Below are 56,680 nucleotides of genomic sequence, written 5' to 3'. Positions count from 1 at the left end.
GCCCGGGGGAGGCACGTGTGACTGACCGGGGCTGGGACGAGGACGAAGCCCGGCCGTACTTCTTCCTCTCCTACGCGCACACGCCGAAGTCCGGTGCGCGGGGCGCCGGCGACCCGAACCACTGGGTGCGCCAGCTGTACCGGGACCTCTGCGAGGCGGTGCTCCAACTGACCACCGTCCCGGCCGGGGTGCCGGTCGGATTCATGGACGAGTCCATGCACCAGGGCGAGTTGTGGGCCGAGCGGCTGTCCGAGGAGCTGGCGACCTGCCGGGTCTTCGTGCCGCTGTACTCACCCCGGTACTTCAACAGCGTTCCGTGCGGCCAGGAGTGGCACGCCTTCACCCGCCGCCCGGTCTACCCGGCGACCATGGAGGTGGAGCGCACCAGTGGCATCGTCCCGGTGCTGTGGGCGCCGATGAGCCGCTACCGGCTGCCCCAGGTGGCCGGCGAACTCCAGTTCAACCACGCGGGGTTCGGGCCCGACTACGCCACCGAGGGCCTGTACGCGCTGATGAAGCTCAGCTACTTCCGGGCCGCCTACGAACTGGCCGTGCACCGGCTGGCCGCGCGGATCGTCCAGGTGGCGGAGGAGACGGTGATCCCGGTCGGGCGGCGGCTGGAGTTCAACGGGCTGCCCAGCGCGTTCAACGTGTCCGCCCCGACCAAGCAGCTGCGGATCTCCGTACTCACCTACCACCAGGGCGAGTTGCCGCAGGACCGCAACCCCGACTTCTACGGCGCCCGGCGCACCGACTGGCACCCGTACCGGCCGGCCGGCTCGCCCATCGCGCAGCACGCCGTACGGCTGGCACGGCAGTTGGGGTTCCAGCCGACCGTGCACGAGTTCGACGACGAGGTGGAGTCCATCATCGAGGGCAACGCCGAGGCCCCCGGACTGCTGCTGCTGGACCGGTGGGCGCTGCGCGACCCGCGCCGCCGGGAGCTGGTCCGCCGCTTCGACCGCTCCGACGCCACCTGGGTCAGCGTCCTGGAACCGTGGAACACCGAGGACCGGGAGTGCCTCGAACGGGACGGCGAGTTCAGCGGGCTGAGCGACCAGACGCTGCGCAAGACCCGGCGGGCCGGGCGCCCGAGCTTCCTCGGCGTCACCGGCCCGACCGGGCTGAACAGCCTGGAGGACTTCGACGACGCGCTGCCCCGCGCCGCGATGAAGGCCAAGTACGCCTTCGAGAGCCGGACCAGGGCCGAACCGGAGGAGCCCCCGGCGCCCCGGCCGAGCCTGCGCGAGGCCTTCCGCCGCGGCCCCGGCGGCTACGGGCCGGACGGCTTCGGCGGGCACCGCACCGAACCCTTCGGGCCGGACCCCTTCGACCGCGACCACGACCCCGACCGGGACGACCGCGACGACCGCGCCGCGCGGGACGGCAGCCCCGGCCGGGACGGCCGCGCCGCGCGGGACGACTACGGCGCGCGGGACGGCTACGGCGCCGACGAGGAACGCACCGTCCGACTCTCCCGCGCGGACTACGCCGCCCCCGACCCCCGGACCGTCCCCGACCCCCGCGCCGCCCCCGAGGACCGCACCACCCGTATCACCCGCACCACCCGCACCACCCGTGACGACCGCACCGCCCGTGACAACGATCGCCCCTACCGCAACGACCGTGACGACGGCGATGACCCCGATGCTGGGATGGCGCCCTTGGGAGGACCGCACCGATGAGTGACAACACCACCAGGAACCTGCGCCTCGGCGCCGCCGAACTGGCCGCCACCCGCGAGGCCGCCCGGCGGGCCGCCGAGCAGGACCGCCAGGGCCGGATCATCACCTTCTACTCCTACAAGGGCGGCACCGGCCGCACCATGGCCCTCGCCAACACCGCGTGGATCCTCGCCGCCAACGGCTTCCGGGTGCTCACCGTCGACTGGGACCTGGAGGCGCCCGGCCTCGCCAAGTTCTTCCACCCCTTCCTGGACCCGGCCTCGCTGGCCGGCACCACCGGGATGATGGACCTGATCGCCGAGTACCGCGAGGAGGCGCTGCGCCCGGTCGAGCACGCCGAGGGCTGGCACCTGGACTTCGCCCGGGTGCACCCGCACGCCCTCTCGCTCTCCTGGCCGCACTTCCCGGCCGGCGGCAGCCTGGACTTCCTCTCCGCCGGCCAGTTCAACCGGGACTACTCCGAGGCCGTCACCCACCTCGACTGGGACATCTTCTACGACCGCTTCGACGGCGGGCAGTTCTTCGACGCGCTCAAGGCCGACATGGCCAAGCGCTATGACTACGTGCTGATCGACTCCCGCACCGGCCTGTCCGACATCGCCGAGATCTGCACCGTGCAGATGCCCGACGACCTGGTGGTCTGCTTCACCCTCAGCGACCAGTCCATCGACGGCGCCTCCCGGATCGCCCAGCACATCCACGACCGCTACCGCGACCGCGGCATCCGCATCCTGCCCGTCCCGATGCGCATCGACGAGGGCGAGAAGGAGAAGGCCGACGCCGGCCGCGCCCTGGCCCGGGTCCGCTTCGACGGCCTGCCCGCCGGCCTGGGCAGCGAGGAACTCGCCGGCTACTGGGGCTCGGTGGAGATCCCGTACCGGCCGTTCTACGCCTACGAGGAGATCCTCGCCACCTTCGGCGACCAGACCGGCACCCCCACCTCGATGCTGGCCGCCTGCGAGCGCCTCACCTCGATGATCACCGAGGGCCGGGCCGCCGGCCTGCCGCCGATGGACGAGGAGGTGCGGCTGCGCTACGTGGACGCCTTCACCCGCCGCCGCCCGTCCGTGCCCGCCGACCTCTACCTGTCCTACGTGCCCGAGGACCGGATGTGGGCGGACTGGATCGAGTCCGTGCTGACCAGGGCCGGCTTCCGGGTGCTGCCGCGCGACCTCAGCGCCGGCACCGACCCGCGCGAGGAGACCGAGCGCGGCATCGACTCCGCCTACCGCACGGTCGCCGTCCTCTCGCCCGCCTACCAGCGCTCCCCGCAGGCCCGGGCGCTGTGGGAGTCGGTGGTCAACTCCGACCCCTCCGGCACCCGGCGCCAGCTGCTGCCGGTGCGCGTCGGCGACGTCCGGCTCACCGCGCCGTTCAGCAACCGCAACCCGGTCGACCTGGTCGGCCGCGACGAGAACCAGTCCATCCAGAGCCTGCTGCGCGCCCTCGGCCGCGGCGACGCCGTGCTCGACGACGCCCCGGCCGGCGGCCCGCGCTTCCCCGGCAGCAAGCCCTCGGTGTGGGACGTCCCGCCGCGCAACCCCTCCTTCACCGGCCGCGCCGCCGTCCTGGAGCAGCTGCGCAACCAGCTGCGCGGCGGCATGGCGGCCGTGCTGCCCACCCCGCAGACCCTGTACGGGCTCGGCGGCGTCGGCAAGACCCAGGTCGCGCTGGAGTACGCCCACCGCTTCATGTCCGACTACGACCTGGTCTGGTGGATCGACGCCGAGCAGACCGAACTGGTCGCCCCGGCCCTCGCCGAACTCGCCCGCCGCCTCGGCCTGCGGGTCGGCGACTCCGTCACCGAGGCCGCCGAGGCCGCCCGGGAGGCGCTGCGCCGCGGCGTACCCACCTCGCGCTGGCTGCTGATCTTCGACAACGCCGACGAGCCCTCCGAGATCCGCCGGTTCTTCCCCGGCGGCTCCGGCCACATCCTGGTCACCTCCCGCAACCAGGCCTGGACCGGGCACGCCGAGGCGCTGGAGGTCGACGTCTTCACCCGCGGCGAGAGCGTCGAGCACCTGTGCCGGCGCGCCCGCAGCCTCTCCCGCGCGGACGCCGACCGGGTCGCCGAGGCCGTCGGCGACCTGCCGCTGGCCGTCGAGGTGGCCGCCGCCTGGCTGGACACCACCGGCACCCCGGTGGAGACCTACGTCGCCCAGCTGCACGCCGAGGCCGCCCGCGCCCTCGCCGTCGACCACCCCACCGACTACCCCACCCCGGTCGCCGCGACCTGGAACGTCTCCATCGGCCGGCTGCGCCAGCAGTCCCCGGCCGCCGTCCGGCTGCTCCAGCTGTGCGCCTTCTTCGCGCCCGAGCCGATCTCGATGAACCTGTTCTACAGCGACCAGATGATCCGGGCGCTGGTGAAGTACGACGCCGACCTCAGCGACAAGTTCATGCTCGGCAAGGTCATCCAGGCGATCGGCCGGTACGCGCTGGCCAAGGTCGACGCCGGCAGCAACAGCTTCCAGGTGCACCGCCTCGTCCAGGCGGTGATCCGGGCCGGGATGACCGACGACGAGCAGGAGATCGCCGTCCACGAGGTGCACCGCATCCTCACCGGCGCCCGGCCCGTCCTCGGCGACACCGACGACCCGGCCAACTGGCCCGCCTTCGACGAGATCTGGCCGCACCTGTCGCCCTCCAAGGCGCACAACTGCGACGAGGCCGACACCCGCCAGCTGCTCATCGACCGGGTCCGCTACCTGTGGAAGCGCGGCGAACTCGACCGCGCCCGCGACCTCGGCCACGCCCTCGACGCCGAGTGGACCAGCAAGCTCGGCGAGGACGACCGGCAGACCCTGCTGCTGCGCTTCCAACTCGCCAACGTGCTGCGCTCCCAGGGCAACTACGCCGAGGCCCTGGCCCTGGACGAGGCCACCCTGGAGCGCCAGCGGGTGCTCCTCGGCGAACACCACCCGTACACCCTGATGACGGCCGGCTCGCTCGGCGCCGACCGGCGGGCGCTCGGCCGCTTCCAGGCCGCGCTCGACCTCGACCAGGAGATCCTGGAGCAGTTCCGCGAACTGTTCGGCGACGACAACCCGCGCACCCTGTCGATGGCCAACAACCTCGCCATCGACTTCCGGCTGGTCGGCAACAGCGAGGCCGCCCGCGAACTCGACCAGGAGACCCTCGACCGGCGCACCGCCGTCCTCGGCCCCAAGCACCCCTACACCCTCTCCACCAAGTCCAACCTGGCCCGCGACTTGCGCGAACTCGGCGACTACCGCGGCTCGGTGGACCTCCTCCAGGAGGTCACCTCCGACCTCGGCGACGTCCTCGACCCGGACCTCCCGGAGAACCTGCGCAACGCCAAGTCGCTGGCCGTCTCCCTGCGCCGGATCGGCCAGCTCGCCGAGGCCCGCCGGATCACCAAGGAGACCTACGAGCGCTACCTGGAGCGCTACGGCGCCGACGCCCCCGACGCGCTCGCCTGCGCGCTCAACCTGGCGGCCGACCACAGCGCCTCCGGCGACAAGGAGGCCGCCCGCGACCTCTGCTCCACCGTCTTCGAGGGCCACCGGCGGCTGTTCGGCGACGAGCACCCGTTCACCCTGGCCTGCGCCAACAACCTGGGCATCTACCTGCGCGGCAGCGGCGACGTCCAGGGCGCCATCGAGCGCGGCCGGCTCACCGTCGACGGACTGACCCGCTCGGTCGGCGCCGAGCACCCGTACACCCTCAACGCGGTGATCAACCTGGCCAACGCCTACGGCGACGACGGGCAGACCGACCTCGCCGAGGCGCTCGGCCGGGCCGCCTACTCGGGCCTGTGCGGGCGGTACTCGCCGCAGCACCCGGACGCCGTCGCCTGCGAGGCCAACCTGGCGATCACCCTGCGCTCGGCCGGCCGGCACACCCAGGCCGCCGAACTGCGCGCCCGGGCGATCTCCGAACTGATCCGGCAGTTCGGCGAGGAGCACCCCAACACCGTCTCCGCCCGCGGCTGGAAGCGGATCAACCGCGACCTGGAGCCGCAGCCGGTGTAGTCACCGGGGCGGGGTATCGTGCGCAACCATGGATACTCCGCCCCCGGTCCTGGTCACCCGGCACCCCGCGCCCGGCGTCCTGGAACGGCTCACCGACCGGTACGCCGTCACCGTGCGCGAGACCGACGAGGAGCTGGACCGGGCCGAACTGCTCGCCGCCGTCCGCGGCCGCCGGGCCGTGCTCACCACCCTCAACAACCGGGTGGACGCCGAGTTCCTGGACGCCGCCGGCCCCCAGCTGGAGATCGTCGCCAACCACGCCGTCGGCTACCACAACATCGACCTGGCGGCCTGCGCCGAACGCGGCGTCGTCGTCACCAACACCCCCGGTGTGCTCACCAACGCCACCGCCGAGACCGCCTGGGCGCTGCTGCTGGCCGCCGTCCGCCGGCTCGGCGAGGGCGAGCGGCTGCTGCGCTCCGGCACGCCGTGGACCTGGAGCCCGAACTTCCTGCTCGGCCTGGAACTGGCCGGCACCCCGCTCGGCGTGCTCGGCATGGGCCGGATCGGGCAGTCGGTGGCCCGCCGGGCCGCCGCCTTCGACATGCCGGTCGGCTACCACAACCGCCGCGCCCTGCCGCCCGAGCAGGCCCACGGCGCCGAGTGGAAGCCGCTGGAGGAACTGCTCGCCACCTCCACCGTGCTGGTCGTCACCTGCCCGTACACCGAGGAGACCCGGCACCTGCTGGACGCCCGCCGGCTGGCCCTGCTGCCGCCCGGGGCGGTGGTGGTCAGCATGACCGCCGGCGTGGTGGACGAGGAGGCGCTGGCCGCCGCGCTGGAGTCCGGCGCGCTGTTCGCCGCCGCCGTGGACAACTTCGAGCACGAGCCGGACGTCCCGTCCGCGCTGCTCGCCCAGGAGCGCGCGGTGCTGGTCCCGCACCTGGGCAGCGCCACCGTACGGACCCGGCAGGCGATGGGCGGCCTGGCGGTGGACAACATCCTCGCGGTGCTGGGCGGCTCCGAACCACTGACCCCCGTGAAGCGCTGACCGGGGTTACCCCGCCGCCCAGGCCAGGGCCGTGGTCATCACCCGGAACGCCCCGAAGTGCGCGGCGCCGGGCTCCAGGAAGAGCTCGGCGCCGGGGACGTGGTCGGCCAGCCAGCGGGAGTGGTCCACCGGCGAGAACTGGTCGTCCGCGCCGTGCCACAGCCAGGTCGGCACCCCGATCGACCCGACGTCGAAGCCCCAGTCGGCGGTGAAGGCCAGCACGTCGTCGATCCAGCCGTCCGCGCCGTGCCGGAACGCCTCCCGGTAGTTGCTCTGCAGCATCCGGCGCAGCCCGCTGTCCGCCACCACCTCCCGGTCGGCGGGCGACAGTTCGGTGCGCAGCCCGTTCAGCAGCCGGACCGGGTCGTCCTTGATCTGACGGGAGCGGAACTCCATCGCGTCGGCGATCCGGCCGTGCCCGCGCTCCGCCTCCCGGTAGGCCCGGACGTTGGACGGGGTCATCCCCGCGTACCAGTCAAGGCCGGTCGCGTTCCGCGGCGCCAGCCCCACCAGCACCGCCACCCGGCTGACCCGCCCCGGCAGCATCGCCGCGCAGGCCAGCGCGTGCGGGCCGCCGCCGGAGCGGCCCAGCACGGCGAAGTCGCCCAGGCCCAACTCGTCGGCGATGGTGCGCACATCGGCCGCCGCGTGCGACACCCGGCGGCCGAACAGCCGGGTCGAGTCGCCGTAGCCCGGCCGGTCGTAGGAGATCAGCCGCACCCCCAGCCGGTACAGCACGGTGCTGCGCGGATGCGGCCCGACCCTGCTGCCCGGCATGCCGTGCAGCAGGAACACCGGACGGCCGCGCGGATCGCCGAGGGACTCCACGGCGAGGGCGCGACCGTCCGCCGCTTTGACCATCCGTAACGCCACGCGTTCCTCCTCAGTGCTCCCGGTCGGTGGTGGTGCGCACCTCCCGGCGGGCCTGCCAGGTGGTGTGCTCGCGGGACACCGCGTCCTCGGCGTCCCGGGCCAGCCGGGCCCAGATCTCCTCGGCGTCCATCGACTCCAGGTCCAGCCGGGCGAGTTGGAGGCGGATCAGCTCCAGCTCCTCGGCGGCCAGCCCGTACGCGGCGGCCAGCGGGCGGTACTGGCGCAGCTGCGCCCAGGCGGTGACCGAGGCGGCCACCGCCGACACCGTGCCCAGCGCGTCGTAGGTGAAGGCGCCGAGCGCCCGCAGCACCGCCAGCGCCAGGCCCAGCGCCGGCAGCAGCACCCCCAGGACGTCCGTCCAGTAGCCGGCCCGGGCGCAGTAGCGGGCCTTGCCGCGGTACCAGTCGTGCTGCACCCGGATCCGCTCGTTCAGATACACCTCGCGGCGCACCGCCAGCGGCTGCCCGCGCAGGTCGCGCATGGCCGGGGTGATGTCCACCCCGGTCGCCGGCACCCCCACCGGGCCGCCCCGGAACGCGCCCAGCACCCGGGCGAGTTGGAAGCGGTACAGGCCCTCTGCGTCCGGCAGGCTGTGCGGCGGCGGCTGGTAGGCGTCCGCCCGGACGGCGAACTTCCAGGCCAGCGTCTTCACCGACTCGGCGGCCGCCCGGCCCTCGTACCAGAGGCCCTGCGGGTTCTGCCGACCGATCACCACCGCCAGCGCCACCGCGCCCAGGTAGGCCGCGGCGGCCGCCCAGGCCCACGGCTCGCCGTCGGCCGAGCCGGTCGCGGCCGCGACCAGCAGCAGGAGCAGCTCCCAGGCGGAGAGCAGCACCGAACGGCGCTGGCCGCGCAGCGAGGCCGCGTCGGCGGCCCAGAAGAACTCGGGCAGCAGCTCCCGCTCGCGCACCCACCCGGTCCGTCCCGCACCAGACGCCATGCTCGGCCCCCACCCGTCGCTCCGGTCCCTCCGCTCTCCTGCCCCGGGCGGGTCGCCGGTACGCCTGGCCGCGGCGGGGGCGCCGCGCAATGGCCGGGAAGGCCCGGTGGATTGTCCGGTACGCCCCGTGGTCGGACGGTTGCGAGCCGTCAACAAGGTGTCGTCAGTAGGTGTAGAGGATGCGCTCGGCGTTGTCGGCCATCTGCTTGGTGTTCCACTCGGTGCCCCCCGGGACGTTGCCGGAGCGGAACAGCGGCGGCGCGGCGGCGTCCCCGGCGGCCGCCCGGTCGGCCAGCCGGCCGACCGCGGAGGCGACCACGGCCTGCATCAGCGCGCTGGTGACGATGGTGGAGACCGGGCCGAAGGAGGTCTCGGCGCCCGGGTGGGTCAGCTCGCCGTCGCCCACCGCGACCTTGCTGTCCAGCACCACGTCGCAGTGGTCCTTGAGGTAGGTGCCGGAGGGGTGCGCCGAGGGCACCTCCTCGGGGTAGGCCAGCGAGGTCACCCCGATCACCTTCAAGCCGCGGTCCCGGGCGTACCGGGCCAGCTCGACCGGCATCACCTGGCGGCCGGAGAGCGAGATCAGGAACAGCAGGTCCCCGCTGGTCGCCGGGGTCAGGTCCAGGGTCGAGGTGGCCAGCCCGGACACCCGCTCCAGGGCGCTGGCCAGCGGCGCGGGCATCATCGTCACCCCGGCCATCCCGGGCACGTTCAGCAGGTTCATCGGGACCAGCCCGCCGGCCCGGTAGACCACGTCCTGGGCCGGCAGCGAGGAGTGCCCGGCGCCGAAGGTGAACACCCGGCGGCCCTCGGTGATCGCCTCGGCCAGCAGGGCGGCCGCCGCCTCGATGGTGTCGGACTCCTCCGCGCGGACCCGGTTCAGGTGGGCGATCGCCGCGTCGAAGTACCGGCCGACCAGGTCGTTCATCGGTTGCCTTCGCTCTCTGCCGGTGGGGGCGCCGGCCGGGTGGGGCGACCGGGACGGCCCGGACGCCAGTGGAGAAAGCTACGGCGAGCACGGTCGCGCCCCGGCGGCACCGCTGTCAACAGGAACGAAAACCGGTCCCGGAAACCCCGGGGCGGGCCCGGTTGTCGGTGCGGTACGTCAGAATTGGCGGTGAGGACACCGAAGAACGGAGCCAGCGGCGATGTCTGGGCTGATCGACACCACTGAGATGTACCTTCGCACCATCCTGGAGCTGGAGGAAGAGGGCATCGTCCCGATGCGTGCCCGGATCGCGGAGCGCCTGGAGCAGAGCGGTCCCACGGTCAGCCAGACGGTCGGCCGGATGGAGCGCGACGGGCTGCTCCAGGTCGCCGGCGACCGCCACCTCGAACTGACCGAGGAGGGCCGGCGGCTCGCGGTGCGCGTGATGCGCAAGCACCGCATCGCCGAGTGCCTGCTCGTCGACGTGATCGGCCTGGAGTGGGAGCAGGTGCACGAGGAGGCCTGCCGCTGGGAGCACGTGATGAGCGAGACGGTCGAGCGCAAGGTGCTCGCCATGCTCGGCCACCCGACCCAGTCCCCGTACGGCAACCCGATCCCGGGGCTGGACGAGCTGGGCGACACCAAGGCCGAGGGCGAGGGCTTCGACGCCGCGCTCGTCCCGCTGGACACCGTCAAGCCGGGCGAGGCCGGCGCGGACGTGGTGGTCCGCCGGATCGGCGAGCCGATCCAGACGGACAGCGAGCTGATGAGCACCCTGCGCCGGGCCGGCGTCCGGCCGGGCTCCACGATCAAGGTGGCGGCCGGCACCGGCGTCGGCGGCGTGCTCGTCGGTACCGGGGACAACGCGGCGGAGCTGGGCAAGGACATCGCCCAGCACGTCTTCGTCGCCCAGGCCTGACCCCGCCCGGCCCGGGCCCGATCGCCGCGCCCCGTGCGACGGTCGGGAAGCCCCGGGTGACGATCGGGGCCCGCTGCTCCCCGTGCAGCGGGCCCTTCCCGTCCCTCCCCGGCTCCCTCCCGGTCCCCTCCTGCCCCTCCCGTTCCCTCCCGGCCCCTCCACCGCCTCGCCCGGCTTCCCCGTCCGAGCGACCCTTCCGGCGACCCCACACACCGCAATTCCTCCCCTCGGCCGATCATGGCAATCCTTGAGCGCTGTCACTCGTACGAGGGGCTTTCCCGGTTGACCAGCGGGTAGACCGAGGCCTTATCCGCACATGCGTGTGACGGGCCCCGCCTCCGGTGGGAGACAAGGCCCGTCACTCGCGCGCGTTGTGTCGCGCGGTGCACGCCCTCACCCGATCGGCGCAGGGCGGCAGGCTTCGGCCGTTCGGACGCCGGCCGTTCAGACGCCGGCCGGCTGGGCTGCCTGGAGCTGCTGGGCGGGCGCCTCGCGGCCGCAGGCGTAGGCGAGCGGACTGATCAGCTCGGCGGCGTCCGGCAGCCAGCGGTTGGACTCGGAGGGGGAGCGGGCCCACTGGGCGTAACCGGTGGAGCCGATCCGCGAGGGCGGGGCGACCGTCCAGTCCCCCTCGCCGCGGGCGACCAGGTCCAGCCGCCCGGGCGGCCAGCCGAGCTTGCGGAGCATCTCCGGCAGCTTGGCCGCGACGCCGGGCAGCACCAGGAAGTGCAGCCGCCGCCCGACCCGGCCGGGCGAGCTGGGCAGCACCACGACCGGGCCGAGCTGGAGGTCCATCCGCTCCATCCGGGCCAGCGCCAGGCACCCGGCGGTCTCCGGCACGTCCAGGACGTCGAAGGACCGGCCGGTGGGCAGCAGGATCGAGGCCTTGGGCCGTTCGGTCCACCAGCGCCGCACCGCGCCCGGCCCGGCGCTCGCCTTGCGGGCCCAGTCCGCGTCCAGCGGGTGGGCGCCCGGCTGGGGGCAGCGCTGGTCGCCGCAGGAGCAGCGGGCGGGCCCGTCGCCGTCGATCAGCCAGGCGCCGGGGGCCACCTCCCAGTGGCGGTTCTCGGCGTAGCCGACGGCTTCGATCAGCAGCGGGGGCAGGCCGGCGTTCTTGTCCTGGCCGGGGGCGTCGGGGATGTCTTCCACGGGCTGCTCAACTACCGTGCGTGAGGCTGGTTACGGCCCGGCGGGCCCCGGTCGGCCGCATCCCGGCAATGTCACCCGAACCGGTGACTCAAGCGAGTTGGGGCGGGCGGAGGCAGGCGCAGCGGGGGCGCACGGAAGCATTCCCCAGGGCGCGCGGGGGGTGCGGTTCGTCACCGTGGGTATCCCGCTGACGTTGCTGATCGCTAACCTGGTGTCAGATTCCTTGGACGGTCGGACAGTCGGCAACAGATCAGCACATCGTCGCCCGCCGGCCGGGACCGGAGGGTGTGGGGAGGCGAAGCCCAATGGCCGCGAGACCACTCGTCGCACGACAGCCCAACGAGCGCCTGCAGCAACTGATCCAGGAGGCCAGTTGCTCCAACGCCGGTCTGGCCCGCAGGGTCAACCTGTGCGGCGCGGAGCACGGACTGGACCTGCGCTACGACAAGACCTCCGTCGCCCGCTGGCTGCGCGGGCAGCAGCCGCGCGGTCAGGCGCCGGCCGTGATCGCCGAGGCGCTCGGGCGCAAGCTCGGCCGCAGCGTGTCGGTCGAGGAGATCGGCATGGCCGACGGCAAGAACCTCAGCTCCGGCATCGGGCTGCAGTTCGCGCCGACCCTGAACGCGGCCCTGGAGCAGGTGTGCGAGCTGTGGCGCAGTGACGTCGGCCGGCGGGACTTCCTCACCGGGGCGACGGTCGCCGCCTCCGCGCTGGTGGAGCCCAGCCGGGACTGGCTGATCACCCCGCCCGACCCGGTGGTGGCCCGCACCGGCGGTCCCCGGGTCGGCCCGACGGACGTGTCCGCGATCAAGGCCACCACCGCGATGCTGGTCGACCTGGACCACCGCTTCGGCAGCGGCCATGTGCGCCCGGTCGTCGTGCACTACCTCAACTCGGTGGTCTCCGGCCTGCTCGGCGGCGCCTACCGGGAGGAGACCGGGCGCCAACTCTTCGCCGCGGTGGCCCGGTTGACCGAACTGGCCGGCTACATGGCGGTGGACACCGGGCAGCCCGGGCTCGCCCAGCGCTACTACATCCAGGCCCTGCGGCTCGCCCAGGCCGCCGACGACCGCGGCTACGGCGGCTACGTGCTGGCCGCCTCGATGAGCCACCTGGCGGCCACCCTCGGCAACCCGCGGGAGATCGCCCAGCTCGCCCGTGCCGCCCAGGAGGGCGCCCGTACGGTGGCCACCCCGACGGCGATGGCGATGTTCTACGCCGCCGAGGCCCGCGGCCACGCCCTGCTCGGCGACGCCCGCTCCTGCGAGGCGGTGTCGGCCAAGGCCCTGGAGATGATGGAGAAGCGCCGCCCCGAGGACGACCCGGACTGGATCGCCCACTTCGACGACGCCTACCTCGCCGACGAACTCGCCCACTGCCACCGGGACCTCGAACAGGCCGGGCCGGCCGAGCACTACGCCCGCCGGGCGCTCGACCTGCACCCGCCGACCCGGGTCCGCCGCCGCGCGGTGGACCTCGTGCTGCTCGCCACCGCCCAGCTCCAGCAGCGCGACCTGGAACGCGCCTGCGAGACGGGCACCCAGGCGGTGCGGCTGCTCAGCGGGCTGCGCTCCAACCGGGGCGTGGAGTACCTGGACGAGTTCCGGCGCCGGCTGGAGCCCTACCGGGAGCAGCGGGTGGTGCGCGAGTTCCACGCCAGGGCGGACGCGGAGGCGGCCTGACCACCGTCTGTGCAGGGAGCGTGTGGGAATGTCCCGCCCGCGTGGTCACCCGGTGAGGCGAACCGGTAGCGTGGGCGCGACGTCCAAGGAACTGTGATGCTCCCAAGAACCGACGAGATGTGGTCCGCCGCCAGTGCGCGGTCCTGCACAGGTGAGGAATCGCGTTGAGTCAGCGCCGCTCGTACAACTCGGGTGACTTCAACCTGGACGACCTGTTCCGCCCCGAGCCCGGCCAGCCCCAGGGCCAGCCGGGCCAGCAGCAGGGCCCCACGGCCGTGCCGCCGGTGGGCCGGCCGTCCGGGCAGCCCGAGTACCTCGGCGAGGGCGCGCAGGCGCCGCCGACCCAGGCGATGCCCCCCCAGCAGCCCGCCTGGGGTGCACCGCCGCAGGCCGGTTACGGCGCCCCGCAGCAGGCCCAGCCGGCCCCCGAGACCCAGCACCTGCCGCCGTACCCGGCCGGCGACCCGCAGGGCGGCTACCCGGCGCCGCAGCCCGGCTACGGCGTCCCGCCGCAGACCGCGCCCGGCTACCAGGGCTACCCGCAGGCCACCCAGCCGCAGCACCAGCAGCAGCACCAGGCGGGCTACCCGGTGCAGGGCTACCCCCAGCCGGACGGCTACGCCACCGACGGCTATGCCACCGGCGGCTACGGGTCGGACGGCTACCGGCCCGACCAGGACGCCACCCAGGCGGGGCGCGGCGGCCGCGGCGGACGCTCCTCCAACAAGCTGGTCATCGGCGGCGTGGTCGCGGGCTTCGCGGCGGCCGGCGTGCTGGTCGCCGTGCTGATGAGCGGCGGCGACGACACCACCAAGAGCGGCCAGAAGACCGCCCCGGTCGCGGCCACCGGCGGCACCGCCACCGGCGCGGCCGGCGCGAGCGGCTCCGGCGCCGCCGCCGACCCGGAGGCCAAGGCGCAGGCGCAGCCGCTGTCCGACCTGCTGGGCACCGCGAGCGACAGCCGCAGCGCGGTGGTCTCGGCGGTCGCCTCGGTGCAGAAGTGCGACAAGCTGCCCGACTCGCAGCAGGCGCTGGCCGCCGCGGCCGGCAAGCGGCGCGAGCTGCAGACCAAGCTCGGCCAGTTGAAGACCGACAAGCTGCCCGGCGGCCAGCAGCTGGTCGAGCAGCTCAACGCGGCCTGGACGGCCTCGGCCCAGGCCGACGACGAGTACGCGGCCTGGGCGACCGACGCCCAGTCCTCCTGCGACCCGAAGAAGCCGGACACCGGCAATCAGCACTACAAGAACGCCGTGCAGGCCAGCGGCACGGCCACCACCGCGAAGAAGCAGGCCTCGACCCTGTGGAACGCGATCGCCACCCAGACCGGCCTGCCCAGCCGCGGCGACGGCGACCTGTAGCGGGACCCCCGGAACACCGGAGGGCGGGCCCGCGCGGGGCCCGTCCGTCCGTGTGCCGCACGCGGTGCGGTGCGGGGAGCGGTGCGGGGAGCGGTGCGGGGAGGAGGGATCAGGACGGGCTGCGGGCCCCGGTGAGGACCCAGCGGACGTCCACGAAGCCCGGCTGCTGCAAGGTCATCCGGCCGCCCTTGACCACCTGGTAGGTGACCCAGGTGTTGACCAGCCGGGGCGACTCGGTGCTGGGCAGCATGTTGGTGGTGCCCCAGTTCAGCGGCGGGGTGAGGCCGACGTCGATGCCCTCGCCGCTGTCCAGCAGGGCGTCGATCGACTTCGCCTCGATCGGCCTGCCGGCCGCGGCGAGCTTCTCCACCACCACCCGGAACACCTCGTAGGCGACCCAGGTGGTCTGCACGCCCGGGTCGGAGACGTCGATGGCGTTCCCGTCGGTGGCCTGGGAGCGGACCACCGCGCGCAGCCCGTCCCAGGACTTGGCCGACTCCGGCGGGTACCAGCTGGTGACGAACGCGCCGGCCAGCGGGCCGGAGTCGCCGCCGGTGGAGTCGACCACCGACTGCTGGACGCTGCCGATCACCGAGGCGATCCGGGTGTTCTTCACGTTCTGCCGCCGGTAGGCGTCCAGCAGGTTGCTGGTCGGCTCGGCGGCCAGGGCGCTGGTGACGCAGTTGCCCGGGTCGTCCCTGCCGATCGCCTTGCGGACCACCTGGCTGTAGTCGGAGGACTGCTCGGGCGCCTTGACGTCCAGCAGTTTGATGCCGGCCGGCTTGAGCGCGTTGCCGAGGTAGCCGAGCAGGTTGTCGCCGGCCGGGGTGTCCGGGCGGATCAGCGAGACGGCCTTGCAGCCGGCGTCGACCAACTGCCGGCCGCTGCCCGCGATCAGCGCGGGCATGCCGCCGTCCACCGGGTAGGACAGCGGGCTGGAGAACTCGGGCTGGGACAGGCCGTAGCCGCCGATCAGCGGGATGCCGGCGCGCTCCAGCATCGGCATGAAGGCGTCGCCCCACTGGCTGTAGGAGCCGAGCACGGCCACCGCCTTGGCGTCCACCGCCTGCTGGGCGCAGGCCTTGGCGCCGTCGGCGGTGTTGTGCTCGTTGCAGGTGATCACGTGCAGCCGGTGGCCGCTCAGACCGCCCTTGACGTTGACGTCCCGGCCGATCGACTCGGCGAGCGCGGTCATGCCGGGACGGTCCGCGGAACCGGTGCCGGACGGGGCCCAGGTCATCACGGTCAGGTCGTCGGCGCCGGTGGAGGCTCCGGCCGGTCCGCCGCACGCGGAGGCCGAGAAGAGGGTGGGGAACAGCACCGCGGCGGTCACCGCGGCGGCGATCGGGCGGCGCGGGCGGCGTCCGCTGATCGTGGGACGGGCCCGGGACGAGTCCCTTCGGCGGGTCATCGGTCTTCCCTCTCTGGGGCGCCATCCGGCGCACCGGGGGACAGCCAAGCCCCGGAGCCACAAGCCGAGAGGGACGAAATGTGAACGCCCGGCCAACGGACGCCGAAATCCGGGGCGGTACGCGTGTAGATCGCGAGTGGAGCACGAACAGACGGGGAACGTACGATCGTTCACCATGTCCGCCAGCACAGATTCTTCGCACCGGTCCACCCGAAACCCTTCTCGTCCGGGCCACCGCTCCAGCACGATGGGCGGCATGCCGCTCAACGACCTGCCCTGGTGGCGCTGGCGAGCCCGACTCCGCTCGGCGCTGCACATGCTGTCCGACCCCGGTTTCCAGCACGAGGCCTGGCTCACCGGCCGGGAGGGCTACGGCGATGTGACCGACGCCGTCTACCGGCTGGTCGAGGACACCTGGCTGGACCGCTGGTCCGCCGAGAAGTACGTGGGCACCATCTTCCGCGACTCCGCCGAGGCCGCCCTGGTCGACGTCGCGGTGCTGCGCGCGGTCCAGATGCTGCACGAGGTCGGCGCCGACGCCCCGGCCTCCGCCTACCTCGGCCACCCCGGCTGGCCCGAGACCGTCCGGGCCGCCCGCGAGGCGCACGTCGCCCTCGCCACCGGGGACGGGGACGACCCGGACGCGACGCCCAAGTCCCTCGACGTGCTGCGCATCCTCACCCAGGTCTGAGCCGTTCCACCGGCCGGTGCCGTCCCGCAGTACGGGCAGCGGGGCGGCGGCTGTCCAGGATGTGACACGCTGGACCATTCACGCACGTCACCAGTTCAGAACGGGATACCCGCAGTGGAACAGCAGCCGGCCAGCGCCCAGTACGTCCTCACGCTGTCCTGCCCCGACAAGCAGGGCATCGTCCACGCTGTCTCCAGCTACCTCTTCATGACCGGCTGCAACATCATCGACAGCCAGCAGTTCGGGGACGGGGACACCGGACTGTTCTTCATGCGGGTGCACTTCTCCGCCCCCGAGCCGGTCACCGCCGACAAGCTGCGGGCCAGCTTCGCCGCGATCGGCGCCTCCTTCGGGATGGACTGGCAGATCCACCCGACCGAGCAGCGGATGCGGATCGTCCTCATGGTCAGCAAGTTCGGGCACTGCCTGAACGACCTGCTCTACCGCACCCGGATCGGCGCCCTGCCGGTGGAGATCGCCGCGGTGGTCTCCAACCACACCGACCTCCAGGACCTCACCGAGAGCTACGGCGTCCCCTTCCGCCACATCCCGGTCACCCGGGACACCAAGGAGGAGGCGGAGCGGCAGCTGCTCGACCTGGTCGAGAAGGAGAACGTCGAACTGGTCGTGCTGGCCCGCTACATGCAGGTGCTCTCCGACCGGCTGTGCACCGAGCTGTCCGGCCGCGTGATCAACATCCACCACTCCTTCCTGCCGAGCTTCAAGGGCGCCAAGCCGTACCACCAGGCGCACGCCCGCGGCGTGAAGCTGATCGGTGCGACCGCGCACTACGTCACCGCCGACCTCGACGAGGGCCCGATCATCGAGCAGGAGGTGGCCCGGGTCACCCACGACATCAGCCCGGACCAGCTGGTCGCGCTCGGCCGGGACGTCGAGTGCCAGGCGCTGGCCCGCGCGGTCAAGTGGCACAGCGAGCACCGGGTGCTGCTGGACGGGACCAGGACGGTCGTCTTCGCGTAGCCGCCCCGGGGCGGGTCAGGGCCGCGCCAGCAGCGGCAGCGCGTGCAGCACCTCGCGCACCGCGGCCCGGTCGCCGTGCTCGCCCACCGGCAGCCGGTCCGGGTCCCGGTGCGCGGCCGCCAACTGGCACAGCTCCAGGCCGTCCAGCACCATCGAGGCCACCGGCTCCCCGGCGGCGGGACCGGCCGACCGCGCCGACCAGGTCGATCCGGCGGGACCGGCCGGTCCGCTCGGTCCGCCGTCCAGCGGCACCAGCCACTCGCCGGCCGCCGGACCGTCCACCACCAGCCGCACCCGCCGAACGGTCCGACCGTCCCCGGACGGCGCCCCGGCGGGCGCGGGCCGCGCCGCGCGCAGCCCCGCCAGCGCCCGCGGCAGCAGCCGGACCACCAGCTCCACCATCTGCCGCAGGTGCTGCGGCGCCGGCGGAGCGTACGGGTAGGCCACCGCGCGGGCCACGTCCTCGCCGTGCACGAAGCACTCCAGGGCGCGCTCCACGAAGGCGTCGCGCAGCGGCAGCACCGCGAAGCCGAGGTCGACCGGGGTGCTGCCCTGCGGCGCCAGCGCGGCGCTGCGCACCAGGTCGTGGGTCTGCTGCCGCCACCGGGCGCGCACCGACCGGGGCGGCAGCCCGGCCTGGTCGGCGAGCAGCCGGGCGGTCCGCGCCGCGTCCGCCGCGTACCGGCCGCCCTGCGGGGGCACCCGCGGCGCCGGGACGCCCGCCTCCTGCGGCGGCACCCGCCGCTCCGCGCCCGGGACCGGCCCGGGTCCGGCGGCGGCCGGCACCGGGTCGGGCAGGCCGAGGGCGAGCGCCAGGAAGCCGTCCGCCGCGGTCAGCCGGCCCAGCACCTCGGCCGGGCGCAGCAGCTCGGTGCCGCCGTGCCACGGCAGTTCGGCCACCTCCTGCCACTCCTCCGGGCCGAGGTCGCGCAGGAGTGCGTCCAGCTTGGCGGTCTCCGCGGTGTACGGCATCCCCCAGGCGGGGACGGGCAGTTCGGCCGGGCGGCTGGCCAGGCACCAGTCCAGCACCTGCTGGCGCAGCGAACCGGGCTGGTCCAGCGGCTCGTCCAGGGAGAGCCAGCCGGCCGCCTCGCGCAGCCGGTCCGCCTCGTCGGCGCACTCCGGGCAGGCCGGCAGGTGCTGCTCCAACTCGGCGGCCTCGCGCGGCGGGCAGGCGCCGAGGGACCAGGCACCGAGCAGCGAGCGCAGGGCGTCGTGCCGCTCCTCGCTCATCCGCCCGCGCACCTCTCGACGGTTCGCACGCTCACCTTCACCTGCCCCCGTTCCCGTCCCCGTGCTCCTGGCGGGCGCGTTCGTCGGCCAGTTCGGTGGCCAGCAGCTCCAGGCCGAGCCGCATCCGCTGCTTGGCGGCCTGCTCGCTGATGCCGAGCAGTCGGGCCGTCTCCTGGTAGGTACGGCCGTCGTAGTACGTCACCGCGATGGTCTCACGCAGGGGTTGGGGCAGGGAGTCGACCACGTACTGCATGCGCGCGGCGGTGGCGACGGCCCGGATCTCCCGCTCGGCCGCCCCGCCGTGCTCCGGCGCCAGCTCGGCGCCGCGGCGCGCCCGCAGCCGTTCGACCGCGCGGCGGTGGGTGAGCGCGCCGAGCCAGGATCGCAGCGAGCCCCGGGCGGGGTCGAAGTCCCCGGGGTGCTCCCAGACGTGGGCGAAGACCTCCCGGGTGAGCTGGGCGGCGGCCGCCTGGTCGGCGAGTATCCGGCCTGCCAGGCCGTGCACCATCGGGGCGAGCCGGTCGTACAGTTCGCCGAGCGCGGTCTCCTCGCCGCGGGCGAGGCGACGCTGCAACTGCTCGTCCCAGCGCGGGATCCCGTCCGGGGTGGCCATCGAGAACCACCCTCCTGACCGGTTCGCTGGCGTTACCCAACGGTATCCCCTGGCCGGTCCGCGGCGGGAGGGATTCGGGCAAGAACGGAACCCGGTCTCGTGGTTCGCCGCCGTCGGTGCCGGTGCCGGTGCCGGTGCCGGTGCGGTTGCCGCCGTCGCCGTCGCCGTCGCCGTCGCCGTCGCCGATGATGATGCCGATGCCGCTGTTCGAGACCCGCTGGACATATGTCGTACGGGTGGTTCGCGAGTGGCGGGCGGGGCGGCGGGGGCGTCCGGCGGTAGGTTCCCGCCCAGGGCGGGTCCGAACAGGCCCCGCGGGACCGGCGTCGGCCCGGGCCGGACGAGTGCCGGTGCGAGGCTCGCGAGAGTGAGCGGGACAGTATGCACTGCCCTGTCCCCCGATCGCCGGAATATGCCCGAAGCGCTTGCTGCGGTCCGTCCGCCCACCCATCCTGAGGCGTATTCGTGTCGCGGTCGTTGTACGACCGACGAGTTGACGCGGGCGAGTGGCGCGGGCGGACGGGTCGGCGAGTGCCCGAGCGGGCACCGGGTGGCCCCGGTGGTCCCGGGCGGTCCCAGGTGGCACCGGTGGTCCCGGGTGGCACCGGGCGAAGTGCGAGGGCCCCGCCGGCCGGCTGATCCGGCCCGATCGGGACGTTGGCCGAACTGCGAGTGCAGGTGGTGGAGCGGTGCAGGTTCTTCAGGTACAGCTTGCGGTGCAGGCGGACCCCGCCGAGGTCGGCCGGGCCCGGCGGTGGGTGCGCTCGCGGCTGCTGAACCACGGGGTGGACCCGGACGCGCCGATGGCCGAGACGGTGGTGCTAGTGGTCTCGGAACTGGTGACCAACGCCGTGGTGCACACCGGCTGTCCGGCCGTGCTGAGACTCTGCCTGCCGGTGGCCGAGGGCCCGGCGCAGGACGTCCCGCCCGGCCCGCTGCGGGTGGAGGTGGCCGACGCGAGCCGGGCCGCCCCGGCCCCCCGGCACGCCGGGGCGGACGAGGACGCCACCAACGGGCGCGGACTGGAACTGGTCGAGCTGCTCTGCGACCGCTGGGGCTGGTACCCGGACGGTTCGGGCAAGCGGGTCTGGTGCGAGATCGGCGCCGGGGCGCGGCCGGTCGATCCGATGGCGGGCGTGGACTGGGCGGCCCTGGCGCAGTGACCGGGCGGACCCGGCGCGGCAACTGAGCGGACCCGGCGCGGTGGCGGCCTCCGGCGGCGCTCACCGGCCGAAAGGCGATCACCGGCCGAAAGCTGACGCAACCATTCCGAATTTCGGACTAGCCATTGACGTGACGTATCCGACTGATCACGCTTGGGTGCGGCTCCCGTTGCGAGGGGACGCCGAGGGAACGTCCGTCCGCCGTCACGGTGCTGCTGTCCAGGGGGATCGCGTCAGCAGGGGGGATCGTGGACTGCCGGTCGCGGACGGCTCCTCGGCGAGTGCGGAGGGCCCGGCGCGGGTTCAGGGCCCGTGCGCCGTGATCGGACGGCGGCCCGGCACGCTGCGCTCGGCGCGCAGGCGGCCGGCCGCCGTCCGTGGTGCCCGCTCCGGACGATCGAATTCCGGCCAGGCGGCTCCACCCGCCCGTCCCGGTGCGGCCGTTGCTCAGAGCGGGGCGGTCCGGAAGGTACGCCGGTAGGCGCTCGGGGCCACGTCCAGCCGGCCGCGCAGCTGCAACCGCAGTGAGGCGGCGGTGCCGAAACCGGACTCCCGGGCGACCTGGTCGATCGTCAGGTCCGTGCGCTCCAGCAACTGCCGGGCCCGCTCGGTGCGCTGGGTGGTGATCCACTGGCCGGGGCTGGCGCCGGTCTCCTCGCGGAAGCGCCGGGTGAAGGTCCGCACGCTCATGCCCGCCCGCTCGGCGAGCCGGTTCAACGGCAGCGGCCCGTCCAGGTGCTCCAGCGCCCAGGCGCGCACGGCGGCGGTGCCGGCGCCCCCGGTCTCCACCGGGCTCGGGGCCTCCACGTACTGCTTCTGGCCACCGTCGCGCCAGGGCGGCACCAGGCAGTTGCGGGCCACCGCGTTGGCGACCGCGCTGCCGTGGTCGCGGCGCACCACGTGCAGGCAGAGGTCCACCCCGGCGGCCACCCCGCCGGAGGTCAGGACGTCGCCGTCGTCGGTGTAGAGCACGTCCGGGTCCAGCCGGACCTTCGGGAAGGCCCGGGCGAAGCGCTCGGTGTAGCGCCAGTGGGTGGTGGCCGGGCGGCCGTCCAGCAGACCGGCGGCGGCCAGCAGGAAGGAGCCGGTGCAGATCGACATCAGCCGGGCACCGGGCCGGATCCGCCGCAGGGCGGCGGCCAGTTCGGGGGTGAAGGCGGCGTCCGCGCCGTCCGGGGCGGCGTCGTGGGAGGCCGGGACCACCACCGTGTCGGCCCGCTCCAGCAGTTCGGGCCCGTGGTCGACCGAGATCCGGAAGTCGGCGCTGGTGGCGACCGGTCCGCCGTCCAGGGTGCAGGTGGCCACCCGGTAGAGCGGCCGGCCGGAGCCGTCCTTGGCGTTGCCGAAGATCCGCGCGGGGATGCCGAGTTCGAAGGCGATCACACCCCGCAGGGCGAGTACCGCGACGAGGTGCGTCATGCCGTTCCTTTCCAGGGGGCCCGCCCGGGGCCCGCCCGGGGTGCGGCCGGGCGGTGCGGCCGGGCGGTGCGGCCGGGCGGTGCGGGCGGGCGGTGCGGGCGGGCGGGCGTGCGGGCGGTGCGGGGTCCGGGCCAGGGTACGCGCCGGGCGTGGCCCGATTCTTGCGAAAGCTGTCATTCGGGCCACTCGTCCGGGCGGCGCCCGCCCGGGAGACTCGTCCACGTGACCGAACGCAGTGCCCTCGCCGCCTCCACGCCCCCCACCGTCCCGATACCCGCCCCCGGCCGGCGCCCCCGGGTGCACTACGCCTGGGTGGTGGCCGCCGTCGCCCTGCTGGTCCTGCTCGGCTCGGCCGGCTTCCGCTCCACGCCCAGCCTGATGATGGACGCCCTGCACAACGAGTTCGGCTGGTCGCTCGCGACGATCGCCAGCGCCACCTCCGTCAACCTCACCCTCTACGGCCTCACCGCCCCCTTCGCCGCCGCCCTGATGGACCGTTTCGGCGTGCGCCTGGTGGTGGTCTGCGCGCTGCTCACCATCTCGGTCGGCGCCGGCCTCACCATGCTGATGCGCCAGCCCTGGCAGCTCATCCTCTGCTGGGGCGTCCTGGTCGGTCTCGGCAGCGGCTCGATGGCCGGCGCCTTCGCCACCACCATCACCGGCCGCTGGTTCCAGGCCCGCCAGGGCCTGGTCACCGGAGTGCTCACCGCCGCCGGGGCGGCCGGCAACCTGGTCTTCCTGCCGGTCGGCGCCTGGCTGGTCGAACAGCACGGCTGGCGCTCGGCCGTGGTCGTGGTCTCGCTCGCGGCCAGCGCCGTCGCCGTGCCCGTCCTGCTGCTGATGCGCGAGCGCCCCGCCGACCTCGGCCTGCTCCCGTACGGCGCCACCGAGGCCCCGCCCGAGCCGGCCCGGGACGGCCGCGCCCTGGCCCGCACACTGCGGGTGCTGCGCGACGCCGCCCGCACCCGGCAGTTCTGGCTGCTGGCCGGCTCCTTCGCGATCTGCGGCGCCACCACCGCCGGCCTGGTCGGCACCCACTTCATCCCGGCCGCGCACGACCACGGCATGCCCGTCACCACCGCCGCGAGCCTGCTCGCCCTGATCGGCGTGTTCGACGTGGTCGGCACCGTGTTCAGCGGCTGGCTCACCGACCGGGTCGACTCCCGGCTGCTGCTCACCGTCTACTACGGGCTGCGCGGCGTCTCCCTGCTCCTGCTGCCGCAGCTGCTGGCCGGCTCGCTGCACCCGCCGATCCTCGCCTTCGTCGTCTTCTACGGCCTGGACTGGGTGGCGACCGTGCCGCCGACCGTCGCGCTCTGCCGTCGGCAGTTCGGCGAGGACGCCCCGATCGTCTTCGGCTGGGTGCTCGCCGCCCACCAGATCGGCGCGGCCGTCGTCGCCGGGCTGGCCGGGCTGGCCCGCGACGCGCTCGGGAACTACGACCTCACCTGGTACGGCGCCGGCGCGCTGTGCGCGGTCGCGGTCGGACTCTGCCTGGCGCTGCGCACCGGGCGGTCGGGCGACCGGGCGGTGCCCGCCCTGTCCTGAGGGGCGCGGGGACGCGCGCGGGGAGGGGCGGGCGGATGGGACGGACGTACGTCTGGCACGTACGTCCGTCCGGCGGTGCGGGGGCCGGGTACGGACGTCCGTCTGACAGGTACGTCCGTCTGATCCGCCCATGTGCCCGGCCCGCCCGTGCGTCTGGATCGGACGTCCGTCCAACAGGACGCGTCCGCCCGGTTCAGACGTGCGTCTGATCCGGCCGTACGGGCCGCCATGGCCGTCCGGCCCGTCGGAGCGGAGGGCTAGGCTCCGCATTCATGGCGCTCACCTTCACTCTCGACCCGAAGCCCGACCCCGACCTGCGCACCGCCGTGGTCCGGCTGTGGACGGACGTGACCAACGCCGGCGGTGCGGTCGGCTTCGTGGCCCCGGTCACCGAGGAGGAGGTCTGGGACACCGCCGACCGTCAGTTCGCCGGGCTCGCCCCGGACGGCCCCGACCGCCTCCTGGTCGCGCACGAGAGCGCGACCGGCCGGCTGGTCGGGGTGCTGTTCTTCGCGTCGATGCGTTTCGCGCCGATGGAGCACTGGCGGATGCTCAAGCGGGTCATGGTGCACCCCGACTTCCAGGGCCTCGGCCACGGTGCCGAGTTGCTCGCCGAGGCCGAGCGGGTCGCCCGCGCCTGGGGCCTGGAGTCGCTGCGGCTCACCGCGCGCGGCGGCCTGGGGCTGGAGCGCTTCTACGCCCGCTGCGGCTACCGGGAGGTGGGCCGGGTGCGGGCCGCGATCCGGGTCGCCCCCGGGGACGACCGCGACGACGTCACCATGTGGCTGGACCTGCGCCGACCGGCCGTCGAGGAGGGACGGCGGCCCCCTGGCCCGCGCCCGGTGTCAGGCATGCTTGACTGGGAGACCCGCCCCGGCTCGAACCAGAAGGATGTGTCCCAGTGAGCAGCAACGGCCCGCAGAAGTCGCACGCCACGCTCCGCTACACCTCCATGCGGGCCAGCATCTTCCTCGCCTGCCTGCTGGTCGCCCTGCTGCTCGGGCACTTCCAGGTCATCCCGGTGAGCGGTGAGTCCGGGATGATCTTCCTGTTCCTGCTGGCCGCGATCGCCTCCGCGCCCCTCAGCTACGTGCTGCTGAGCAAGCAGCGCGACGAGATGTCCTCCCAGATCACCACCAAGGTCTCCGGGATGCGCAGCCGCACCGCCGACCGGATCGCCGCGCAGAACGCCGAGGAGGACGCCGCGGACGACGCCGCCCGCGCGGCGTCCTCCCGGCAGAGCTGACCCGGGGCGCGTCCCGCCGTGCCGAACGTGCCCGCGGTACCCGCCGATCCGCACCCGAGCACAGGCATCGGCACTGACACCGGCGCCGAGATCGAGATCGAGACCGAGATCGACGCCGGTACCGGCACCCGCACCGGGCGTGCCGCCGGGACGTGGCCGGCGCCCGTGCGCAGGCCCACCGGGCGGGACGTGGCCAGGCTGGCCGGGGTCTCCCAGGCCACCGTGTCGCTGGTCTTCTCCGGCGCCGAGGCCGGTCGCCGGGTCTCCGAGGCGACCCGGGCGCGGGTCCGTGAGGCCGCCCGCAGCCTGGGCTACCGCCCGCAGGCCGCCGGCCGGCAGCTGCGGCTGGGCCGCAGCGGAATGATCATGCTTGCCGTGCCCAACCTCCAGGGCCCGTTCTTCGGCCGGGTGCTGGAGGGCGTCCACCACGAGGCCGGCCGGCACGGCCTGGCGGTCGTGGTCAGCTCGGGCTGGGGCAGCGCGACCCTGGCCGAGGCCGCCACCGCGGGCCGCTTCGACGGTCTGCTGATCTGCTCCCCGGACGACAGCCAGCTCGGCGAGCTGCCGTCGGACACCCCCGCGGTCTTCCTGGACGCCGACCCCGGCACCGACCGGGCGCGCCCGACCGTCGAGCTCGACGTGGCCGGCGGGATGCGGGCCGCCGTCGAGCACCTGGCCGCTCTGGGGCACCGCCGGATCGGGCACCTGCGGTCCACCCACGCCGCGTACACGTTCCGGGTCCGGCAGGCCGCCTTCGAACAGGCCGTGCGTGAACTCGGCCTGGACGTAGTGGAGTTGGGTGTGAGCCTGAACGACGGTCACGCAGCCGCGCGGAGCGTGGCGGGGGAGCTGCTGGAACGGGCGGACCGTCCGCGTGCGGTGATCTGCGACGACGACGTGGTCGCCTCCGGGGTCTACCAGGCCGCCGCCGAGCGGGGGTTGCGGGTGCCGGACGACCTGTCGGTGGTCGGTATGGACAACGTCGCCGTCTCCGGGCTGCTCGCCCCGCCGCTGACCACCGTCGACCTGCCCGGCGAGGAGCTGGGCCGGGCGGGGGCGGCCGCGCTCGCCGGACTGCTGGCCGGTGAGCGGGTGGAACCGGTCGCGCCGCTGGCCACCTCGCTGGTGCTGCGCTCCTCGACGGCCCCGGCTCCGTCCCCGTCCTAAGTCCCGAACCCGTCCCAGGTCCCGAACCCGGAAGCGACCTGACGGCCGCTCGTGCTGCCGCCCTGCCGGGATGGTCCCAATGAGTGAAACCAGCCGCTGACCTCCAGCGACCCGACCGTGGTGATCGAGTACACCACCTCGCCCGACCCGTGCGTCACCGGCGCCATCACCGTGCCCGGCCCCTGCGACCCCGGCGCCCGGTGGAGCAGCACCTTCCCGGCACCCGCCACCACCACCTGGTTCCGGGTCCGCCGCCCCGGCACCCTGGCGCCCGGCGGGGTGTTCACCCTGACCTGGCCGATGGTCGCCTCGGTCGACGCCGGCAACGCCGACTTCGCCTGGAACAGCTTCGCCTACACCGCCACCGACTCCGGCGGCAGTCCGCTGCTGCCCGCCGAGCCCGCCAAGGTCGGCGTCGGCGTGACCGCCCCCGTCCTGCCGAACAATGCGCTCGGCGACTTCGTCTGGCTCGACCGCGACGGCAGCGGCAGCCAGAAGCCCGGCGCCGCCGGCGTGCCGGGCGTACGGGTCGCACTGCTGGACGGAACGGGGCAGCCGGTCCGGGACCGGACGGGCAAGCCCGTCACCACCGCCACCGACACGAGCGGGCACTACCTGTTCGACAAGCTGCCGGACGGGGAGTACGCGGTGCGCTTCGGCCTGACGACCATCCCGGACGGGGCGAAGGCCACCGTGCGCCACGCCGGTACGGACCCGGCGCTGGACTCGGACGCCGACCCGGCGGCGGGGATCACCCAGACGGTGCGGCTGGAGGGCGGACGGCGGGACCTGGACCTGGACATGGGGGTGGTGCCGGCGAGCTCGCCCTCGCCTTCGCCGACGAACTCGCCCTCCCCGACCGGGGCGCCGTCGCCGTCGCCGTCGCCGTCTCCGTCCGCCTCGCCGAGCCCGACCCACAGCCCGTCGCCGAGCGGGAGCCCGACCACGAGTGAGCCCGGCACGCCGACGCACACCCCCGACGCACACGCACACGCGCACGTCCACGCACACCCCGTCGCCCTCGTGGACCCACGGTGGCGGACAGCTGCCCGGTACCGGTGGCAACGGGATGCTCCCGCTGCTGCTCGCGGCCGGTGCGCTCGGCAGCGGGGTGCTGTTCTCGGTGATCGCCTGGGGTCGTCGGGGCCGCCACAGCTGATCGCCGTAACCGAACGAACGGAGGACATGACTGCGCCCGCCGGCCAGACCCCGGCGGGCGCAGTCGTCTGTGGGGGTGGGGGTCAGCCCACCGGGACGGGTTCGGCGAGCGGCGCCACCGGCGCGCCGCGGAACCAGCGCCGGGCGCCGAACAGCACCAGGCCGCCCAGGGTGATCCCGCCGGCCGCGCACACCGCGACCGGGCGCAGCGATCCCTCGGCGAGGTGGCCGGAGACCGCGTAGCCGAGCGAGTTGCCGGTGGCGAACAGGGTCACCAGCCAGGCGAAAGCCTCGGTGACTGTCCCGGTCGGGGCCAGTTCGGCGACCAGGACGAAGGCGGCCGCCAGCAGCGGGGCCAGCATGACGCCGGAGAGGAAGGCCAGTGCGGCCATCGGGTACGGGCCGGGCAGGGTGACCAGCGGCAGGTAGGAGGCGGCCATGGCGAGGGCCATCAGCCAGGTGCGGGTCGCGGTGCTCTGCCGCCAGGTGACCATGCCGTAGGCGAGCGCGCCGAGCAGGCCGCCGAGCGCGGCCAGCGCCAGCAGGGTGCCCCCGCCGCCGGGCAGGCCGTCGGCGTGCTGCTCGGCGTAGGCGATGAACAGGACGTTCTGCGCGCCGACCGCCCAGCCGGCCCCGGCGAGTCCGACCAGCAGCAGGACCAGGCCGGGGGAGCGCAGCGGGCCGAGCAGTCCGGCGGAGTGGTCGCGGGCGGGGGCGCGCCAGGCCCGGGCCGGTGCGGTGGTGGCGACCACCAGTGCACCGGCCAGTCCGAGTCCGGCGGCCACCCAGAGCGCGGCGACCGGGCTGAACAGGCCGGCGATCCCGGCCACGGCCAGCGGTCCGGCCACGTAGAGGATCTGCTGGGAGGCGGAGTCGAAGGCGTACGCGGTGTCGAGCTGCTCCTCGTCGACCACGTTCGGCCAGAGCGAGCGCAGGCAGGGTTCCAGCGGCGGCATCGCCAGGCCGGCGACGGCGGCGCCGAGCGGCGCGGCGAGCGGGGAGCCGGGGGCGAGGGCGAGCAGCGCGTACCCGCCGCCGGCCACCACGGCGGAGGCGAGCAGGACGCGCGGCTGGCCGGTGCGGTCGACGATCCGGCCGAGCACCGGCCCGCCGACGGCGGCGGCGAGCGCGTACACGGAGGTGGCCAGTCCGATCCGGCCGTACGGGACGCCGGCCTCGCGCAGGGCGAGGGCGATCACCAGGGCGGTCATACCGGCGGGCAGGCGGCCGAGCAGGGTGCCGAGCAGGAGTCGGGAGACGTGCGGGGCGCGGAGCAGGGCGAGGTAGCCCATCGGTGGTCTTCTCCGGTCAGGGCAGGGGAGGGTGGGGACGCCGTCAAAGTTATACGTATAACTGCCGTTCGGTCAATCCGACCGGAAGATGGGGCTGATGGGGCGTCAGCTTCGTTCGTGTCCGGATCTCACTGCCGGGTGGGGAGTGGCCGTGGCTCGATCTCAAACAAGTACTTTGAACATCTCAAACCTTTACTGCTAACGTATCGGCCGTGACCACCTCAGACGCACTGCGGATGCACGGCCCGGGCCCGCTGCCCGGCGCCGCCCGCCCGGGTGCGCTGAACGGTGCTGTGGACAGCCCGCGCCGTTGTCGCGCCATGAGCTGCGCAGCCATGAGCTGTATCGCGGCGGCACGCCCCTGACCGGGGTTCGTGACCTCTCCCCGTCCGGCCCCGAGCCGTGCCGCCGCCTCCGCCCCGCCCCACCGCCAGCAACGCCCTCCCCCGGAGTCGCACCCCCATGTCCACAGCGCCCGAGGCGACCTCGTCGCCGTCCCTGCTCACCCGCATCCGCAAGACACCGTTCTGGGTGCAGATCGTCGCCGGCCTCGTGCTCGGCGTCGGCCTCGGCTACCTGGCCCGCGCCGCCGACGTCTCCTGGCTGGCCACCACCCTGGAGACGATCGGCAAGATCTTCGTCCAGCTGCTCAAGCTGGCCGTGCCGCCGCTGGTCTTCACCGCGATCGTGGTGAGCGTCGCCAACCTGCGCAACGTCACCAACGCGGCCCGCCTGGCCACCCGCACGCTGCTCTGGTTCATGATCACCTCGCTGATCGCGGTCGGCATCGGCCTGGGCCTGGGCCTGCTGACCAACCCCGGCCAGGGCACCAACCTCAAGACCGACGGCCTCAAGGCGCTCGACTCCAAGGGCACCTGGATCGACTTCCTGACCGGGATCTTCCCGACCAACATCGTCGACGCCTTCGTCAAGGTGAACGTGCTGCAGATCGTCTTCATGGCGGTCGTGGTCGGCGCCGCGATCATCAAGCTCGGCACCAAGGCCGAGCCGGTCCTCAAGCTCAGCGAGACCGTGCTGGAGCTGACCCAGACCGCGCTGTGGTGGGTCATCCGGCTCTCCCCGCTCGGCACCCTCGGCCTGATCGGCAAGTCCGTCGCCAAGTACGGCTGGGACCTGCTCAAGCCCTTCGCCACGCTGACCCTCGACATCTACGTCGGCTGCGCCCTGGTGCTGTTCGTCGTCTACTCGCTGGTGCTGCGCTTCGCCGCGGGCCTCAACCCGCTGCACTTCTTCAAGGGCGCCTGGCCCGCCATCCAGCTGGCCTTCGTCTCGCGCTCCTCGGTCGGCACCCTGCCGGTCACCCGCCGCGTCACCGAGCGCCTCGGCGTCCCGAGCGAGTACGCCTCGTTCTCCGTGCCGTTCGGCGCCACCACCAAGATGGACGGCTGCGCCTCGATCTACCCGGCCGTCGCCGCGATCTTCGTCGCCCAGGTCTACAACATCGAACTGGGCCTCAAGGACTACATCCTGATCGCCTTCGTCTCGGTCGTCGGCTCGGCCGCCACCGCGGGCCTCACCGGCGCGATCATCATGCTGACGCTGACCCTGTCCACCCTGGGCCTGCCGCTGGAGGGCGTCGGCCTGCTGCTGGCCATCGACCCGATCCTGGACATGATGCGCACCGCCACCAACGTCGCCGGCCAGGTGGTCGTGCCGGTCGTGGTCGCGGCGCGGGAGCGGATCCTGGACGTGGCCGCGTACAACAACCCCTCCGGGGACCTGTACGAGGAGGACGCGCCGAAGGCCGCGGTTCCGGTCGCTGCCTGATCGTCGGTACGTCGGCTGATCGCGCCGGCTGATCGAGCTGCCTGATCGCGCTGCCTGATCCTCGGCACGCTGTTTGATCGTCGGTGCGATCGGTGCGACACGAAGGGCCCTCTCCCGGTTCGCGGGGGAGGGCCCTTCGGCCTTCTCCTGCCCCTCCCCGTCTGCCGGGAAAAGGCAGGGGGCCCGCCGCGATGGGCAGGCCCCCTTGGGTGCTGCTCTTGTGCTCATGGTGACGGCTGTCGGGAGCCGCCGGCGGACCCGAAGGGTCCCGAGCGATCAGAACATCAGAGGATGATCAGACGGCGGTGACGTTCTCCGCCTGCGGGCCCTTCGGACCCTGGGTGACGTCGAAGGTGACCGCCTGGTTCTCCTCCAGCGAACGGAAGCCGTTCGCATTGATGGCGGAGTAGTGGACGAAGACGTCGGGGCCGCCGCCCTCCTGGGCGATGAAGCCGAAGCCCTTCTCAGCGTTGAACCACTTGACGGTTCCCTGAGCCATGCCGTTCTCCTTGCGATGCGTGTCGGGGGCCACACCGTGTGGTCCCCGGTCCGCTGCGCTGATCGCCCTGCCTCCGGACGAGTCCGAAGTTTTTCGATATTGCTGAAAAACTACAAAAAGCCCGCGGTTACATGCTCCGCAGGCTTCAAGTACTGCAAGGGGAATCAAACTGCAACTGAGGGCAACGCTAGCATGCGGCCGCTGTGACGACCAGGGGTCACTTGCCCTTCGGACGACGCGTGTCGTAGGCCCCCCGACGGGGCTGGTTACGGGCGCGGGCAGGCGTGTTGGGGGCCCGCACGAGTCCGCCGGGAGGCGCCCGCGCGCCGGTCCGGAAGCGCCCGCGCGCGTGTCGGGTGGCCGGTGCGAGCCGTCGCGAACAGCAGGCATACGCTGCGGTGAAACGCACGAACAGCGCCGTGGGGAAGCGCACGAACAGCAAGGGAGCGCCGCAGTGGCAGCACCGGACGGACAAACGCGGGAGCCCGAGCACCAGGAGACCACCCCGGTCAGGCCGAGGGTCGGCCACATTCAGTTCCTGAACTGCGTCCCCCTCTACTGGGGCCTCGCCAGGACCGGCAACCTGCTCGACCTCGACCTCACCAAGGACACCCCGGAGAAGCTGAGCGACCAGCTCGTCGGCGGCTCCCTCGACATCGGCCCGATCACCTGCGTGGAGTACCTGCGCAACGCCGAGGACCTGCTGGTCCTGCCCGACATCGCGGTCGGCAGCGACGGCCCGGTGATGTCCTGCCTGATCGTGAGCAAGGTGCCGCTCGCCGACCTCGACGGCCGCCGGGTCGCCCTCGGCTCCACCAGCCGCACCTCCGTCCGGCTCGCCCGCCTGCTCCTGGAGGAGCGGGAGGGCGTGCGCCCCGACTACTTCACCTGCCCCCCGGACCTCAGCGCGATGCTCGCCGAGGCCGACGCCGCCGTCCTGATCGGCGACCCGGCCCTGCGCGCCTACCTCGGCCAGGCCGCCGACCTCGGGCTGACCGTCCACGACCTCGGCGAGATGTGGAAGGAGTGGACCGGACTGCCGTTCGTCTTCGCGGTCTGGGCCGTGCGCCGCGAGTTCGCCGAACGCTGCCCCGAGCTCACCGCGGCCGTCCACCGGGCCTTTCTGGAGTCGCGGGACCTCTCGCTGGTCGAGGCCGCCAAGGTGGCCGAGCAGGCCGCCCGTTGGGAGACCATCGGGGCGGACGTGCTGGAGCGGTACTTCAGCGAGGCGCTCGACTTCTCGCTCGGCGGGCGGCAGCTCGCCGGGGTCGCCGAGTTCGCCCGGCGGGTCGCCCACGACAGCGGCTTCGCGCCGGACGTGACGGTGCGACTGCTGGAGCCGGCGGCGCTGCCGGTCGGGCCGTAGGGTCCGCCTCCGTCCCGCCGTCCGCGGGAGGGGCCGGCCGGACCATGGTGGTGGTGCGGCCGGCCCCTTCGCGTGGGGTGCGGCCGGCGCGTTCGCGGGGGTGTGGACGGCGCGTTCGCGGGGGTGCGGACGGTGTTCGCGCTGGTCCGGCGGGGCGCGGCGGTCGGGCCGTCGGTCCGGCCTGCGGGCGGGTCGGGCGGCGAGCCGGGCGGCGGGTCGGTCCGGCCCGGTACGGTCTGCTCCCGAGGTGCGTCCGGCGGGGTCCCGCGCGGGTGCGGGGTGGGCGAGGGGAGCGTGCGGGGCATGCGGGCACTGGGGTCGGACGATCCGCGCCAGGTGGGCGCCTACCGGCTGTTGCGGCGGCTCGGCTCGGGCGGGATGGGCCGGGTCTACCTCGGCCGGACGGCCGGCGGGCGCACCGTCGCCGTCAAGGTGGTCCGGGCCGAACTCGCGGACGACGCCGAGTTCCGCGCCCGGTTCCGGCAGGAGGTGGCCGCCGCCCGACGGGTCGGCGGTGCCTGGACCGCCCCCGTCCTGGACGCCGACACCGAGGGCGAGCAGCCCTGGGTCGCCACCGGCTACGTCGCGGGCCCCGTACTCGCCGACGCCGTCCGGGCACACGGCCCGCTGCCGGAGGCCGCCGTCCGCGCCCTCGGCGTCGGGCTCGCCGGGGCACTCGCCCATGTGCACGGGCTCGGCCTGGTGCACCGCGACGTCAAACCCTCCAACGTGCTGCTCACGCTGGACGGCCCGCGGCTGATCGACTTCGGGATCGCCCGGGCCCTGGACGCGACCAGTGGTTTCACCCGTTCGGGTTATGTGGTGGGCTCACCCGGCTTCATGTCGCCCGAACAGGCGAACGGGCAGCCGGCCGGACCGGCCGGGGACGTCTTCTCGCTCGGCGCCGTCCTGGCCTTCGCCGCCACCGGGGTCCACCCCTTCGGAGCGGACGTCAGCGCGGCCGTCCTGCTCTACCGGGTGCTGCACGAGGAACCGGACGTCACCGGACTGCCCGAGGCGCTGCGGGCGGTCGTCCTCGACTGCCTCGCCAAGGACCCGGCCGCCCGGCCCACCCCGCGGCAACTGGCCGCCCGCCTCGACCCGGACGGCGCGGCCGCCGCCCTGCTCGGGCGGGGCGACTGGCTGCCGCCGGCGCTGGCGGCCGGGGTGGGGCGCAGCGCGGTGGAGCTGCTGGACCTGGAGGGGGCGCAGGGGGAGGCGCCGCCGGACGCGTCGGACGCGTCGGACGCGTCGTACACGTCGACGTGGGCGTCGGCGTCGGCGTCGGCGCAGGAGTCGGCGTCGGAGTCGGCGTCGGGAGAAGGGGAGGGGGACGGGCCGCTGCCGCTGTGCAGCTACCCGGCCGGGACGGGGGAGGAGCAGGGGCTCGCCCGTCGGCGCCGCCGGGCAGGAACCGCGGTGGCGGCGGTGCTGGTGGTCGCGGTGCTCGGGGGCGCCGGGTACGGGTGGTACGCGATGACCGGGCCGTCCGAGCCGGTGGTGTCGGTGCCGACCCTGGGGCCGCTGCCCGTGCCGTCCGTGGACCCGGGCCAGGCCGTCGCGTCGCCGGGGGCCTTCGTGCCGGGTGGGACGGAGGGGGCGTCGCCCTCCGAGCCGGTGTCTCCTTCCACGGCGGCGTCCGGGGCGGCCCCGCCGTCCGGGACGGGTGGGCCGGGGGCGGTGCCCGCGGCGTTCCTGGGCACCTGGAGCGGCGACATGGTCACCGACAAGGGGCTGCCCGGCGGCACCACCACGCTCACCGTCCGCCAGGCGGCGATCGGCCAGGAGGCCACCACCAGCCACAATGGCGTCTCCGGGCTGATCTCGATCAGCTGCGAGGGCGCCTGGACGCTCACGTCGGTCTCCGGCACCGAGCTGGTGTTCCGGTCCCGGCTGGTGCGCTCCTCCCTCCCCGGTGCCTGCACCGGCGGCTCCAACACGGAGACCCTGAGCCTGCGGTCCGACGGGACGATCCGCTTCACCTCCGCCGACCCGGCCGCCGGGAACCCGGCCGGCACCTTGCGCAGGACCGGTTCGGCGGGTCGGTAGCGGGTCGGTGCGGTTCGGTGGCGGGTCGCTGCGGGCGGCCCGGTGGGACGGGTCGAGGCGCAGTGCAGCGGGCTGACGCGGGCGTCCGAAAGGCCTGGCGTAGGCTGGTTCGGCCGTACCCGAGTTGCACTTGAGAGAGAGAAGGCCGCCAGGTGACCGAGCTCGCAGCGACCACCCTCGATGCGTCCAGCACCGACCTGCAGGCCGTGCTCGACCGGGCCGCCGCCGGCGGCCGGATCACCCCGGAGGAGGCGCTGGAGCTCTACCGCTCGGCGCCGCTGCACGCGCTCGGCTCCGCCGCCGACGCGGTGCGCCGCCGCCGCTACGCGGGTACCGAGCACATCGCGACGTACATCATCGAGCGCAACATCAACTACACCAACGTCTGCGTGACGGCGTGCAAGTTCTGCGCCTTCTACGTGCCGCCGAAGAGCGACAAGGGCTGGTCCCGCGAGCTCGACGAGATCCTGCGCCGCTGCGCCGAGACGGTCGAGCTGGGCGGCACCCAGATCATGTTCCAGGGCGGCCACCACCCGGACTACGGCGTCGAGTACTACGAGCGCGCCTTCTCGGCGATCAAGGCCGACTTCCCCCAGCTGGTGATCCACTCGCTGGGCGCCTCCGAGGTCGAGCACATGTCCCGGATCTCGGGCGTCTCCATCGAGGAGGCCATCACCCGGATCCACAAGGCGGGCCTGGACTCCTTCGCCGGCGCCGGCGCCGAGCTGCTCCCCGAGCGGCCGCGCAAGGCGATCGCCCCGCTCAAGGAGTCCGGCGAGCGCTGGCTGGAGATCATGGAGGCCGCGCACGGCCTCGGCGTGGAGTCCACCTCCACCATGCTGATGGGCACCGGCGAGACCAACGCCGAGCGGATCGAGCACCTGCGGATGATCCGCGACGTGCAGGACCGCACCGGCGGCTTCCGCGCCTTCATCCCGTACACCTACCAGCCGCAGAACAACCACCTCAAGGGCTCGACCCAGGCCACCGTCTTCGAGTACCTGCGGATGATCGCGATCGCCCGCCTGTTCCTCGACAACATCGCCCACATCCAGGGCTCCTGGCTCACCACCGGCAAGGAGGCGGGACAGCTGTCGCTGCACTACGGCGCCGACGACCTGGGCTCCGTGATGCTGGAGGAGAACGTCGTCTCGGCGGCCGGTGCCAAGCACCGCTCCAACCTCACCGAGCTGATCCACCTCATCCGCGCCGCCGACCGCGTCCCGGCGCAGCGCGCCACCACCTACGAGCACCTGCGGGTGCTGGACGACCCGGCCAACGACCCGGTCGACCCCCGGGTCGCCTCGCACATCGCCTCCACGGCGATCGAGGGCGGCACGGCGCACCCCGAGCTCAAGATCCTGGACAACGGCTGAGGCCCCGGACGACCGAGGACCACGGACACCCGAGACCGCTCCGGTCGACGCCGTGCTGACCCTGCACCGGGCCGGGTTCCTGCTGCCCGACCCCGCCGCACCCACCGCCCCGTCCTTCGCCGACGGGGCGGTGGTGGTGCGCGGTGAACTGGTCGAGGCCGTCGGCCCGTACGCGGAGCTGGCGGCGGCCCATCCGTCGGCCCGGGTCCGGGACTGGGGCCGGGCCCTGCTCGCGCCCGGCCTGCGCAACCCCTGCGGGCAGCGGCTGCTGGAACGGGACTACCACCCGGACCCGCGGGAGGAGATCAGCGTCGAGCCGGTCGTGGACGGGCTGGTCGGCTGCACCGACGAGGCCCGGTACGGAGCCAGTGCGCGGCGCGGCCTGCAGCGGATGCTCGGGTTCGGCGTGACGGCGGTGGCCGGGCCGTTCGCGCGGCCCGCGGTGCGGACGGCGGTGGCGCGGTCGGGGCTGGTGGCGTTGCCGGGGCCGGGGCCGGGGGCGTCGGGGGCTGGGGAGCTGGGTGAAGGGGCGGGCCTGCTGGACCCGTTGGCGGTGCTGCCGCTCGCCCGGGCCGTGCACGGGCGGGTCGCGGCCGGTGGGCGGGCGGACTTCGTGGTGTTCCCGGTGGCGGCGGAGGAGGCGCAGGAGGGCGGGGTCCGGCCGGCGGCCGGTGGGTGCCTGGCGACCGTGCTGGCCGGGCGGTTGGTGTACCGGCGGAGGTGACCGCCCGCGGGGGCGGCTTGCCGGGTCGCTCACCGGGTCGCTTGCGGGGCGGCTCGAAGGGGTGACGGTCGGCGGGCGGAGGCGGTCGTGAGCCCTCCGGTGTGACGTACCCATCAGTAGGCGGATTGCCTTGCCGCGCAGGGGACTTCCTTCGTGTGCACCCGAACTGCCGTGCCCTCCCAGGGGGGTGATTGTCCCTTCACCGTGACCTGAGGGCCCGCCAGCGGATACGATCCCGGACAGCTCACTCCGTACCCTCACCACACCACCACCCGTGCCCGCGGGCGGCGGGGCCGTGTCCCAGGCCCCGGAGGCAAGCCAGGACAGGAACCATGCGAACCGCGACCGTCCCCCCGCCGCGAACCCCGCGGATGGGCCGTGGTTGGTACCTCGCCGCCGTGCTCAGCGCCGTGCTGGCCGTCGGGATGTGCCTGCTCGGTTGGCGCCAGGCCGACCAGGCCGACCGTATCGCGGCCCACCCGGTCAGGGTCGAGGGCGTCGTCACCCAGCTGCCGACCGGCGGCGGCACCTACAGCGCCGTCAGCTACAAGGTCAGCGGTCAGCCGCACACCGCCGCCGCGCTGCCGCTCGCCGACGGCATCAGGCTCGGCGACGCCGTCTGCCTGGAACACGCGGCCGACGACCCGGGCGCCGTCCGGATCTGCGGCGACACCTACCCGCAGCCCGTCGGCGTCGGCCTGGCCCGGTTCAGCGTGCCCGTCGCCGTCGTGCTGTTCGTGATCTGCATGCTGCGCATCCGGCGCCACCGGCGGGCCGTCGCCGTCCGCGGCGGGCAGGGCCGGCTCAGCGCCAACCTGGCCATGGCGACCGGCGCCCTGGCCGAGGGGATGCCCGCGATCACCCAGGGCAAGCGCTCGCGCCGCCGCCGCCGTGCGGGCGGGCGGCGCGGATCGCACTGAGCCCCCGTCGGCGGATCGCACCGAGCCCCCGTTGGTCGGGGCAGCCGTCGCAGGGTGAACAATGGGGGGCGTGACCCGAGCCTCCCTGGACAAGCAGCCGCACGAAGTCGCCGCCATGTTCGACGACGTCGCGGCCAAGTACGACCTCACCAACGACGTGCTCTCCCTCGGCCAGGCCCGCGCCTGGCGCCGGGCGGTGGCCGAGGCGGTGGCCGCGGGACCGGGGGACCTCGTGCTCGACCTCGGAGCCGGCACCGGCACCTCCTCGCTGCCCTTCGCCGAGGCCGGGGCCGACGTCGTCCCGTGCGACTTCTCGGTCGGCATGCTCACCGAGGGCAAGCGCCGCCACCCCGAGCTGCCGCTCACCGCCGGCGACGCCACCCGGCTCCCGTTCGCGGACGACACCTTCGACTCGGTGACGATCTCCTTCGCGCTGCGCAACGTCCAGGAGACCGAGGCGGCGCTGCGCGAGATGCACCGGGTCACCAAGCCCGGCGGCAAGCTGGTGATCTGCGAGTTCTCCACGCCGACCTGGACGCCGTTCCGGACCGTCTACACCGAGTACCTGATGCGCGCGCTGCCGCCCGTCGCCACCGCCGTCAGCAGCAACCCGGACGCGTACGTGTACCTCGCCGAGTCCATCCGGGTCTGGCCGGACCAGCCCACGCTGGCCTCCCGGATGCAGGAGAGCGGCTGGTCCAAGGTCGCCTGGCGGAACCTGACCGGCGGGATCGTCGCGCTGCACCGCGGGTACAAGCAGGCGTAGCCGCAGGGGGGGCGGTACGCGGCGGAGCACGGGGACCGCAGGAGTCTCCGGCAGCGTGAGCGGAACTAGACTGCCGGAGACAAAAGCCGCCATCCCCCGCCGCAGCTCCAGGAGTGTGTCCACGTGTCCGAGACCGCATCCGATCTGACGAAGCCGGACAGCACGGTCGAGAGCACCGCCGACGTCATCGTGGTCGGCGCGGGCCCGGCCGGTGCCACCACGGCGTACTACCTCGCCCAGGCCGGACTGGACGTCCTGCTGCTGGAGAAGACCGCCTTCCCGCGCGAGAAGGTCTGCGGCGACGGCCTCACCCCGCGCGCCACCAAGCAGCTGGTGGACATGGGCATCGACGTCTCCACCGAGAACGGCTGGCTGCACAACAAGGGCCTGCGCATCATCGGCGGCGGCGTCCGACTGGAGCTGGACTGGCCCGAGCTGGCCTCCTTCCCCGACTACGGCCTGGTCCGCAAGCGCGCCGACTTCGACGAACTGCTCGCCCGTCAGGCCGAGAAGGCCGGCGCCCGGCTCTACGAGCGCTGCAACGTCAGCGGCCCGGTCCTGGACGAGCGCACCGGCCGGATCGTCGGCGTCACCGCCAAGCTCGGCGAGGAGAAGCGACCGGTCACCTTCCGCGCCCCGCTGGTCGTCGCCGCGGACGGCAACTCCACCCGGCTCTCCCTCGCCATGGGCCTGCACCGCCGCGAGGACCGCCCGATGGGCGTCGCCTACCGCACCTACTTCAACTCGCCGCGCCATGACGACGACTACCTGGAGTCCTGGCTGGAGCTGTGGGACACCCGCGGCGACCAGCGCAAGCTGCTCCCCGGCTACGGCTGGGTCTTCGGCATGGGCGACGGCACCTCCAACGTCGGCCTCGGCATCCTCAACTCCTCGCCCGCCTTCGGTGAACTCGACTGGCGCGAGGTGCTCAAGGCCTGGTGCGCGAGCATGCCCGCCGAGTGGGGCTACACCCCCGAGAACATGACCGAGCCGATCCGCGGCGCCGCCCTGCCGATGGCCTTCAACCGGCAGCCGCACTACACCCGCGGCCTGCTGCTGGTCGGCGACGCGGGCGGCATGGTCAACCCGTTCAACGGCGAGGGCATCGCCTACGCGATGGAATCCGGCCAGATCGCCGCCGGCGTCATCGTGCAGGCCCACGCCCGCGTCACCGAGGGCGGCCGCGAGCGCGCCCTGCAGGCCTACCCGCGCATCCTCAAGGACGTGTACGGCGGCTACTACACGCTCGGCCGCGCCTTCGTGAAGCTCATCGGCAACCCCAAGGTGATGCAGCTCGCCGCCCAGCACGGCCTGCCGCGCCCGCTCCTGATGCGCTTCACCCTCAAGCTGCTCGCCAACCTCACCGACCCGCAGGGCGGCGACGCGATGGACCGCGTGATCAACGGGCTGGCGAGGGTCGCGCCCAACGCCTGAGGTGGCGGGGTGCTCGGGGTGCCGGGTGCTCGGGGCGGCGCTGTTCAGGGCGACTTCGGTGCCGTCCCCTGCGTCTCCGTCTCCGTCTCCGTCTCCTGCGCCTCCGTCCCCTGTTCCGTCGTCCCCCGCGTTGAAGGATCTTGCTCCGCCGTCTCCTGCTCCGCCGTGTCGCGGGAGGCGGCGGAGCGCTGTTCGACGTAGGCGAGGCGCTCGTCGAACACCCGGGCCGCGTCGGGGGTGAGCGTCCGCAGGGCGACCAGGGCGCTGAACACGACGTCGCAGAGCTCGTGCTGGACGTCCTCCCAGGTGTGGGTGACGCCCTTGCGCGGGTTCTGCCCGGTCGCGCCGATCACCGCGGCGCCGACCTCGCCGATCTCCTCGGAGAGCTTGAGCAGCCGCAGCAGGCGCTCCTCCTGCGGCGACTGGGTGCTCTGATCGTCCAGCCACGCGACCAGGTGGTCGACGCTCTCCCAGATCCGGCTGTCCATGCGGTGCTGCTCCCTGCGGTGTCGGTGGTGCTGCCACCGTACGGGAGCGGCGAGGGGGCGGGCCGGACCGCTGCGCGCCGGACCGGTGCCGCCCGGTCCACCCCCTTGTGTTCGCCTGCTCGCCTGCCCGGCCGGTGGATCAGCGCTTGCCGATCTTCACGTGGCGGATGTTCACGGGGACGTTCGGGAATCCGTCGCCCGGGCCGTTCTGGTCGTCCTCGCCTGCGGCGGCGATCTTCTGCAGGACATCCAAGCCGGCCGTCACCCGGCCGAACGGGGTGTAGGCGGGGGAGAGCTTGGTGTCCTTCCAGACGATGAAGAACTGGCTGCCGTTGGTGTTCGGACCGGCGTTGGCCATGGCCACGGTGCCGGCCGGGTAGGTGGCGCCGGTCAGGTTCTCGTCCGGGAAGGAGTAGCCCGGACCGCCGCTGCCCGTCCCGGTCGGGTCGCCGCACTGCAACACGTAGATCCGCTGGGTGGTGAGCCGGTGGCAGTGGCTGCGGTCGAAGTAGTCGTGCTCGGCGAGGAAGCGGAACGAGAAGGTGGTGCAGGGCGCCTTGTCGGTCAGTGCCTCGAAGGTGATCGGGCCCTGGTTGGTGCGCACGGTCGCCTGGTAGGGGCGGGCCGCCTTCGCGGCGTCGAAGACCGGGATGCCCTTGAAGTTGTCGGCCGGGACGGCCGGTGTGTAGGTGCAGGCCGCGCTCGGGGTGGGGGTGGCGCCGGAGGGGGCCGCGACGGCCGTGCCGGTGCTCGCCGCGAGCGGGAGGACGGTGGCGGCGGCGACCAGCGCCCAGTGCTTGCGCTTCACGTGACGGGCCTTCCGGGGGGTGGTGGACGGCATGCTTGTCATGGAGGAATCATCCACGGCCGGGTGGGTCTTCGGTAGGGGGCTGGGGCGGCCGGTACTCCTTCGGCTGTCGATGGTGACGTGGTGTCAGTTCTCCTTCGGGGTGGGCGTGAACAGACCGGCGAGGGCGGCGAGGGCGGCGGCGTCGGCGGCCCGTTCGGCGGTGCCGGCGTCCAGCGGTTCGCCGGTGACGAACAGCCGGTAGTAGAGCGGGGCGGTGGCGGCCCTGATCACCTCGGCGCCGTCCGTCCCGACGGGCAGGTCTCCCCGCGCAACGGCTCGTTCGGCGACCTCGGCGGCCTGGCGGTGGCGGGTCGCGAAGAACCCGCGCAGGGCGGCCGCGCCGACGTCGGAGCGTTGGGCGGCGGAGATCAGCGCGGTGGGCGTGGAACCCCGCTCCGGGTCGGTGAAGACGCTGAACACCTCCTGGGTGATGCGGCGGAGGTCCTCCTGGAGGTCTCCGGTGTCGGGCAGTGGCCAGGGCTGGTCGGCGGAGGCGGTCAGGGCGTCGGCGATCAGGCCGTCCACTCCGCCCCACCGCCGGTAGAGAGTCGCCTTGTGGATGCCGGAGCGTGCCGCGACGGCCTCGGCGGTGAGTCCGTCGTACCCCTTCTCGGTGACCTCGGCGAGCGTGGCGGCGACCACCTCCGCGCGGACCCGGGCGCTGCGCCCGCCCGGGCGCGGGGTGGGCGTGCGGGGCGGCTGCCCGTCGGGAGTGGTGGCCTCACTCAAAGTCGACTCCTGTCGCATTAAGGCTTGCTGCGGGGTGGTGGTCGTGCCATGCTCATCGTAATGCGACTCAAGTCGCATTACGAGAGGAGCCTGTGTGACCACCCGAGCCGTCCCCGACCCGACCGCCCTCCACCCGCTCGCCGGCCACGACCGAGTGGTCCTGCTGCGCCCGCTCGTCACCGACCCGAGGATCCAGGTCGGCGAGTACACGTACTTCGACGACCCCGACGGAGCCACCCGCTTCGAGGAGCGCAACGTCCTCTACGCCTACGGCCCCGAACGGCTGGTGATCGGCAAGTACTGCGCGATCGCCACCGGCACCCGCTTCCTGATGGCCGGGGCCGCCCACCCGGCCATCGGCGTCTCCACCTTCCCCTTCACGATGTTCGGCGGCAGCTGGACCGAGCAGACCCTCGACATCGTCACGGGCCTGCCCAGCCGCGGTGACACCGTGGTCGGCAGCGACGTCTGGTTCGGCTTCGGCGCCACCGTCCTGCCGGGCGTCCGGATCGGCGACGGAGCGATCATCGCGGCCGGTGCGGTGGTCACCGCCGACGTCGAGCCCTACACGATCGTCGGCGGCAACCCCGCCCGCCCGATCCGACGCCGCTTCGACGACGCCGACATCGAACGCCTCCTCCGCGCCGCCTGGTGGGACTGGCCGACCGAGCTCGTCACCGAGCACGTCCGCGCCATCATGTCCGGTACTCCAGCCGACATCGAGGACATCGCCGAGACGAACGGTCTGCTCGCCGCCTGACCCGCCGGCGCCCGGCAGGGGCATTGATCACCGGCGGCCCGGTGCGCGAAGATGGCGCCCCCGTGCTCCACCCCTCGCCCCGTCCCCCGCTGAGCCACACGCCCAGCTCCCGGGTCCGTCCGACGCCGTACGGTCCTCGCACCCGCCGGTTCCGTTCGTACGGAGGGATCCTCCTCATGCGCGCCTCCCTGTCCTCGTTCTCGTCCTCATCGATCCTTCGCGATCTACCGGTCCTGCTCGTGGCAGTGGTGTGGGGATCGAGCTTCCTCGCCGTCCAGCGGGTGGCCGACCCGGAGACGGTCGTGGCGATGCTCGTCCTACGCTTCGGGCTGGTGCTGCCGCTGCTCGGGCTGGTCGCCTGGCGCTCCCTGCGGAAGCTGAGCCGCGCCGAATGGCTCGGCGGCGCCACGCTGGGCCTGGTCCTCAGTGGGATCTTCCTGCTGGAGACCTACGGCGCCGTGCACACCTCCGCGACCAATGCCGGGCTGATCATCAGCCTCGCGATGGTGCTCACCCCGCTCGGCGAGAGCGCCCTCGCCCGGACCGCACCGCCGCGGGCCTTCCTCGCGGCCGCCGGGCTGGCCGTCCTCGGCGTAGCCCTGCTCACCGGCGACGGCGGGCTGCGCCCTCCGACCCTCGGCGACCTGCTGGTGCTGGGCGCCGCCCTCGTCCGCTCGGCGTACGTCCTGGCGACGGCCCGTGCCCGAGCCGTCCGCCACACCGACATGCTGGCCGTCACCTGGGTCCAACTCGCCTCGGCCACCACGGTGTTCGCCGTGGTCGCGCTGTCCGCCGGGCCCGCTCCCTGGACCATCGCCCGCTCGTACGGGGCCGGCCAGTGGGCCTGGCTGCTGCATCTGTCCCTGTTCTGCACCCTGTTCGCCTTCTTCGTCCAGATGTGGGCCGTCCGGGCCACCTCGCCGTCCCGGGTGAGCCTGCTGCTCGGCACCGAACCGCTGTGGGCCGCCGTCTTCGGCCTCACCGTGGCCGGGAATCGGATGGGCCCGCTCGCCCTGCTCGGCGCAGCCCTGGTGCTGATCGCGACCGAGTGGGGGCGGCGGACCGCCCCTGCGCCGCTCCCGGCCGCGAGCGCACCCGAGGCGGAGCAGCCGAGCCCGGAGCCGGCCCCGGTCTGACCCGCAGCCCTCGTCACCGGCGCCGCCACAGAGTCCGGCGGGCGTAGTCGACCGTGACCGCGCCCAGTAGCGGACCCCAGGCGACCAGAGGCAGGTAGGCGAGAGTCATCACCAGGGCGCTGAGGCCGTGCGGCGAATCCGCCTCGGCCAGGTTCCCGGCCCAGCCGCCGAACAGGGCGAACAGCCCCAGCCCGGTCAGGACGAGTGCGCCCGACAACGCCGGAACAACGGCGAACAGGGGGCGCACCCGTCGGCCGCCTATCAGCGGGATCCAGCGCGGAGCCACCTGCCCCCAGGGCCGGACCAGGCCCACGGTCAGGAATGCCAGCCCCTCCGCCAGCGCACTCAGCGCCACGCAGTAGACCGTGCCCCAGCCCGGCTGGTGCGCCGCGTACGCCGCAGCCGTCGCCCCGCTGAAACCGAGCGGGACGCCGAAGCCGAAGACGATCCGCCACAGTCCCGAGGGAACCGTGCTGAGCGCGGCGGCCGCGGCGGCGATCCGGGCCCAGCGCGGGGCGGGCGGGACGTCCGGCACGACCGCGTCGACCGGGCCGATCCGGTGGTCGGACAGACGGGCATTGATCATGAGCTTCGACATGGCGGTGCACTCCCTTCGGCTCCGGCCCCGTGGCCGGTGCGATGACTCAAGACTGGCGCTCGGGAAGGGCCGGCGGCAGATGCCGATCGGGCTGTTCCTCCTGCTCAACTGCCCTTTGAAATGTGCCGATCGGCACAGGTGTGCCGCCCCTCCCGCGCCGTAATGTGACGGCAGTCGAAGAGTCGAGGAGAGGTGATGATGATGACTCAGATCCTGTCCGGGGTCGTCCTGGTCCTGGCACTGCCTGCCTGGTCGGCGCGGGGCCGCCGTGGCACGGCAGTCGTGACCTTGGCGCTCGGGGCGTCCTCGGGGGTTGTCACGGCCGCCGTCTGGATCCTCGGCCGTTGGATGGAGGGCGACCGTTGGGCCGGGCTGCTCGGACTGGTCGAACTGGCCGTCCTGCTGCTGTCGGTGGTCATCACCCTGCGCACCGAGGACGGCCTGCGGTGCGCACTGGCGGCCTGGACGGCATGCGCAGCGGTCGCCCTCTGGCTGACCAGGTTCGCGTTCGTCGAAGGGCCCGGGGACGTCCTCACGATCTTCGGCTTCGGCTCGGCGCTCTCCCTGCCGGCCGTCCTGATCGGGCTCTACCTGAGGGGCCTGGACGAGGGACGCGCCAAGGCGGTGGTCGAGGCCAGGCGAGCCCAGCGGCTTGAACTGGCCCACGATCTCCACGACTTCGTGGCGCACGACGTCAGCGGCATGGTGGCCCAGGCCCAGGCCGGTGCTTACCTGGCTTCGGTCGACCCGGCCCGTGCGGTCGCCATGTTCGAACGGATAGAGCAGGCCGGGCAGCGGGCCCTGGCATCACTGGACCGGACGGTCCAGCTGCTGCGCACGGAGGAGGGGACCGGGCGTGGCCCACAGCCGGGGCTGTCGGAACTCGCGGAGGTGGCCGAGCGGTTCACCGCCGCGGGCGGCCCCGAGGTCCGGCTGGAACTGCCGGAGCAGCCGGTTCCGAGGGAGCTGGGAGGGACGGTCCACCGGATCGTCGTCGAGGCGCTGACGAATGTCCGACGGCACGCCCAGGGTGCCGGACGGGTCGACGTCCGGGCGCGCCGTGTCGGCGAGTGGCTGGAGCTGACCGTGACGAACGACGGTCGGCCGGTGGGGGCGGCCAGTCGGCCCCGGCGTGGGGGCGGCAGCGGACTGCCTGGTCTGGCCGCGCGGGTGGAGGCGCTCGGCGGCACCTTCGAGGCGGGAGTGCATGAGCGGGAGGCCTGGCGTGTGACGGCGAGGCTGCCGCTGGCGGGGCGGGAGGAACCGGAGCGGCCGGAGACCCCGATGAGGACGAGTGCGGGTGCAGGGGAGAAGAGCGGATGAGCAGCAGCGCAAAGCCGATCCGGATCCTGGTCGCCGATGACCAGGCGGACATTCGCAGCGCGTTCAGGATGATCCTGGACGTCCAGCCGGACATGACGGTGGTGGCGGAGGCGGCGGACGGTGCCGCGGCGGTACAGGAAGCGAACAGGCTGCGGCCGGACGTGGTGCTCGCGGACATCCGGATGCCGAAGCTCGACGGCCTGGAGGTCACGCGGCAACTCGCCGGTCAGTGCAAGGTGATCGTGGTGACGACCTTCGACCTGGACGAGTACGTGCACACGGCCTTGCGGCACGGTGCGGCGGGCTTCCTGCTCAAGCGCTCGGGGCCGGTCCTGTTGATCGAGGCGGTCAGGGCAGCGATGGCCGGGGACGCGTTGATCAGTCCGCAGGTGACCGTTCGGCTGTTGCAGCACATGGCACTGCCGGGCGCCACACCGAAGCCTGGGGCCGCGGGCGGGGGAGGCGTGCCGGGCCCGTCGATAGCCGGCCCGGTGGAAGAACTGACCGAGAGGGAAAAGGAGATCGCTGAGCTGGTGGCCGATGGAGCGACCAACGCCGAGATCGGCGCCGGGCTCTTCATCTCACCGGGAACGGTGAAGAACCACCTCGCCAACATCCAGCGCAAGCTCGGTGCCCGTAACCGGGTGGGCATCGCGGCCTGGGTGTGGGAACAGGCAGTCGGCAACCGGTAGCCGGCCCCTGGCCCCAAGGGCGAGAGCGGAACGACGGACGAGGCCTGCGCCAGAGCGGGGCCCGAGAGCGAGAGGGAGGCAGGGCGGAGGAGGAGGCGGGCCGAGGGATTCGAGGGCCGCAGCAGGAAGTCGGGCCTGCCTACACGGGAGGCGGAGCCGCGAGGGCGGCGGGTGAAGCGGAGGCGGAGGAGGAGGGCAGGCCCCCAGGGGCCCACAGGCTGCCGGGGCTGCGAGCGCGCAGCAGCCCCGCGCTGGGACCGGCCGGTCCAGCGCAGGTGACACCGGCAGCAGGTGGGCAACCCTGGCGCGGGCGGCGGGCGGCGGGCGGCGGGCGGCGGGCGGCGGGCGGCGGGCGGCGGGAGGGGGAGGGGGAGGGGGAGGGGGAGACCCCTACGGCAACATCGCGCGCTTGTGAACAAAGGGTCAAGCAAGCGTTCCTCCCCCCACCACCCCTCCGAGTGAGCCGCTATAACACGTCAACATGACGCCCCGAAATTTGCCATCCCCGGAGCATAGTTGATATAGGAATACGCCCCTGACCAGCCGCTTCCCAGGTAAATGCGACTGCTTGTGACCATTTGACTCCTTTGCGTTGACAACTCTGGGCATGTTCACATTCGCCACCATTCACATGGTGGCGTAGATCACAAAGATGACGATGAACTGCGTGTCGCAGATCACAAGCCACCGGGCATAGGATGCGCTCGTTCCAGGCTTTGTGAACTGCCTCACATGAGGTGGATCTCGGGAACTGGAACGCGGGTTCACCTCAGTGTGACCCGCCGGTTCCGATCTGCAGTCAAGGACGACTGGACGGAGGGAGCGGGGGCTATGAATGCCTACGCGCCGATCCTCGTACTCGGTGCCATCGCGGCGGCGTTCGCGGTCGGTTCCGTCGTGATGGCCTCACTCACCGGCCCCAAGCGCTACAACCGGGCCAAGTTGGAGGCGTACGAGTGCGGCATCGAGCCGACCCCGCAGCCCGTGGGCGGCGGTCGGTTCCCGATCAAGTACTACCTGACGGCGATGCTCTTCATCGTCTTCGACATCGAGATCGTCTTCCTCTACCCCTGGGCGGTGACCTTCGACTCCCTGGGGCTCTTCGGGCTGGTCGAGATGCTCCTGTTCATCGCCACCGTCTTCGTCGCGTACGCCTACGTCTGGCGTCGCGGCGGCCTGGAGTGGGACTGAGGCAGGGGTGGCGCCGCCGCCCTTGTGAACGAGCGGACAAGCTCGGACGGGCCGGACGTTCCCCCGGACGCTCCGCGGGCGCATCGCCGGACGTACCAGAGGACTTGAGGGCATTGAGAGGGATCTGATGGGAATCGAGGAGAAGCTGCCGAGCGGCTTTCTGCTCACGACCGTGGAGACGGCCGCCGGCTGGGTGCGCAAGGCGTCACTCTTCCCGGCCACCTTCGGTCTGGCCTGCTGCGCGATCGAGATGATGACCACCGGTGCCGGCCGCTACGACCTGGCCCGGTTCGGGATGGAGGTCTTCCGGGGCTCCCCCCGGCAGGCCGATCTGATGATCGTGGCGGGCCGGGTGAGTCAGAAGATGGCCCCGGTGCTGCGCCAGGTGTACGACCAGATGCCCAACCCGAAGTGGGTCATCTCGATGGGCGTCTGCGCCTCTTCCGGCGGGATGTTCAACAACTACGCGATCGTGCAGGGCGTCGACCACATCGTCCCGGTGGACATCTACCTGCCCGGTTGCCCGCCCCGCCCGGAGATGCTGCTGGACGCGATCCTGAAGCTGCACGACAAGATCCAGCACGAGCCGCTGGGCGTGAACCGGCGCCGCGCCGAGGAGTTGGGCGAGGCCCTGGCCCTCAAGGCGACCCCGATCAGCGAGATGCGGGGGCAGCTGCGATGAGCGAGCAGGTACCCGAGTCCCGCCGCGAGCAGCCGCCCCGGGAGATCCCGGTCGAGGTGGTCGGCCGCCGGCAGGGCATGTTCGGTGCCGACGGCACCGGCGACACCTCCGGCTTCGGCGGTCTGGCCGCCCCGATCGTGCTGCCCGGCCCGAGCGAACGCCCGTACGGCGGCTGGTTCGACGAGGTCGCCGACGAGTTCGAGGGCGCGCTGGAGGAGCAGGGCCTGGACCCGGCCGAGGTGGTCGAGAAGACCGTGGTCGACCGCGGCGAGCTCACCTTCCACCTGGACCGCACCCACCTGTTGAAGGCGGTGCGCATCCTGCGCGACGACCCGGCGCTGCGCTTCGAGCTGTGCCTGGGCGTGAGCGGGGTGCACTACCCGGGCGACCGGGGCCGCGAGCTGCACGCGGTCTACCACCTGCGCTCGATCACCCACGGCCGGCTGATCAGGCTGGAGGTCACCGCGCCGGACGCCGACCCGCGGATCCCCTCCGTGGTGAGCGTCTACCCGACCAGCAACTGGCACGAGCGCGAGGCCTACGACTTCTTCGGCCTGGTCTTCGACGGCCACCCGGCGCTCACCCGGATCATGATGCCGGACGACTGGCTGGGCCACCCGCAGCGCAAGGACTACCCGCTCGGCGGCATCCCCGTCGAGTACAAGGGCGCCCAGATCCCGGCTCCCGACCAGCGGAGGTCGTACAGCTGATGAGTACTCAGCACTACGAGGAAGCAGATGCCCGCGACACCACCGAGGGCCGGGTCTTCACCGTCACCGGCGGCGACTGGGGCGAGGTGATCGAGGCGGCCGGCCGGGCCGACGACGAGCGCATCATCGTCAACATGGGCCCCCAGCACCCGTCCACCCACGGCGTGCTGCGGCTGATCCTGGAGATCGACGGCGAGACGGTGAAGGAGGCCCGCTGCGGCATCGGCTACCTCCACACCGGCATCGAGAAGAACATGGAGTTCCGCAGCTGGGTCCAGGGCACCACCTTCGTGACCCGCATGGACTACGTGATCCCGCTGTTCAACGAGACCGCCTACTGCCTGGCGGTCGAGAAGCTGCTCGGCATCACCGACGACATCCCGGAGCGGGCCAGCGTCATCCGGGTGATGATGATGGAGCTCAACCGGATCGCCTCGCACCTGGTCTGCCTGGCCACCGGCGGCATGGAGATCGGCGCCACCACCCTGATGGTCTACGGGTTCCGGGACCGCGAGCTGATCCTGGACGTCTTCGAACTGGTCACCGGCCTGCGCATGAACCACGCGTACGTCCGCCCCGGCGGCCTGGCCCAGGACCTGCCGCCCGGCGCCGTCGACCAGATCCGCGAGGCGGTCCGCACCCTCCGCTCCCGGATGCACGAGTACGACAAACTCGCCACCGGCAACCCGGTGTTCAAGGCCCGGCTGGTCGACGTCGGCTTCCTGGACCTGGCCGGCTGCCTGGCCCTGGGCGCCACCGGTCCGATCCTGCGGGCCACCGGCCTGCCGCACGACCTGCGCAAGACCGATCCGTACTGCGGCTACCAGGACTACGACTTCGAGGTCGCGGTCGCCGACACCGCCGACTCCTACGGCCGGTTCCTGATCCGGCTGGAGGAGATGAAGCAGTCCCTGCGGATCGTCGAGCAGTGCCTGGACCGGCTGCGCCCGGGCCCGGTCATGGTGGCCGACAAGAAGATCGCCTGGCCGGCCCAACTGGCCGTCGGCCCGGACGGGATGGGCAACTCGCTCGACCACATCCGCAAGATCATGGGCACCTCGATGGAGGCCCTGATCCACCACTTCAAGCTGGTCACCGAGGGCTTCCGGGTCCCGGTCGGCCAGGCGTACGCGGCGGTCGAGTCGTCCAAGGGCGAGCTGGGCGTGCACGTGGTCAGCGACGGCGGGACGCGCCCGTACCGGGTGCACTTCCGGGACCCGTCGTTCACCAATCTGCAGACGATGGCGGCGATGTGCGAGGGCGGCCAGGTGGCCGACGTGATCGTCGCGGTGGCCGGGATCGACCCGGTGATGGGAGGCGTGGACCGGTGACGGACGTCGAACTGGGACTGCCGGCGATGCCGGCCCCGCCGTACCCGGAGGAGGTGCGCTCCCGGCTGGCCGCCGACGCCGCCGAGCTGATCGGCCGCTACCCGCAGGCCCGTTCGGCGCTGCTGCCGCTGCTGCACCTGGTGCAGGCCGAGGAGGGCTTCGTCAGCCGGACCGGGATCCGCTTCTGCGCCGACCAGTTGGGGCTCACCACGGCCGAGGTCACCGCCGTCGCCACCTTCTACACGATGTACCGGCGGCGCCCGGCCGGGAAGTACCACGTCGGGGTCTGCACCAACACCCTGTGCGCGGTGCTCGGCGGGGACCGGATCTTCGCCGACCTCCAGGAGCACCTGGGCATCGGCAACAACGAGACCACCGAGGACGGCGAGATCTCGATCGAGCACATCGAGTGCAACGCCGCCTGCGACTACGCCCCCGTGGTGATGGTCAACTGGGAGTTCTTCGACGACCAGACCCCGCAGAGCGCCCGCCGGCTGGTCGACGACCTGCGGGCCGGCCGCGAGGTGCGGCCCACCCGCGGCGCCCGGCTGTGCGGCTTCAAGGAGACCGCCCGGATCCTGGCCGGCTTCCCGGACGAGCGCCCGGGCGCCAACGACGAGTCGGGTGCCGGCGGCGCCCCCTCGCTGGCCGGGCTGCGGCTGGCGCGCGGCGAGGCCCTGCCCGGCACCGCCGGCACCAAGGTGGTCTCCCCCCGCCACGAGGCCCCCCGCCACGGGGAGCCGGGCCACGAAGGCAAGGCCGACGGCCAGGAAGGGACCGAAGCGTGATGACCTCCGCCGAGCCGGCCGAGAAGCTGCTCACCCCCGTCCTGTCCGACCCCTGGGACGACAGCCGTCCCTGGACCCTCGCCACCTACCGCCGCCACCACGGCTACGAGGGCCTCAAGGCGGCCCTCGCGATGCCCCCGGACGACGTGATCGCCCTGGTCAAGGACTCCGGTCTGCGCGGCCGCGGCGGCGCGGGCTTCCCCACCGGGATGAAGTGGCAGTTCATCCCGCAGAACGACGGCAAGCCGCACTACCTGGTGGTCAACGCGGACGAGTCCGAGCCGGGCACCTGCAAGGACATCCCGCTGCTGTTCGCCAACCCGCACTCCCTCATCGAGGGCATGGTCATCGCCTCCTACGCGATCCGCTGCGACCACGCGTTCATCTACCTGCGCGGCGAGGTCGTCCCGGTGCTGCGCCGCCTGCACGCCGCGGTCGCCGAGGCGTACGCGGCGGGCCTGCTCGGCCGGGACATCCTCGGCTCGGGCGTGAACCTGGACATCACCGTCCACGCCGGCGCCGGCGCCTACATCTGCGGCGAGGAGACGGCGCTGCTGGACTCGCTGGAGGGCCGCCGCGGCCAGCCGAGGCTGCGCCCGCCGTTCCCGGCGATCGCCGGCCTGTACGCCTGCCCGACGGTGGTCAACAACGTCGAGTCGATCGCCTCGGTGCCGCCGATCCTGGCCCGCGGCAAGGAGTGGTTCAAGGGCCTGGGCACCGAGAAGTCCCCGGGCTTCACGCTGTACTCGCTGTCCGGCCACGTCACCAACCCCGGCCAGTACGAGGCCCCGCTCGGCATCACGCTGCGCCAGCTGCTGGACCTCTCCGGCGGCGTCCGGGCCGGGCACCGGTTGAAGTTCTGGACCCCGGGCGGCTCCTCCACCCCGATGTTCACCGACGAGCACCTCGACGTCCCGCTGGACTACGAGGGCGTCGGCGCGGCGGGTTCGATGCTCGGCACCAAGGCGCTGCAGGTCTTCGACGAGACCACCTGCGTGGTGCGGGCGGTGACCCGTTGGACGGAGTTCTACGCCCACGAGTCCTGCGGCAAGTGCACCCCCTGCCGGGAGGGCACCTACTGGCTGGTCCAGCTGTTGAAGCGGATCGAGGCGGGCCAGGGCGTCGACGGGGACCTGGAGAAGCTCCTCGACATCGCCGACAACATCAACGGCAAGTCCTTCTGCGCGCTGGGCGACGGCGCGGCGAGCCCGATCGTCTCCTCGCTCCAGTACTTCCGGGCCGAGTACGAGCAGCACCTGGCCGAGCGCCGCTGCCCGTTCGACCCGGCCGCGTCCACCGTCTGGGCCGACGGCCCCCGCCCCGGCCACCAGTCCGCCACCGAGAGGGAGGTGCACGCGTGACGATCACCGAGCCGGCCGCCTCCACGAACGACGGAGCCGCGGTCGAACTGGTCACGCTCACCATCGACGGCGTCGAAGTGAAGGTCCCCAAGGGCACCTTGGTGATCCGGGCCGCCGAGACCATCGGCACCCAGATCCCGCGCTTCTGCGACCATCCGCTGCTGGATCCGGCCGGCGCCTGCCGGCAGTGCATCGTGGAGGTCGAGGGCCAGCGCAAGCCGGTCGCCTCCTGCACCATCCCGGTCGCCGAGGGCATGGTGGTGCGCACCCAGCTGAGTTCGCCGGTGGCGGAGAAGGCCCAGCGCGGCGTGATGGAGCTGCTGCTGATCAACCACCCGCTGGACTGCCCGGTCTGCGACAAGGGCGGCGAGTGCCCGCTGCAGAACCAGGCGATGAGCAGCGGCGCGGCGGACTCCCGGTTCGAGGGGATGAAGCGCACCTACGCGAAGCCGCTGCCGATCAGCAGCCAGGTGCTGCTGGACCGGGAGCGCTGCGTGCTGTGCGCGCGCTGCACCCGCTTCTCGCAGCAGATCGCCGGGGACCCGTTCATCGACCTGGTGGAGCGCGGGGCGCTGCAGCAGGTGGGCACGGGGGAGGGGGACGACTTCGAGTCGTACTTCTCCGGGAACACCATCCAGATCTGTCCGGTGGGGGCGCTGACCTCGGCGGCTTATCGTTTCCGCTCGCGCCCCTTCGACCTGGTGTCCTCGCCGAGCGTGTGCGAGCACTGCTCGGCGGGTTGCGCGCAGCGCACCGATCACCGGCGGGGCAAGGTGCTGCGCCGGCTGGCGGGCGAGGACCCGGCGGTGAACGAGGAGTGGAACTGCGACAAGGGCCGGTTCGCGTTCCGCTACGCCCAGCAGCGGGACCGGCTGACGGCCCCGCTGGTGCGGGTGGACGGCGAGCTGGTGCCGGCCTCCTGGCCGGAGGCGTTGCGGCGGGCCGCCGAGGGTCTGCGCGGGGCCCGTACGGGTGTGCTGGCGGGCGGCCGGGTGACGGTGGAGGACGCGTACGCGTACGCGAAGTTCGCCCGGGTGGTGCTGGGCACCAACGACGTGGACTTCCGGTCCCGCCCGCACAGCGGTGAGGAGGCGGACTTCCTGGCCGCGGCGGTCGCCGGGCGCGGGGTGGACGTGGACGGTTCGGGCGTCGACTACGCGCGGCTGGAGCAGGCTCCGGCGGTGCTGCTGGCGGGGTTCGAGCCGGAGGAGGAGTCGCCGATCGTCTTCCTGCGGCTGCGCAAGGCGTCCCGGGGCAACGGCGTCAAGGTGTTCTCGGTGGCGTCGTTCGCCTCCCGGGGGCTGGCGAAGCTGCGCGGTGCGCTGCTGCCGGCGGCGCCGGGGACGGAGCCGGAGTGGTTCGCGGCGCTGGCGGCGGACGAGCCGTTGAACGACGAGGCCGGGCGGGCGGCGGAGCTGTTGCGCCGGCCGGGTGCGGTGATCCTGGCGGGTGAGCGGCTGGCGTCGGTGCCGGGTGCGTTGACGGCGGTGCTGCGGTTGGCGCACGCGACCGGGGCGGCGCTGGCCTGGGTGCCGCGCCGGGCCGGGGAGCGTGGGGCGGTGGAGGCCGGCGCGCTGCCGGGTCTGCTGCCGGGCGGCCGTCCGGTGGCGGACGCGGCGGCGCGGGCCCAGGCGGCCTCGGTGTGGGGGGTGGCGGAGCTGCCGTCGCGTCCGGGCCGGGACACCGGCCAGATCCTGACCGCGGCGGCGCGGGGCGATCTGGACGCGTTGCTGGTCGGCGGGGTGGACCTTGACGATCTGCCGGATCCGGCGCTGGCCGGGGAGGCGCTGGCGGCGGTGCCGTTCGTGGTGTCGCTGGAGCTGCGGCCGTCGGCGGTGACGGGCCGGGCCGACGTGGTGCTGCCGGTGGCGGCGGTGGCGGAGAAGGCGGGGACGTTCCTGGACTGGGAGGGCCGGGTGCGGATGTTCGAGGCCGCGCTCAAGCCGGACCAGCAGATGGGCCGTCACCTTCAGTCGGACCTGCGGGTGCTGGCGATGCTGGCGGACGCGCTGGGGCACCGGCTGGGCCTGGCGGACGTGCGGGCGGCCCGGCTGGAGCTGGACCGCTTCGGGCCGTGGCGGGGTGACCGCGCGGCGGATCCGGCGGCGCACCCGGGTGTGCTGCCGCGTCCGGCCACCGGCCAGGCGGTGCTGGCGGGTTGGCGGCTGCTGCTGGACGAGGGCTCCTTGCAGGACGGCGATCCGCACCTGGCGGGGACGCGGCACCGGGCGGTGGCCCGGGTGTCGTCGGCCACCGCGAAGGAGATCGGCGCCAAGGAGGTCGGCGCGGGTGTCGGCGCGAGGGTCGGCGCCGAGGCCGGCGCGGAGGCCGCCGGTGCGCTGCGGCTGACCGGTCCGGCGGGTTCGCTGGTCCTGCCGCTGGAGGTGACCGACTCGGTCCCGGACCGTACGGTCTGGATCCCGCTCAACTCCACGCCGGGCGGCGCGCACCGCGCGCTCGGCACCACCGTCGGCCATCTGGTGACGATCGCCGCGGCCGAGCTCGCGCCGGTCGCCGTCGAGGGCGGGTCCCGGGAAGGGGAGGTCCGATGACGACTCCGCAGCCGTACGAGACGCTCCACTTCTTCGGCCAGGACCCGTGGTGGCTGGTGCTGTTGAAGGCGGTGTTCTGCTTCGCCTTCCTGGTGCTGACGGTGCTGGTGACGATCGTCTGGGAGCGCAAGGTGGTGGCCTGGATGCAGTTGCGCATCGGGCCGAACCGGCACGGGCCGTGGGGCCTGCTGCAGTCGCTGGCGGACGGCGTGAAGCTGGCACTCAAGGAGGACCTGGTCGTCAAGGGCGCGGACAAGGTGGTCTACGTCCTGGCCCCGATCGTCTGCGCGATCCCGGCGTTCATGGCCTTCGCGGTGATCCCGTTCGGCCCGGCCGGCGAGGAGGTGTCGGTCTTCGGCACCCGGACGCCGCTGCAGCTGACCGACTTCCCGGTGGCGCTGCTCTACATCCTGGCCACCGCCTCGATCGGCATCTACGGGATCGTGCTGGCCGGTTGGTCCTCCGGTTCGACGTACCCGCTGCTGGGCGGCCTGCGGTCGGCCGCGCAGATGATCAGCTACGAGATCGCGATGGGCCTGTCCTTCGCGGCGGTGTTCGTCTACTCGGGGTCGATGTCGACCTCGGAGATCGTGGCGCACCAGCAGCCGAAGTGGTTCGCGGTGCTGCTGCCGGTGTCGTTCATCGTCTACGTCATCGCGATGGTCGGGGAGACCAACCGGGCGCCGTTCGACCTCCCGGAGGCCGAGGGCGAGCTGGTGGGCGGTTTCAACACCGAGTACTCCTCGTTGAAGTTCGCGATGTTCATGCTGGCCGAGTACGTCAACATGGTGACGGTCTCGGCGGTGGCGTCGACCCTGTTCCTGGGCGGCTGGCGGGCCCCGTGGCCGGTGTCGGCCTTCTGGGAGGGCGCCAACCACGGCTGGTGGCCGATGCTGTGGATCACCTTGAAGATCCAGCTGCTGGTGTTCTTCTTCATCTGGCTGCGCGGCACGCTGCCGCGGTTGCGCTACGACCAGTTCATGAAGCTGGGCTGGAAGGTGCTGATCCCGGTCTCGCTGGTGTGGCTGGTGCTGATCGCGAGCGTGCGGGCGCTGCGCAACGAGGGGTACGGCTTCGGCGAGGTGGTGCTCTACGTGGGCGCGCCGGTCGGCGCGATCCTGCTGCTGGCGCTGGTCCGGGACTTCCTGCGCAAGGAGAAGGAGCCCGGGCCGGAGCAGGAGGCCCCGGGCAAGGGCGAGTTCGATCCGATGGCGGGCGGGTACCCGGTGCCGCCGCTGCCCGGGCAGGTGCTGCCGCCGGTGCCGCGCCGGCCGGGCCGGGCCCCGAAGCAACTCCAGGACGCCCTCAACGGGGCCGACCATTCCGAAGGGAGCTGATCCGCGATGTCGTCCGACCAGACGGGCCGGCCCGAGCGGGCCGACCGGCCGTCGGTGCTCGGTCCGGCCGCCGGTTTCGGCGTGACCTTCAAGGCCATGTTCAAGAAGCGGCTGACCGAGCAGTACCCGGAGCAGAAGAAGCCCACGGCTCCGCGCTTCCACGGCCGCCACCAGCTGAACCGGCATCCGGACGGGCTGGAGAAGTGCGTCGGCTGCGAGCTGTGCGCGTGGGCCTGCCCGGCCGACGCGATCTACGTGGAGGGCGCGGACAACCGGGACGAGGAGCGCTACTCGCCGGGTGAGCGCTACGGCGCGGTGTACCAGATCAACTACGCCCGCTGCATCCTGTGCGGGCTGTGCATCGAGGCCTGTCCCACCCGGGCGCTGACGATGACCAACGAGTACGAGCTGGCGGACTCCTCCCGCAAGGACCTGATCTTCACCAAGGAGCAGCTGCTGGTGGGCCTGTCGGAGGACATGGTCGACACCCCGCACGCGATCTTCCCGGGCACCGACGAGGGTGCGTACTACCGGGGCGAGATCACGGGGGCGGCGCCGGGGACGGTCCAGCAGGAGCGCACCGACCGGGAGAAGGAGGTGCGGCAGTGATCGCACAGCTGGCGGCGGCGGGCGGGACGACCTCCACGGGTGAGGCCGTCCAGTTCTGGGTGCTCGCGGTGATCGCGGTCGGTGGCGCGCTGGGGATGCTGCTGATGCGCAAGGCGGTGCACAGCGCGCTGTGCCTGGCGGCGACCATGCTGGCGCTGGCGGTCTGTTACATGGCCCAG

General features: G+C 73.2%; 49 protein-coding genes and 1 pseudogene (1 of these 50 running past the window's edge). 36 read left to right on the top strand and 14 right to left on the bottom strand.

What is annotated here, in order from left to right:
• The first annotated feature begins 17 nt into the window (after nucleotides 1-17).
• The 3 genes from ACFXPX_RS00520 to ACFXPX_RS00510 are packed head-to-tail and all read left to right on the top strand — an operon-like array spanning nucleotide 18 to nucleotide 6,671.
• Nucleotides 18-1,685 (top strand): TIR-like protein FxsC, encoded by a 1,668-nt coding sequence (locus ACFXPX_RS00520; protein WP_380638884.1) that lies wholly within the window; start codon nucleotides 18-20, stop codon nucleotides 1,683-1,685.
• Nucleotides 1,682-5,680 (top strand): FxSxx-COOH system tetratricopeptide repeat protein, encoded by a 3,999-nt coding sequence (gene fxsT, locus ACFXPX_RS00515; protein ID WP_380590724.1) that lies wholly within the window; start codon nucleotides 1,682-1,684, stop codon nucleotides 5,678-5,680. Before ACFXPX_RS00520 ends, fxsT begins: the two co-directional genes overlap by 4 nt.
• Before the next feature lie 28 nt (nucleotides 5,681-5,708).
• Entirely contained in the window at nucleotides 5,709-6,671 is a 963-nt protein-coding gene (locus ACFXPX_RS00510; RefSeq protein ID WP_380521854.1) for a 2-hydroxyacid dehydrogenase, read from the top strand.
• Between the two features lie 6 nt (nucleotides 6,672-6,677).
• Here the strand turns inward: ACFXPX_RS00510 and ACFXPX_RS00505 are convergent, their stop codons facing one another.
• From ACFXPX_RS00505 to ACFXPX_RS00495, 3 genes are all read right to left on the bottom strand, one after another.
• Nucleotides 6,678-7,532, bottom strand: a complete 855-nt coding sequence (locus ACFXPX_RS00505) for an alpha/beta fold hydrolase (RefSeq protein WP_375889199.1) — start codon at nucleotides 7,530-7,532, stop codon at nucleotides 6,678-6,680.
• Nucleotides 7,533-7,554: 22 nt separating this feature from the next.
• Nucleotides 7,555-8,454: a DUF4231 domain-containing protein gene (locus ACFXPX_RS00500; protein WP_375888890.1), complete on the bottom strand. Its 900-nt coding sequence runs from the start codon at nucleotides 8,452-8,454 to the stop codon at nucleotides 7,555-7,557.
• A gap of 193 nt (nucleotides 8,455-8,647) precedes the next feature.
• A complete protein-coding gene (locus tag ACFXPX_RS00495) occupies nucleotides 8,648-9,412 on the bottom strand; it encodes an SIS domain-containing protein (RefSeq protein ID WP_375888891.1) in 765 nt (254 codons plus the stop codon).
• 220 nt (nucleotides 9,413-9,632) lie between these two features.
• Here ACFXPX_RS00495 and ACFXPX_RS00490 point away from each other — a divergent pair, with 220 nt between their 5' ends.
• Nucleotides 9,633-10,331 (top strand): metal-dependent transcriptional regulator, encoded by a 699-nt coding sequence (locus ACFXPX_RS00490; protein ID WP_375888894.1) that lies wholly within the window; start codon nucleotides 9,633-9,635, stop codon nucleotides 10,329-10,331.
• Nucleotides 10,332-10,775: 444 nt separating this feature from the next.
• Here ACFXPX_RS00490 and ACFXPX_RS00485 read toward each other — a convergent pair whose 3' ends face one another.
• Complete coding sequence (locus ACFXPX_RS00485) at nucleotides 10,776-11,480, bottom strand: bifunctional DNA primase/polymerase (RefSeq protein ID WP_375888897.1); 705 nt, start codon at nucleotides 11,478-11,480, stop codon at nucleotides 10,776-10,778.
• A 305-nt stretch (nucleotides 11,481-11,785) separates the two neighbouring features.
• Here ACFXPX_RS00485 and ACFXPX_RS00480 point away from each other — a divergent pair, with 305 nt between their 5' ends.
• Nucleotides 11,786-13,162: a transcriptional regulator gene (locus ACFXPX_RS00480; RefSeq protein WP_380399140.1), complete on the top strand. Its 1,377-nt coding sequence runs from the start codon at nucleotides 11,786-11,788 to the stop codon at nucleotides 13,160-13,162.
• 164 nt (nucleotides 13,163-13,326) lie between these two features.
• Complete coding sequence (locus ACFXPX_RS00475) at nucleotides 13,327-14,520, top strand: hypothetical protein (protein ID WP_380638882.1); 1,194 nt, start codon at nucleotides 13,327-13,329, stop codon at nucleotides 14,518-14,520.
• A 109-nt stretch (nucleotides 14,521-14,629) separates the two neighbouring features.
• Here the strand turns inward: ACFXPX_RS00475 and ACFXPX_RS00470 are convergent, their stop codons facing one another.
• On the bottom strand, nucleotides 14,630-15,931 hold the full coding sequence (locus ACFXPX_RS00470; protein ID WP_380638880.1) for an ABC transporter substrate-binding protein: 1,302 nt from the start codon (nucleotides 15,929-15,931) through the stop codon (nucleotides 14,630-14,632).
• A 175-nt stretch (nucleotides 15,932-16,106) separates the two neighbouring features.
• Here ACFXPX_RS00470 and ACFXPX_RS00465 point away from each other — a divergent pair, with 175 nt between their 5' ends.
• On the top strand, nucleotides 16,107-16,622 hold the full coding sequence (locus tag ACFXPX_RS00465) for a hypothetical protein (protein ID WP_375888906.1): 516 nt from the start codon (nucleotides 16,107-16,109) through the stop codon (nucleotides 16,620-16,622).
• A 114-nt stretch (nucleotides 16,623-16,736) separates the two neighbouring features.
• Nucleotides 16,737-17,603, top strand: a complete 867-nt coding sequence (purU, locus tag ACFXPX_RS00460; RefSeq protein ID WP_380521845.1) for a formyltetrahydrofolate deformylase — start codon at nucleotides 16,737-16,739, stop codon at nucleotides 17,601-17,603.
• A gap of 15 nt (nucleotides 17,604-17,618) precedes the next feature.
• On the opposite strand, the gene ACFXPX_RS00455 is transcribed toward purU, so the two are convergent.
• Both ACFXPX_RS00455 and ACFXPX_RS00450 read right to left on the bottom strand, forming a co-directional pair.
• Nucleotides 17,619-18,836: a zf-HC2 domain-containing protein gene (locus tag ACFXPX_RS00455; protein ID WP_380521843.1), complete on the bottom strand. Its 1,218-nt coding sequence runs from the start codon at nucleotides 18,834-18,836 to the stop codon at nucleotides 17,619-17,621.
• Between the two features lie 37 nt (nucleotides 18,837-18,873).
• Nucleotides 18,874-19,449, bottom strand: a complete 576-nt coding sequence (locus ACFXPX_RS00450; protein ID WP_380399131.1) for a sigma-70 family RNA polymerase sigma factor — start codon at nucleotides 19,447-19,449, stop codon at nucleotides 18,874-18,876.
• Between the two features lie 689 nt (nucleotides 19,450-20,138).
• On the opposite strand from ACFXPX_RS00450, the gene ACFXPX_RS00445 reads away from it, so the two are divergent.
• Nucleotides 20,139-20,612, top strand: a complete 474-nt coding sequence (locus ACFXPX_RS00445; RefSeq protein WP_375888915.1) for an ATP-binding protein — start codon at nucleotides 20,139-20,141, stop codon at nucleotides 20,610-20,612.
• Between the two features lie 447 nt (nucleotides 20,613-21,059).
• Here ACFXPX_RS00445 and ACFXPX_RS00440 read toward each other — a convergent pair whose 3' ends face one another.
• A complete protein-coding gene (locus ACFXPX_RS00440) occupies nucleotides 21,060-22,031 on the bottom strand; it encodes a GlxA family transcriptional regulator (RefSeq protein ID WP_380521841.1) in 972 nt (323 codons plus the stop codon).
• Nucleotides 22,032-22,253: 222 nt separating this feature from the next.
• On the opposite strand from ACFXPX_RS00440, the gene ACFXPX_RS00435 reads away from it, so the two are divergent.
• The 5 genes and pseudogenes from ACFXPX_RS00435 to ACFXPX_RS00415 form a co-directional block, all read left to right on the top strand.
• Nucleotides 22,254-23,579, top strand: coding sequence for an MFS transporter (locus ACFXPX_RS00435; RefSeq protein ID WP_380521839.1), 1,326 nt, complete (start codon nucleotides 22,254-22,256; stop codon nucleotides 23,577-23,579).
• Between the two features lie 272 nt (nucleotides 23,580-23,851).
• Complete coding sequence (locus tag ACFXPX_RS00430) at nucleotides 23,852-24,484, top strand: GNAT family N-acetyltransferase (protein WP_380638878.1); 633 nt, start codon at nucleotides 23,852-23,854, stop codon at nucleotides 24,482-24,484.
• Nucleotides 24,481-24,825: a DUF4229 domain-containing protein gene (locus ACFXPX_RS00425; RefSeq protein ID WP_375888924.1), complete on the top strand. Its 345-nt coding sequence runs from the start codon at nucleotides 24,481-24,483 to the stop codon at nucleotides 24,823-24,825. Before ACFXPX_RS00430 ends, ACFXPX_RS00425 begins: the two co-directional genes overlap by 4 nt.
• A gap of 27 nt (nucleotides 24,826-24,852) precedes the next feature.
• Entirely contained in the window at nucleotides 24,853-25,992 is a 1,140-nt protein-coding gene (locus ACFXPX_RS00420) for a LacI family DNA-binding transcriptional regulator (protein ID WP_380638876.1), read from the top strand.
• Nucleotides 25,993-26,292: 300 nt separating this feature from the next.
• Nucleotides 26,293-26,790: pseudogene (locus ACFXPX_RS00415) on the top strand (SdrD B-like domain-containing protein); the annotation flags it as partial.
• A 443-nt stretch (nucleotides 26,791-27,233) separates the two neighbouring features.
• On the opposite strand, the gene ACFXPX_RS00410 reads toward ACFXPX_RS00415, so the two are convergent.
• Complete coding sequence (locus ACFXPX_RS00410; RefSeq protein WP_375888930.1) at nucleotides 27,234-28,442, bottom strand: MFS transporter; 1,209 nt, start codon at nucleotides 28,440-28,442, stop codon at nucleotides 27,234-27,236.
• Between the two features lie 462 nt (nucleotides 28,443-28,904).
• Here ACFXPX_RS00410 and ACFXPX_RS00405 point away from each other — a divergent pair, with 462 nt between their 5' ends.
• Nucleotides 28,905-30,230: a dicarboxylate/amino acid:cation symporter gene (locus ACFXPX_RS00405; protein ID WP_380521836.1), complete on the top strand. Its 1,326-nt coding sequence runs from the start codon at nucleotides 28,905-28,907 to the stop codon at nucleotides 30,228-30,230.
• A 295-nt stretch (nucleotides 30,231-30,525) separates the two neighbouring features.
• Here ACFXPX_RS00405 and ACFXPX_RS00400 read toward each other — a convergent pair whose 3' ends face one another.
• Nucleotides 30,526-30,729 (bottom strand): cold-shock protein, encoded by a 204-nt coding sequence (locus ACFXPX_RS00400; protein ID WP_030287184.1) that lies wholly within the window; start codon nucleotides 30,727-30,729, stop codon nucleotides 30,526-30,528.
• 454 nt (nucleotides 30,730-31,183) lie between these two features.
• On the opposite strand from ACFXPX_RS00400, the gene ACFXPX_RS00395 reads away from it, so the two are divergent.
• The 7 genes from ACFXPX_RS00395 to ACFXPX_RS00365 all read left to right on the top strand — a co-directional run bounded on the left by ACFXPX_RS00395 (nucleotide 31,184) and on the right by ACFXPX_RS00365 (nucleotide 39,364).
• Nucleotides 31,184-32,095 carry a menaquinone biosynthetic enzyme MqnA/MqnD family protein gene (locus ACFXPX_RS00395; RefSeq protein WP_375888937.1) on the top strand — a complete coding sequence of 304 codons (912 nt, stop codon included), beginning with the start codon at nucleotides 31,184-31,186 and terminating at the stop codon, nucleotides 32,093-32,095.
• Between the two features lie 303 nt (nucleotides 32,096-32,398).
• Nucleotides 32,399-34,144, top strand: coding sequence for a serine/threonine-protein kinase (locus tag ACFXPX_RS00390; RefSeq protein ID WP_380638874.1), 1,746 nt, complete (start codon nucleotides 32,399-32,401; stop codon nucleotides 34,142-34,144).
• Nucleotides 34,145-34,296: 152 nt separating this feature from the next.
• A complete protein-coding gene (mqnC, locus tag ACFXPX_RS00385; protein ID WP_380590738.1) occupies nucleotides 34,297-35,520 on the top strand; it encodes a cyclic dehypoxanthinyl futalosine synthase in 1,224 nt (407 codons plus the stop codon).
• A 52-nt stretch (nucleotides 35,521-35,572) separates the two neighbouring features.
• Nucleotides 35,573-36,244: a hypothetical protein gene (locus ACFXPX_RS00380; protein WP_380638872.1), complete on the top strand. Its 672-nt coding sequence runs from the start codon at nucleotides 35,573-35,575 to the stop codon at nucleotides 36,242-36,244.
• Between the two features lie 332 nt (nucleotides 36,245-36,576).
• The gene (locus ACFXPX_RS00375) at nucleotides 36,577-37,164 is read left to right on the top strand and encodes a hypothetical protein (RefSeq protein ID WP_375888948.1); all 588 of its coding nucleotides are present in this window, start codon (nucleotides 36,577-36,579) and stop codon (nucleotides 37,162-37,164) included.
• A 70-nt stretch (nucleotides 37,165-37,234) separates the two neighbouring features.
• The gene (locus ACFXPX_RS00370; RefSeq protein WP_380521831.1) at nucleotides 37,235-37,930 is read left to right on the top strand and encodes a demethylmenaquinone methyltransferase; all 696 of its coding nucleotides are present in this window, start codon (nucleotides 37,235-37,237) and stop codon (nucleotides 37,928-37,930) included.
• A 144-nt stretch (nucleotides 37,931-38,074) separates the two neighbouring features.
• Nucleotides 38,075-39,364, top strand: a complete 1,290-nt coding sequence (locus ACFXPX_RS00365; RefSeq protein WP_375889202.1) for a geranylgeranyl reductase family protein — start codon at nucleotides 38,075-38,077, stop codon at nucleotides 39,362-39,364.
• A 44-nt stretch (nucleotides 39,365-39,408) separates the two neighbouring features.
• Here ACFXPX_RS00365 and ACFXPX_RS00360 read toward each other — a convergent pair whose 3' ends face one another.
• From ACFXPX_RS00360 to ACFXPX_RS00350, 3 genes are all read right to left on the bottom strand, one after another.
• Complete coding sequence (locus tag ACFXPX_RS00360) at nucleotides 39,409-39,852, bottom strand: MazG-like family protein (RefSeq protein WP_380638870.1); 444 nt, start codon at nucleotides 39,850-39,852, stop codon at nucleotides 39,409-39,411.
• Between the two features lie 139 nt (nucleotides 39,853-39,991).
• The gene (locus ACFXPX_RS00355) at nucleotides 39,992-40,702 is read right to left on the bottom strand and encodes a peptidylprolyl isomerase (RefSeq protein ID WP_380638868.1); all 711 of its coding nucleotides are present in this window, start codon (nucleotides 40,700-40,702) and stop codon (nucleotides 39,992-39,994) included.
• Between the two features lie 84 nt (nucleotides 40,703-40,786).
• Nucleotides 40,787-41,431 carry a TetR/AcrR family transcriptional regulator gene (locus tag ACFXPX_RS00350; RefSeq protein WP_380638866.1) on the bottom strand — a complete coding sequence of 215 codons (645 nt, stop codon included), beginning with the start codon at nucleotides 41,429-41,431 and terminating at the stop codon, nucleotides 40,787-40,789.
• Between the two features lie 94 nt (nucleotides 41,432-41,525).
• Here ACFXPX_RS00350 and ACFXPX_RS00345 point away from each other — a divergent pair, with 94 nt between their 5' ends.
• Together ACFXPX_RS00345 and ACFXPX_RS00340 are read left to right on the top strand one after the other, a co-directional pair.
• Complete coding sequence (locus ACFXPX_RS00345) at nucleotides 41,526-42,191, top strand: CatB-related O-acetyltransferase (protein WP_380638864.1); 666 nt, start codon at nucleotides 41,526-41,528, stop codon at nucleotides 42,189-42,191.
• A 176-nt stretch (nucleotides 42,192-42,367) separates the two neighbouring features.
• A complete protein-coding gene (locus ACFXPX_RS00340) occupies nucleotides 42,368-43,327 on the top strand; it encodes a DMT family transporter (protein ID WP_380638862.1) in 960 nt (319 codons plus the stop codon).
• 13 nt (nucleotides 43,328-43,340) lie between these two features.
• Here the strand turns inward: ACFXPX_RS00340 and ACFXPX_RS00335 are convergent, their stop codons facing one another.
• The gene (locus ACFXPX_RS00335; RefSeq protein ID WP_380638860.1) at nucleotides 43,341-43,925 is read right to left on the bottom strand and encodes a hypothetical protein; all 585 of its coding nucleotides are present in this window, start codon (nucleotides 43,923-43,925) and stop codon (nucleotides 43,341-43,343) included.
• Between the two features lie 195 nt (nucleotides 43,926-44,120).
• On the opposite strand from ACFXPX_RS00335, the gene ACFXPX_RS00330 reads away from it, so the two are divergent.
• From ACFXPX_RS00330 to ACFXPX_RS00275, 12 genes are all read left to right on the top strand, one after another.
• Nucleotides 44,121-45,248, top strand: a complete 1,128-nt coding sequence (locus ACFXPX_RS00330) for a sensor histidine kinase (RefSeq protein ID WP_380638858.1) — start codon at nucleotides 44,121-44,123, stop codon at nucleotides 45,246-45,248.
• Nucleotides 45,245-45,940: a response regulator gene (locus ACFXPX_RS00325; RefSeq protein ID WP_380638856.1), complete on the top strand. Its 696-nt coding sequence runs from the start codon at nucleotides 45,245-45,247 to the stop codon at nucleotides 45,938-45,940. The genes ACFXPX_RS00330 and ACFXPX_RS00325 overlap by 4 nt, the downstream gene beginning before the upstream one ends.
• Nucleotides 45,941-46,771: 831 nt before the next feature.
• The gene (locus ACFXPX_RS00320; protein WP_360239135.1) at nucleotides 46,772-47,131 is read left to right on the top strand and encodes an NADH-quinone oxidoreductase subunit A; all 360 of its coding nucleotides are present in this window, start codon (nucleotides 46,772-46,774) and stop codon (nucleotides 47,129-47,131) included.
• A gap of 127 nt (nucleotides 47,132-47,258) precedes the next feature.
• Nucleotides 47,259-47,813: a NuoB/complex I 20 kDa subunit family protein gene (locus ACFXPX_RS00315; RefSeq protein WP_375888969.1), complete on the top strand. Its 555-nt coding sequence runs from the start codon at nucleotides 47,259-47,261 to the stop codon at nucleotides 47,811-47,813.
• On the top strand, nucleotides 47,810-48,523 hold the full coding sequence (locus tag ACFXPX_RS00310) for an NADH-quinone oxidoreductase subunit C (RefSeq protein WP_375888972.1): 714 nt from the start codon (nucleotides 47,810-47,812) through the stop codon (nucleotides 48,521-48,523). The genes ACFXPX_RS00315 and ACFXPX_RS00310 overlap by 4 nt, the downstream gene beginning before the upstream one ends.
• A complete protein-coding gene (locus ACFXPX_RS00305) occupies nucleotides 48,523-49,854 on the top strand; it encodes an NADH-quinone oxidoreductase subunit D (RefSeq protein WP_380531196.1) in 1,332 nt (443 codons plus the stop codon). Before ACFXPX_RS00310 ends, ACFXPX_RS00305 begins: the two co-directional genes overlap by 1 nt.
• On the top strand, nucleotides 49,851-50,642 hold the full coding sequence (gene nuoE / locus ACFXPX_RS00300) for an NADH-quinone oxidoreductase subunit NuoE (RefSeq protein WP_380638853.1): 792 nt from the start codon (nucleotides 49,851-49,853) through the stop codon (nucleotides 50,640-50,642). The genes ACFXPX_RS00305 and nuoE overlap by 4 nt, the downstream gene beginning before the upstream one ends.
• Nucleotides 50,642-52,003, top strand: a complete 1,362-nt coding sequence (nuoF, locus tag ACFXPX_RS00295) for an NADH-quinone oxidoreductase subunit NuoF (RefSeq protein ID WP_375888980.1) — start codon at nucleotides 50,642-50,644, stop codon at nucleotides 52,001-52,003. The genes nuoE and nuoF overlap by 1 nt, the downstream gene beginning before the upstream one ends.
• The gene (locus tag ACFXPX_RS00290; RefSeq protein ID WP_380638851.1) at nucleotides 52,000-54,555 is read left to right on the top strand and encodes an NADH-quinone oxidoreductase subunit G; all 2,556 of its coding nucleotides are present in this window, start codon (nucleotides 52,000-52,002) and stop codon (nucleotides 54,553-54,555) included. The genes nuoF and ACFXPX_RS00290 overlap by 4 nt, the downstream gene beginning before the upstream one ends.
• Entirely contained in the window at nucleotides 54,552-55,892 is a 1,341-nt protein-coding gene (gene nuoH / locus ACFXPX_RS00285; protein ID WP_375888984.1) for an NADH-quinone oxidoreductase subunit NuoH, read from the top strand. Before ACFXPX_RS00290 ends, nuoH begins: the two co-directional genes overlap by 4 nt.
• 6 nt (nucleotides 55,893-55,898) lie before the next feature.
• Nucleotides 55,899-56,501 (top strand): NADH-quinone oxidoreductase subunit NuoI, encoded by a 603-nt coding sequence (gene nuoI / locus ACFXPX_RS00280; RefSeq protein ID WP_375888986.1) that lies wholly within the window; start codon nucleotides 55,899-55,901, stop codon nucleotides 56,499-56,501.
• Nucleotides 56,501-56,680, top strand: the 5' portion of a protein-coding gene (locus ACFXPX_RS00275; RefSeq protein ID WP_380531204.1) for an NADH-quinone oxidoreductase subunit J. The gene runs 717 nt beyond the window's last position; only the first 180 of its 897 coding nucleotides appear in the window; the start codon lies at nucleotides 56,501-56,503; its stop codon lies beyond the right edge, outside the window. Before nuoI ends, ACFXPX_RS00275 begins: the two co-directional genes overlap by 1 nt.

Source organism: Kitasatospora sp. NPDC059146 (genome assembly GCF_042786665.1).
Taxonomy (GTDB): Bacteria; Actinomycetota; Actinomycetes; order Streptomycetales; family Streptomycetaceae; genus Kitasatospora.
The sequence above is the reverse complement of the archived record's forward strand: the minus strand, read 5'-3'. Positions and strand labels throughout refer to the sequence as shown.

Coding starts and splice junctions, on each gene's coding strand:
- fxsT (WP_380590724.1), top strand. CDS start 1,682: ATGAGTGACAACACCACCAGGAACCTGCGCCTCGGCGCCGCCGAACTG.
- ACFXPX_RS00510 (WP_380521854.1), top strand. CDS start 5,709: ATGGATACTCCGCCCCCGGTCCTGGTCACCCGGCACCCCGCGCCCGGC.
- ACFXPX_RS00505 (WP_375889199.1), bottom strand. CDS start 7,532: ATGGTCAAAGCGGCGGACGGTCGCGCCCTCGCCGTGGAGTCCCTCGGC.
- ACFXPX_RS00495 (WP_375888891.1), bottom strand. CDS start 9,412: ATGAACGACCTGGTCGGCCGGTACTTCGACGCGGCGATCGCCCACCTG.
- ACFXPX_RS00490 (WP_375888894.1), top strand. CDS start 9,633: ATGTCTGGGCTGATCGACACCACTGAGATGTACCTTCGCACCATCCTG.
- ACFXPX_RS00480 (WP_380399140.1), top strand. CDS start 11,786: ATGGCCGCGAGACCACTCGTCGCACGACAGCCCAACGAGCGCCTGCAG.
- ACFXPX_RS00470 (WP_380638880.1), bottom strand. CDS start 15,931: ATGACCCGCCGAAGGGACTCGTCCCGGGCCCGTCCCACGATCAGCGGA.
- ACFXPX_RS00465 (WP_375888906.1), top strand. CDS start 16,107: ATGTCCGCCAGCACAGATTCTTCGCACCGGTCCACCCGAAACCCTTCT.
- ACFXPX_RS00455 (WP_380521843.1), bottom strand. CDS start 18,836: ATGAGCGAGGAGCGGCACGACGCCCTGCGCTCGCTGCTCGGTGCCTGG.
- ACFXPX_RS00450 (WP_380399131.1), bottom strand. CDS start 19,449: ATGGCCACCCCGGACGGGATCCCGCGCTGGGACGAGCAGTTGCAGCGT.
- ACFXPX_RS00440 (WP_380521841.1), bottom strand. CDS start 22,031: ATGACGCACCTCGTCGCGGTACTCGCCCTGCGGGGTGTGATCGCCTTC.
- ACFXPX_RS00430 (WP_380638878.1), top strand. CDS start 23,852: ATGGCGCTCACCTTCACTCTCGACCCGAAGCCCGACCCCGACCTGCGC.
- ACFXPX_RS00410 (WP_375888930.1), bottom strand. CDS start 28,442: ATGGGCTACCTCGCCCTGCTCCGCGCCCCGCACGTCTCCCGACTCCTG.
- ACFXPX_RS00405 (WP_380521836.1), top strand. CDS start 28,905: ATGTCCACAGCGCCCGAGGCGACCTCGTCGCCGTCCCTGCTCACCCGC.
- ACFXPX_RS00400 (WP_030287184.1), bottom strand. CDS start 30,729: ATGGCTCAGGGAACCGTCAAGTGGTTCAACGCTGAGAAGGGCTTCGGC.
- ACFXPX_RS00390 (WP_380638874.1), top strand. CDS start 32,399: ATGCGGGCACTGGGGTCGGACGATCCGCGCCAGGTGGGCGCCTACCGG.
- ACFXPX_RS00375 (WP_375888948.1), top strand. CDS start 36,577: ATGCGAACCGCGACCGTCCCCCCGCCGCGAACCCCGCGGATGGGCCGT.
- ACFXPX_RS00360 (WP_380638870.1), bottom strand. CDS start 39,852: ATGGACAGCCGGATCTGGGAGAGCGTCGACCACCTGGTCGCGTGGCTG.
- ACFXPX_RS00355 (WP_380638868.1), bottom strand. CDS start 40,702: ATGACAAGCATGCCGTCCACCACCCCCCGGAAGGCCCGTCACGTGAAG.
- ACFXPX_RS00340 (WP_380638862.1), top strand. CDS start 42,368: ATGCGCGCCTCCCTGTCCTCGTTCTCGTCCTCATCGATCCTTCGCGAT.
- ACFXPX_RS00335 (WP_380638860.1), bottom strand. CDS start 43,925: ATGTCGAAGCTCATGATCAATGCCCGTCTGTCCGACCACCGGATCGGC.
- ACFXPX_RS00330 (WP_380638858.1), top strand. CDS start 44,121: ATGATGATGACTCAGATCCTGTCCGGGGTCGTCCTGGTCCTGGCACTG.
- ACFXPX_RS00325 (WP_380638856.1), top strand. CDS start 45,245: ATGAGCAGCAGCGCAAAGCCGATCCGGATCCTGGTCGCCGATGACCAG.
- ACFXPX_RS00320 (WP_360239135.1), top strand. CDS start 46,772: ATGAATGCCTACGCGCCGATCCTCGTACTCGGTGCCATCGCGGCGGCG.
- ACFXPX_RS00315 (WP_375888969.1), top strand. CDS start 47,259: ATGGGAATCGAGGAGAAGCTGCCGAGCGGCTTTCTGCTCACGACCGTG.
- ACFXPX_RS00310 (WP_375888972.1), top strand. CDS start 47,810: ATGAGCGAGCAGGTACCCGAGTCCCGCCGCGAGCAGCCGCCCCGGGAG.
- ACFXPX_RS00305 (WP_380531196.1), top strand. CDS start 48,523: ATGAGTACTCAGCACTACGAGGAAGCAGATGCCCGCGACACCACCGAG.
- nuoF (WP_375888980.1), top strand. CDS start 50,642: ATGACCTCCGCCGAGCCGGCCGAGAAGCTGCTCACCCCCGTCCTGTCC.
- nuoH (WP_375888984.1), top strand. CDS start 54,552: ATGACGACTCCGCAGCCGTACGAGACGCTCCACTTCTTCGGCCAGGAC.
- nuoI (WP_375888986.1), top strand. CDS start 55,899: ATGTCGTCCGACCAGACGGGCCGGCCCGAGCGGGCCGACCGGCCGTCG.